We start from the raw sequence: 56,227 nt of genomic DNA on the forward strand, positions 1-56,227 counted from the left end.
TATACAAATAAAGGGCTGCAGAGCTTTTTTTGCCTATTAAACAACCAACATATGAGCAGTTAAACTACGTGCATACATAAAACTACAATATTAGGTGCTGTTAGGCTAAGCCAACTACATTTTTTAGTTGGCGTTTAATAAAGTATTACGTATGCAGTTAATTAAAAACTATAATTAAAGCCTGCGTAATAGCGTCGCCCTGAATAGCTTGAGTTAAGTAATCGTGCATCTGTATCATCACCTAAACGCGTTACCGATTCCGACTTAGTTAAATTAATAACAGCAGCTGTTAAGCTTAGCCCTTCATACAAATTAACCGATGCATTAACATCAACTTGCTCGTACGGGTCTTGATATACATTTAACCCACTATTAAGGCCTAATACTGTCTCCCCTCGTTTGTTATATGAAGCACGTATATTAAAAGCGTCACCTTCATAATAAACAGAGGTGTTGTACTGATACTTTGCACTGCCTATTAATGCCGACTGACCAAACTCTTCACCATTTACTGTTACATCTGCTTTATTGGTTTTGTTATAGGTGTAATTTGCGTAAAAACCAAAGCCATTATCAAAGGCATGCTGGATAAATACTTCCGCGCCTTTAGATATTGCATCGGTACCATTACCTACAGTGCTATACGGAGCTATATTAATGGTTCCTGCATCTACTATATTATTTTTACCGGCAAAGTTTTGCTCTACATCAATTACCAATGGCACAACAAAGTTATCTACTTTTTTATGAAAAAGCGCCAATCCAATAGCAGAACCCTCGCTGTAATAATACTCAATAGATAAATCAGCTTGCACCGATTCAAATGGCTTCAAGTTTTTATTACCACCACTGCCGCTAAAACCTGGCTGTTCATTAAATGCAGCTCTATCATTTGCCCATTCATCCGATACAAACGTAATACGCTGCTGCGCACCTAAATCGCTGTAATCAGGACGAGACATTACTTTTGCTATTGCCGCCCGAATAACTAAATCGTCAGTTGCATCCCACGCTATATTAAAGCTTGGTAGTATTTGAGTGTCTTCGTTTTCTTGAGTGACTAATTGATAGTCTTCTACAAAGCGTGCGTCACCAGTTACTGGCTCGCCTGTTTCGTCATTTGTGTGATCTAATTGGTAGGTATATAAGTCAGTAGATGAAGTAAGTGTTTTTGTTTGCACAACACGCACGCCCAAATTACCTCTTACTTCACTAAACTCAAAATCACCTTGAATATAAAAAGCAGATATTTTCTCTTCAATGTCGTAAACAAAGTTATCTTCAATACGTGTATAAGGTACATAGCTAGCAGTGACCATATCGCGATATTTATCCCAGTCGATACTTGGCATTTGGTTTATACCAAAACCACCAACAATATTACTCTCACTAGTAAATACATTTTGAGCTAATGGCATTCCACCATTCCATTGGTAGCTGTCGAAACGCGTAATACCTTGCTCGCTTGCTTCGCCTGCAGCTATGTTGAAATTGGGATCTAAAAAGAAAGTATTACCAGTTTCACGATGAAGACTTGAGTTACGGTATTTAACACCGGTTCTAATTGTTTTTAAAAAGCCCCAATCAACATAAAAATCCACATCAGCTTGGTAATAATCTTCCTCAAGCTCACTGCGTACAAAACTTGAATTTGAAGAGCCCGCATCACGACCGCCTCCAATTCCACTTTGCAAGTTAGCTAGTGTATTTGGGTCAATATTAAGTGATACATTATTTTGCTCTAGTGACCAACCAGCCGTTTGAGCAGCATTTTGAATAGTAGTGGCGTTTTCACCCGCGTTTGAACTTTTATATGCGGCTTCCCAGCTTTCTTCCGGCCCCCCTTCTGATTTTGTATTACCAATTACAAAGCGCGCTTTAAAATTATCACCTTCATAAGTTAAATTAAAATCAAAGGTATCGGAGGTGGATTCTTCACGTACATAACTGCCGCGCATCCACGGAAACTGCATATCACTTTCAATACCGCTTGCCATCACATCGTATTGCATACCAGTAACAATACTCCCCGACCCATCAAGATTTACACCAGTTAAAAAATCAGAATTTAAAGACCACTCAGGTATATCAATCACAGATTCTGTTCTGTCTTGACCGAGTGTAAAGCCAAAGTAATTAAATCCAAGCTCTAAACGATTTGTTGGTCGCCATTGCGTACTAAATTGAATTCCTTCGCGCTCACGTTTTTCGTTAAGAACTGAACCTCGCACAACTTGCGGAAACCAAACACCATCGTAACTATTACCGCCTGCATCATTAATAACATCCCAACCATTATTGTTATCAACTGCGTTACCGTTTATATCTGTAGGTTGCCCAGTGCCAGTATAGCGCCACACATTGGCATCAGTAGCGCCCGAAAGCGTTCTGTTTGTTCGCTCCTGATATGTATAGCCAACTAATATACCAAAATTTTCGTCGTCATTTTTCCATGAATATAAACCCGTAAACTGCGGTTCGTACTCTTTTGTAACATCAGCGTAAGTACTCTCTACATTAAATACACCTGAGTTTGCATCCATACTCAGAGGTTTTCGGCTATGCATTAATACAGTACCACCAACCCCACCTTCATCTAAGCGTGCTTCTGGCGATTTATAAACCTCTACGCTTTCAATCATTGAAGACGGTAACAAAGCATAATCAAACGAACGCGAAGGCTCCCCCGGGGAAGACGCAATAAAATTACCATTAAGCTGTGTAAAGGTAAGTTCTGATGATAAACCACGAATACTGACAGACGAACCCTCCCCACCATCACGCTCAATTACCACACCGGGTACACGCTGAAGAGAGTCTGCTACATTTTTATCAGGGAATTTTCCAATATCTTCCGCGGTAATTGCATCAACCACAGAGCCAGACATACGTTTTACATCTAAGTTTTCGGCCATACTTGAACGGATACCACGTACTTCTATTACTTCCATGTCTTTTTTTATTTTTGCTTCATCGGTTATTTCTACACCGAATGCATTGGCGCAACCTATCGCCGATAAAATAGAAAGACACAATGTTGATTTTGAAAGTTTAGACAAAGCGTGTACTGAGTTATTATTATAGTTAAGTGCTGTCATAGGAAGTGCTATTCCGTTTAAAGCTGCTTATGTTGATTCAAGCAAGTTAGTTAATCATTCTGCGGCGATCAAATTGACGCAAAGAAAAAAATTTTGCTAATTTTATACAACCAAACTTAATCTTTTATTAACGGGGGCTTAAAATTAGAGGAATCGCTTTGATAAAAATCTACTTAATGTAACTACTTTTAAACTAAACATCTCAGATCAATCTTAAATAGCAGTGTGTATAACAATACGCCTAAGTTTAAGCAAAACTAGATATACCTTATTGCGAACGACTGATAGGTATAGGATATTAATTTTACGACTTTTAGATGACCTTAAATAAAGATTTTCATGTGAAAGCACACCTTTATATCTAAGCTGCTCCTTATTTTAAAGGATGCTAAGTAGATCTTCTAAAAGATATAGACTAAGGTTAATTAAAGAACTTTATGACTGATAAAAATCATTAGTGCAATACTAAAGAACCACTTTTAAAAGTGGGAGAAAAGGAGTTTTTACTTTTAATAATCGTCTTAATTAAGTCACACGCTAAACCACTACTAAATATAACTAGTTATATATCGTTGTTTATTCAATGTTTTGTATTTTAATACTCGCTTGGATGAATATTCCTAATAAATTAACTTTGAATAGGAGCTTATTTATGAAAAGTAATATTAAATTAATCATTACTGTATTTTTTATTATTTGGTTTATTAATGACAGTAATGCCCATAATGCAAAATCTAACTTTGATCTAGATGATAATGGTTTATATGATGACCACGAACGTAATTTATTACTTGATTTTCTTGGGAATAAATATCCAGAACTAAATGCTAATTATGACACCAATAATGACGGTAAAGTAACAGTACTAGAGCAAACTACTGGTCGACTCCCATTATCGCTGCGTATTCCCAAACGGGCAATTGATAGCACAACTAAAGTTCCTTGGGCTTTAAACCTTTTTCCTGAGTGGCTTATGTCTGCTTATTTTCAAGAAGACACTGAAATAGGTAATGTGATAAATCACCCTTCACGCGGGACTATTGTAGCTAATGCAACGCAAACAAATTCTTCCCTTCAGCCTTTAAAAACGACAAAGAAAAACGGTATTGAATTTACGGAGAATTCTGGGCAATATTTAATAATGCCAGGTCAGCGCGATGCTAGATGGAATTACAGATGGATGCTTTTTACATTTAGGATCGATGCTAATACAGGTAATAATGCCGAAACTATTTTATTAGATATTAATCATGGTGAAGGTTCAAATAAATCATCTCCTAAAGTCTGGTATAACAAAACAAACGGTCTAAGTATTCAGTATGTCGGTCTAAATAAGAATGGTCTTGATAAACGAATTATGACCACTAAAAATGGCGTGGTCGCAGATGGTAAAACATGGAATGTTATTGTTGCCGGGATCCGCTATGGTCAAATGTTCGCCTCCGTAAATGGTACATTAATATCTAGTGAAGCAGTCCAACCAGATCGCTTTTCAGGCGAGTGGATTAGTAATACTTCCTCATACATTGGCGATAAAGATATTGGTAATATGGCTTGGGCATATGATTCATTAGTATTTGGTTTAACTGAACCATCAGAAGCTATGGTTCAAAAAATGACTGGCTGGGCTGCTTATCGTCTTAGTACTAATAAAGCGTTATTTAGTAATGGAATATCTTCAATTGATCTCCCTAACAAGCATCCATATAAAAATATTAGACCTGTAATGGATGCTGAAGACTTCCCTTATCGTTATATTCATAATGAAAAAGAATGGACGGCTTGGGGAAGCTCTATTGATACCTCTGAAGTACGCATTAATGGTGGTGGGGAACGTGTAGCTACAGACGACTTTGAAAGGGTATTTTATGATGACTTTCGTAATAACCGAGTAAAAGCGAGTTTTAGTGGTGAATCTGACCTTTGGTCTGCCCCTGGGTTTAATCCGGCAGTTGGCGCGAGTGCTCAGCTGATGCCTCCTAGTGAAACATTTAATGTTTATCCCCATGATGAAGATGAAAAAAAACAATCTCTTTTGCTACGAAAACAAAACGAAAGATGGAAAGCAAGTGCTTTTTATAGCGTGAATGATCTTGGCCATGGCTATACTTGGACTGGCCCAAAAATTTTTCGCATTCGTAGTATGCTTCCTAAAATAGACAAAAATGATTTGCCTGGGGGGTTATTTCCAGCATTTTGGTCTTATAATCCTGATTTTTTGTTTTGGCGAACAGCAAACCGCATCGAAGTAGATTGGTTTGAATTCGATGGAAAAAATGGAGCTTGGTTAAACGGGCTTTCTTCTCATTACCACTATGCTCACGTACCAAACATATTTGCAAAAGATGACTCTAGTTATAAAAGTTACAAAGCATATTGGGGGGAGCTGACGGAGCAAAAAAGCAAAATTGAAGGTGGTCTTGAATTTTGGGATGGCCAATATCACACCTGGGAATTTGTTATTGATAATGACATGACTTATATAAATGTGACTATTACAGATGAAGCTGGGAATGATAAGTGGGTTGAAATTGGTCGTGTACCAACCGCACCAACCTATCTTGAAAGGCTTGATTTGCAACTCGACTATGCGCTTAGATCTTACGATGGAAATCCGACGAGCGGTCAAGAAAGCTTCACCATAGACTCTATTGAAGTACTACAAAAAACATCTGAAATAATGCAAGTTCCAAAACCCTTTACCAGTAGACCAATTATTACAGGGGAAAAAACAATTGGAGACACCATAACTTGCCATGCTAATTTACAAGATATTACAGATATTCGTTATTATTGGTTTGCTGATGGTTATCCATTAACATACACAGCAACTAATACCTACGATATTACGAGTGAAGAGTCTGGGAAAGAAATTCGTTGTATGGTAAAAGCGGTTGGCGCACTTAACATGCCAGAAGCTTGGACTAAGAAAATAGCTATAGCAGAATAATATTGATGATGTATGGGTTATAACGGAGCTTGTATATTTACTTACACAAAATAAACAGCTATTTACTCCGTAATTTAAAATCTAAATAGCTCTTTCAGTAAAATTTAACCATTAAAGAACTGCTATTCTTTAATGGTTAAATTTTTCAAACTGGGGATAATTTGATCTTTATAAAAAGTTTAAGTTGCCTGGAAAAGCTTATACCGCAGCTATTCGATATTTATGTAGTTATCATTTTCTGATCGCTTTTTAAAGTACATATCCACGCTTAGTATCCTTAGTATGGTGCAAAAGAGTACTTTACTGAAAATTAACTTATATGAGCTCAACAACCAACGAACTTTATACTAATTATCTAATTTATTAATAACATCAGAGAGTTCTAAGAGTGTCGGCTTTCCTCCTAGATAATTGGTATCTATATGATAACTATTACCCACCCAAAAAGGTGCTTTAGTTGAGTTATGTCCATGTATTGTAAAGTCGACTCCATGACTTTTAACTACCTTATTTTGTTTAACTACTTCACGATCCCACAATAGAGACTGGACAATCACCGACTTATCATCAGGGTAATTTTCCCAATCCCACGATTGTGAAAATGTATGAGACAACCCAATTTTATAGCCGCGATATTCAAGTACTATTGAAAGCGGTTTAGTTAGTAACTCATCGCACATAACACTGAGCTTTTCTCTCGATACCGACTTGTGCCAATTGCCACCATTGTCAGTCCATAATTTAAAAGCCGCTTTATCATTACTTAATAATGATTCCAACATTAAATGCTCATGATTACCTAATATCATACATGCCCTAATGGCTTGTAAGTATGTAAATAAGTCATATGTTTTATCCCCGCGATCAACAAAATCGCCTAGGCAAAACAAAGTATCTCTTTCAGGGTTAAAATTTACGTTATTAAGTGCGTTTTTTAAGGCAGGTAAATCACCATCAAGATCGCCAATTACAAATACTCGGCACTCATCATTAATAAATATTGTTCGTTTTGGAGATACAGCCTGAATAGCGTTAATACCTATATCCAAAATAGACTCCTATAGAATGCAATCTAAAACTTAGATTTATACTTGAGTTTATAAAGCCTTAAGGTAACACAATATAGTTGATAATTAATGAAGGCAATGAGATTTGATTGAAACTAAAAATGCATGACTGCGGGCTTTAGCTACAAGCTAAATAAGTAATGTAGGTAGTGCTTTTAACCTATAGTAAAAGCGGCTTAGCAAAATACCTGAACAAGTTATAAGTTAGTCAACAGCACAAACTTATCAGCCAGCTCATCTAAACTTTCACGCTTATTAGGATCGGGCTTTATGCAGTCAATTGGACATACACTTACGCAAGTAGGTTTATCGTAATGCCCCACACACTCAGTACATTTGTTTGCATCTATTTGGTATATCTTCGCGCCCATATAAATAGCCTCATTAGGGCATTCTGGGTCACACATATCGCAGTTAATGCATTTGCTATTTATGAGTAGAGCCACTTTTTAGCCTTTTCAATTAATATCATTATAAAACAAAAAGATAGAGTTAAACTAAATGTTTTTTGACTACTTTTTACACAAGTCCAGTTCAATAATAAACCTTTATTTTTCTTTAAATCGTAGCACACATTCGTAACACACCATTTTATTTTTAGGTGTAAATTGCAGCCACGAATTATGCCTATTTTTCTCTGTTGCTTTGTTGATCTCAATCAATAAAAATCGCCGCAAGGCCTTTATTTATATAGGTTATTACAAAGTGAAGCACTCTTTATCAACGCTTACCAAAGTTCAATACACGAAAGCTAAACTAGAATGGAACCAGCTCAAACCTCCATTTTCTATGCAGCACATAAATCGGTGTGCTACGCTGGCTCAAAATATCATATTTTTTGAAGAAAAAAGTGCAGATAAACAAAGCCTTAGACCTAGTCGGACTAAAAGATTATCGAAATACGAAGCACAACACCATATTCGACTAATTTTCACCAAGTCTGGCACCGCTATTTTCTACTCTAACTTCCCAAAATCATCTGGTATAGCGAATACCAAGTTAGGTGAAGCACCTGAATTAACAATAGCAAAAGCGCGTAAGCTCACTGAACAAATGAAATATGGCGTTTTAAATAATCATAATATTAAAACTGTGTTTGATGCTTATGAACAAAGCTTAATAGAGCGTCATAACACCGCACCCACTAAATTTGCAGCTTCATCGCTCAGAACATATCAATGCAGAATAAAAAAGCTCAGGCATCATTTCCCACTTAAGCGTGCGTTCCAATCTCTTACAGCTGGAGAGTTAGAAAAGATTGTAGATTTAATTATCCAGGCAGAGTCCAACAACCAAGCAATTGAGCTTTTTGCACAAATTAGAAGGGTATGGCGATTTGCCAAAAACAAATTTAACTCAGGTAAAAACCCAGCTGCTGATATCGATGACTTTTACGTATCTGACCGTGTAGAAAGCCCCCGTCCTTGCCAAGTTTATACAGACTTAGATTCGATAGCTGAATTATGGATAAACCTCGCATCGGCCCCAAATGTACATCAAAAAAATGCTGCGCGATTTATGATTTTGACAGGCATACGCCCTATTAATATTCCACAAATGAAGTGGGAGTGGCTCAATAGTATCGACTTTCCAACCTTAATTACCTTTCCGGCATCTGTTGTTGGGGTTCGTGGAGAAATGAAAAACCAAAAAGAATATAAGCTGCCATTAACCAAGGCCATGCGCGCCATTATTTTAGAGCAGAGAGCCTGGATGGAAAATGCATTACCCAACTGTAACCCTGATCATATATTTCTTCAGCCTCGCGATCTTAACAAACCATTTGCTAAAAGGTCGCTGGATAAGATCATTAAAGATTATTCACCTGTTGATGCAGTAAAAGGAGATAAAAGAAATATTGTAATGAAAGGATCTGCAGGTGCATTTTGCACAATGTGCCGAAGCTTTTTTAAATCCAACGCAAAAGCGATTATGGTTGCCAACGGCTATCATTTTAAACACGCAGAAGAACTCACCAGACTCGCGCTTCATCACCTCAGAAAAGAGGACGATCCAAACGGCTTGAATTATGATAAATCTGAAGAGCTATTTGGCACTTCAACAAAGCTAAAATTTAATGTATTCAAAATTCATGAAGCCAGTATTTTAAAAAGAGCGAAAGAACTCGAAAGCCAAAAACTCAGACTTACAGGTATGCAAAGTAAACAAGCTAAAAACCTTAAAGAAAACAACCAAAAGAAAGCCCTGAGAGATAGGATTAAAGATCATCTAGTTTATAAACGAGGTTATGTAAACTTCATTAATCAGCCTCTTGGTGATACGGGCAGAGTAGCAAAAGATTTGATCTTAACCGAAGAAGGAAGAGCTGTTGTTGAGAGGTATTTAACTGACCAAGAAGCTAAAGCAAAAAATAATTAAAAAAAGTTTAATTTCGACTTACCAAAGTTTTTGTAAAAAAAATTAATTTCATATCATTGCCTTATTAGAGCGATACCTCATCAGTTATTTGATGATTTTAACTTTTTAAGGCTTATATATTAATGGCAACATCAGTATTAAATTCAATAAAACCATGTGAGGTCACGATTAAAAGTCGTGACCTTTACATGGCTGAATTTAATGCATTTAGGCCACCGTATAATGACGAGTCAATGGAAGAGCTAGCCAGCCTTGCGACTATTATATTAGCGCAGGACAAAGGTAGAAGGCTTTCAAAATATCAGCTTAAAGATCAAATAAGAATTGTATTCCAGCATGATGGCATTATTAAATTTTTTACTCATTTTAAAAAAGAACATGGCATAAAAAACACAAAGATTGGTGATTCTAATAATATGAGTTTTTCAGCAGCAAAATTAAAAGCGGCCGAAATATACAAAAAGAACACCTCTAATTACACATTCGAATTTGTAGTGAGTAAACAAATAGAAAACTTACAGTCAATAAATAAACATAGCCCTAGCAAGTTAGCTGAAACCACAGTAACAACATACACCTCTTACCTTAATGCAATTCAAAATGCCTTTGGTAAAAATACATTATTTCAAACTATTACGCCTGAGATAATAGAAGCAACGCTTGACCAACTACTAACAGAGAAAAGTGGTCCGCATGTGGCTAAGTTATTCGAGCAGATGAAAAAACTGTGGGTGTTCGCAAAAAATAAATATAATAACGGCACTAATCCATTCCTAGAGATAGACAATAATTATATATCTTCTCGAACGGCGAAGCCTATTCCTTGTAAGGCATATACTGATATATCTCTAATTTCTCAGCTATACATAAACCTAAAAACAGCTAAAAATAATACATTAATAAATGCTGTTCTGTTGATGATGTTTACAGGGCTAAGGCCCATAAATATTTGCAACCTACGTCTATCGTATATAGATGATTTAGATAATCCTAAATTTTTAACGTTTCCTGAAACAACCCATACAGCTCGCGGAGCAATGAAAAACCAAAAAGAGTTTAAAATACAACTCACACCCGAGATGAAAAAAGCAATAAAGCAAGAGTTAAAATTAAACCCAGACATAAACCGCACCTACTTATTTTGCAAGGTTAAAGACGACTCAAAACCCATCAGTAAAGAGAGTTTAAACCGAGCACTTAAATATCATGCACCAAAAAACATGGTAGCGGCCTCGCGAGATAACATAAATATAAAAGGCTCTGCCGGAGCATATCCAACACTACTTCGCAGCTTCTTAAAATCGCACATGAAAGAAGTGCTAACTAAAAAAATTGGGTCATCAACAATTGCTGAAATTGAGTCTAAAAAAATGCTCCATCACTCTGTTTTAGAGCACGATCCAATGAGTAAACATTATGACCACTCGAATAAAATATATAACACTGATATTAAAGCACTTTATAAAAACTTTTCCCTATTTGAGAAGGAAATACTTAAAGAAGTAAAAATACAGGCTAAGTTAAAAAACAAAACGACTAAAAAATCATTTTTAAAATTAGATTATTCAAATAATTTCATCGCCAAAGTCAAAAGCACAGTAAGTGCTTATTCCACTATCTGGGGTAATATAGTTCAGCAAACCCAAAAGCTTAAAAAGCGCCGTCCTTTGCAAATATTAGAGTAGCGCTCACATATTGCTATACAGCGTTGTCGTTATTTACAAACCTATAAAGAGCTTTTACTAGGTGGTGCAGATTGATTTCTTATAAAAGCAGGAATATCAAAAATATCAGATGCTTTTGGTTTAGTGGCGACTACTTTAGAACTTGACTCATTTTTAGTGTCATCAAGTATCATTTTTGAACTCGCGCCCGTAGCAATAACTAGCAGCTCATAATTGGTTGCTAAGGTTTCTATTTTTGATACACCGCAAATAACCAAAGCATTTGAGCTTACTTGCTGGCGTACTGTATCGGTAATGAGATTATAACTACCCAGTGAAATTTCATCTTTGCAATTTACTTGTATTATTACACCCGTACTTGATGACATATCAACTTGATTAACAAGCGGATTGTTAAGTGCCCCATCAAGCGCAGTAGTTAGCTCGCTTTCTTCATCGCATTTACCAACACCTAGTACTGCATCACCCTGACAATCCATAATTTTGGCAAAATCATTTAGATCAACATTAATCAGCCCCTGAAAGCAAAGCATATCGATTAATGATTTTATCAGTGAATGAAGTATTTGGTTGCTATGCTTAAAGGCGTCAAATAAACCAATATCATTACCTAGCACTTCAATAAGTTGATCGTTTGGGAGAGTAATAACAGCATTAGCATGCTCTTTAAGCTCATTTAAACCTGCTTGCGCTATATTATTTCTAAACTGCCCTTCACTACTAAATGGTAATGTAGCAACAAATATAATGGGCTTACCTTGCTCACTAGCAAGTTGTGCAATATACGGGCTAGCGCCAGTCCCAGTACCGCCACCCAACCCTGTTGCACACAGAATTATATCGCAGCCATTAATAAGCGTTAAAAGCTGCTCTTTACTCTCTTCTGCCGCTTGTAGTCCAACTTTAGGGTCGGCTCCTGCACCATAACCATGAGTTAGCTCAGCACCTATTAGTACTGCTTCATCACTCTGTGTATGTTCAAGTACCACTTTATCGGTATTAACACTGTACAAGTGCGCTTGTTCAGATTCACGTTGTTCAAAAATACTGTTGAGCGTGTTACAACCGCACCCACCAATACCAAATACACCGATTGATAAACCATCATTTTGCTGAATTAATTGAAACATAACTACTCCTTAACTTTTAAAGGAGCATAACAAATAGGTGCGTCAACTTTTGACGCACCTAAGTTTGAAATTAATCAAAGGTAGTTTGTAGTGGCCGCTTTAAGCTTAGAAATAACTCTTTGCCTCAGTTTTTCCGGCTTAATCACTTCAAGCCAATGAGCGTATTTAAGCAACTCATCGGTTAATTGCTCGGTATCAATAGTTTGGTAGGTAAGTAATACGTTTTTTTCATCAATACTTTGCTTATCGGTCATCTCGCCAAGCTCAATAAATCCTTGATTAACCGCAGAGTGTTTGGGAGCTTTTACGATAAGCTCAATACACTCTTGGTTCATGCCTTTATTAATAGCACTGCGCAACGTTTTTAGTTGTTCAGTACTCGGTACTCTACGATTTTTTTGTAGTACATGTACATTACGAATGCGATAAACCGGCATTTGATAGCATTTATCGTGAAGCGACCCAACCATAAACTGCGCCATTAAAACGCCGCCTTGTTCAACTAAGTTGTAAAAACTCAACTCAGCAAACTTCAACCAATGTGCTTCATCGTAAAGTACCCTATAAAGCTCAGCGCTCACGACACGCTTATGCTTAATCGCATGCTCAATTTGCGCAACTAATTTGCTATCAATATTCACTTTTAAAGAAGGTTTTGGCAGGCTTGATAGCCAATCGGGCAAATGGCCATTAAAACGTTTAAGTGCCTGCTCTGCTTTAATACGTACCGACTGTTTAACATCTCTGGGGACAGATTGCGGTAGTAGTTGCTCTAGTAGCAGATAGTGCTCTGCAACTTCAGTGCTCATTACTTTTGAGTTGCTACCTCGCCACTGCGCATTGATAGACCAACCATACGGTTTACTTCGCATATCTTTTTCGAGACCGAAGCAGCCTTGCTCGTAAAGTGATTGCAGGTCACGTTGGAGCATGCGGGTTGATAATTCAACACCTCGTAGTGATAAGTTTTCTTGTAGCTGTTTGACTGAAATACTTAAAGGGCTTATAGGTATATATTCTAAAAGAGTTAGGTATCGTAAAGGTTTCATTTTTATTAGTCTTATAAGCTAGTAGAAAATTATTTAATTTTCATAATATGTTACTAATATCAATTAATTCAAATATCTAATTAAATTATTATATATCAAACAAACCTCTAATATAAATTGAAATTACTAGTACTTTTGTTACTGTAAGTACATTACAGGGTCGATTTTAAATATTTATAAAGGGAAATAATATGGGAATTATAAAAAGAAGAGGAAGCTCTACAAACGCAATTTTGGTCTTAGAGTCGCCTTGGGGATTAGATGAAAAAGACAATAACAGAAGCTCTGTCGTTCCTTTCATGCAAGGAATTGCAAAATATACCGGTGATACAGAAGTCTTTCATGCAAACTTTTACGATAAAAAAAGCTTTGATTACGCACTAGATTGTATCACCCGTGAAGGCTTCAAAAATACCATTATTTATATTGCTGCTCATGGGTATGAAGATAAAATTGGGAATGTAAAGGTTGATCATATACTTGGGGAAGTATCTTATATATCGAAACAACAAAACATAACAGGACTTTTGTTCGGCTCTTGTTTTATTGGAAAGAAAACCCTTGAAATGGAAGTGTATATTCAAGAATCAGGTCTTAGGTGGTGCATGGGATACGCTTCGTCATGCAATTGGCTTGAAGGCACTATGATAGACGCAGCAATAATTGGTGCAATGATCTCATTAGAAAACGGAGATTTTGAGTCACGAGATATAATCAATTCGGCCTTTGCAAATGCAATTGCTCCATTTGCAGATAATTTCATCATTGGCTCTGACTATTCTGGAGACAAAGTATCAATTCGAGACTCTCTTAAATTTGTTTGTCAACCTGAAGGAAAAGGACACAGAGCAAAAGATGTTACTGATGATGTATTTGAAATGGCAAACACTCTAAGGTTTGATTGATAGTAATGAGGCTTAATATTTATCAAATCAACATCCCAGTAAATCTATTTTTTACAATAAGTTAGCCACATAAAGAAAAACAATCATCAATCTTCACTTGCTTATTTAGCTAATTTATATAAATTAGCTAAATACTCTTCTCAAAGTACACTCTTATGAACGAGCAAGTGATATTCGATAATATCAAAACAGCGTTAAACAACGCGCCACGCAATCAGTTTACTGTCGAAATGCACCTACAAATGATTAAATACGCTGATAATCTAAAAAGCATAACCGCTAAAGAGTTTTGCCAAGGTGTAGGGTTAAAAGACAGTTTTGGCACTGAATTTTCAAAAATGCGCAACCTCACTCAACGACTCAAAGCCGCAGGCTTAAGCACCGACTTGCTCTAATAACGCTTTCAAAAGGATTAAACGAAACTCCAATGGCTATTAAAAAAACAGAACTCTATTCATCTCTTTGGGCAAGTTGTGACGAACTACGTGGTGGTATGGATGCCAGCCAATATAAAGATTACGTACTGACTATGTTATTTATGAAGTACGTAAGCGACAAATTTAAAGGCGACCCTTACGGCATGATAGTCGTACCAAAAGGTGCAAGCTATGACGATATGATTGCCGCTAAAGGCGATAAAGAAATTGGCGATAAAATTAATAAAATCATTTCAGCCCTTGCTGAAGAAAACGACCTTAAGGGCGTGATTGATGTTGCCGACTTTAACGATGAAGACAAGCTCGGTAAAGGCAAAGATATGATTGACCGCCTAACCAAATTGGTAGGTATATTTCAGGGATTAGACTTATCAACCAACCGTGCTGGCGGCGACGACTTATTAGGTGATGCTTATGAGTTTTTAATGCGTCACTTTGCGACTGAATCGGGTAAATCAAAAGGCCAGTTTTATACGCCATCTGAGGTTTCTCAAATATTAGCCAAAGTAGTGGGAATAACAAAAGATACCCCCCAAGATGCTACCGCGTACGATCCTACATCGGGCTCAGGTTCGTTATTATTAAAAGCCAGTGACGAAGCACCCCGAGGGCTGTCTATTTACGGGCAAGAAATGGATAACGCGACTAGCGCACTCGCTCGTATGAACATGATATTACACAACAATACAACGGCTAAAATTTTCAAGGGTAATACGCTTTCTGAACCACACTGGAAAGACGCAGATGGTCAACTTAAAACTTTTGATTTTGCAGTCGCTAATCCGCCTTTTTCAAACAAAAACTGGACTAGTGGCTTAACGCCAGAAAACGATTTATATAACCGTTTTACGTGGGGCATACCACCAGAAAAAAACGGCGACTACACCTTTTTACTACACATTATTAAAAGCTTAAAAAGTACCGGTAAGGGGGCAGTAATATTACCACACGGAGTATTATTCCGTGGTAATGCCGAAGCCACCATTCGTGAAAACCTAATCAAGCAAGGTTACATCAAAGGCATTATTGGCTTACCTGCTAACCTGTTCTACGGTACGGGTATTCCCGCTTGTATTATCGTGATCGATAAAGAACACGCGCAAAAAGCGGTTACTAATTTTACTGAAGACGATAAAAATCTACCGACCATTGAAGGTCGCTCTATTTTTATGATTGATGCTTCCAAAGGCTTTATTAAAGACGGCAATAAAAACCGCCTGCGTAGCCAAGACATACATAAAGTTGTTGATGTATTTAACAAAGGTTCACAGCTTGAACGCTTTAGCCGATTAGTACCGATTGACGAAATCGCCAAGAATGATTTTAACCTTAATATCCCTCGTTATATTGACTCATCTGAGCCAGAAGATTTACACGATTTAAGCGCACACCTTCAAGGCGGCATTCCGAACCGTGATATCGATGCGCTAGAGCATTACTGGCAAATATTTCCAAGCATTCGAGCGACTTTATTCAAGCCAGCGCCTGAACCTAAACGAAACGATTACAGCCTCTGTATGCTTGAAGCCAGCCAAGTTAAAAGCAGCATTCTTGCGCATCAAGAGTTTAAAGACTTTGCCAGCCGTAGCTTATTGCCATTTAAACAGTGGATACCAGAAGCTAAATTAAAAGATATTAAAGTGGGTGATAATCCAAAAGACTTTATCTTTAATATTTCAGAAAACTTACTGAATGCTTATGCCAATAGCGACCTATTAAGCAAATACGATATTTACCAAATTCTGATGGACTACTGGGCCGATACCCAACAAGACGATGTGTATGTAATAGCGCAAGATGATTGGCAAGCAGGTAATACCTTACGGGAGTTAGTGGCTAAGAAAGGCGAGAAGCTTAAAGAAACGCCTGATTTAATTATCAACAAAACAAAGTACAAAGCCGAGCTTATTCCACCACGCTTAATAGTTGCTCGTTACTTTGCAGGTGTTCAAGCGCAGGTTGATGCCCTACAAGCTAAACAAGACGAAGCCACTCAAGCCCTTGAAGGCTATCTTGAAGAAAATAGTGCTGAAGATTGTTTATTAACTGACGCCATGAACGATAAAGACAAAATCACCAAAGCCAGCGTTGCAGCACGAACCAAACTAGCAACAGATGTTGACGAAGTTAAAGCACTGAAACAAGCAACCAAGTTGTTTAACGCTGAAACTGCTGCTAAAAAAGCGGTGAAAGAAGCGCAAGAAGCATTAGATTTAGCTGTATTTAACCAATATCCAAAACTGACTATTGATGAAATTAAAACCCTGATTGTTGATGATAAGTGGCTGGCAACATTACAAGCTAATATTGTGGCAGAAATTGAACGTGTGACCCAACAAATGGCTAATCGTGTTAAAGAGCTGGAAGAGCGTTATAGCACACCGTTACCAAAGCTATCCAACTCGGTTGATGACCTTAGCGATAAAGTCGCAGACCACTTAAAAGCAATGGGCTTGGAGTGGTCATTATGAATGCTTTAGAACAAATCGTCCCTGACGGATATAAACAAACTGATGTAGGTGTTATCCCTAATGATTGGGAAAGTATCAATTTTGGAGAACTATTTGAACAATCAATTAGCAGGAAACCAATAAAAGCAAGTGACCCTGTAACGTTTATTGGGATGCAAGATGTCAGCGAATCAGCTCAATTGACTACCCCACAACAAAGAGTATTCGAACAAATTAAAACTGGCTTTACTTACTTCGAAAAAAATGACGTATTAGTAGCCAAAATTACACCATGCTTTGAAAATGGGAAAGGCTGCTATACAGATAAAATAACTACTCGTTTTGGCTTTGGCAGTACTGAGTTTCATGTACTTCGCGCTAAAGAAAACTCAGACGCTAAATTTATATACTTTTGGACTACTAGAAATAGTTTAAGGCAAGATTTAGAAGGTGAAATGGTTGGAAGCGCAGGTCACAGGCGAGTTCCTTTCTCTGCAATTCAAAACTATCTTATTCCTTGCCCTAGTAGCCGTATAGAACAAACCGCCATTGCCAATGCTTTATCCGATGTTGATGCACTATTAACGGAATTAGAAAATTTAATAGCCAAAAAGCAAGCGATTAAAACCGCCACCATGCAGCAATTGCTAACTGGCAAAACCCGTTTACCGCAATTCGCCACTTACACCGAAGGCGAAAAGCAAGGCGTTCCTCAAGGTAAGTGCAAAGGCACAAAACCTAGCGAACTAGGTGAGATTCCTGAAGATTGGGATGTTTCTACAATTGCTGACATATCTCTTGTTCCTATGCAAAATGGGCTATTTTATGAACCTGCACGAAAAGGAAAAGGTGTCCCGCTTATTAACGTATCAGACATGTATACTTCAGCTCCGATCTCAGTTGAATCGTTAGAGCTATTCAATGCATCGAAAACAGAATTAAAAGCGTTTAAGGTCAATGAAGGCGACTTGTTCTTTACTCGTTCATCTATAGTTCCTAATGGCATAGCATTCTGTAATGTTTTACCTAAAAGCGATAAGGAAGTTGTATTTGATAGCCATCTGATTAGAGTTAGAGTTAATCCTAAAATTGCAGATTATAATTATGTGTACCTTAACTGCTTGGCAAAACACTCAAGGCTACATTTAATAGCAAATTCAAAGACAGCAACAATGACAACTATTGATCAGAAAGCTATCAATTGTTGTCCTGTACTGCTGCCATGCAAAGAAGAACAAACCGCAATTGCCACTATCCTCTCGGATATGGATAACGAAATCCAAACGCTTGAACAGCGCTTGGCGAAAACCCGCCAAATAAAACAAGGCATGATGCAACAGCTACTCACAGGCCGCACAAGATTGCCATTTAAGCAGGCGAAGGAAGCTTAATCATGAGCTACGACTACAGTGCAACCCTTAACCCACAAAAAGCGCTGATATGGCGTATTGTGCATCGCAATAATATACCGTGGATTTTAGATAACGGCTTACATTGCGGCAATAGCTTTTGTGGCAATCGTCAGGTGCAATCACCTAATTGGGAAGCAATAGGTAGTTCAGAGTTGATACAGAAACGAGCAACTCATCCAGTACCTATTCCACCATTTGGTACTTTAAATGACTATGTGCCGTTTTACTTTACCCCTTTCTCGCCAATGTTACTCAATATTAAGTCGGGGCGAGGTGTTGTACAGAGGGCTAACGAAGATATCGTTATTTTGGTATCATCGTTACACAAAGTTGAACAACTGAACTTAGATTTTGTCTATACAGACATGCATGCATACTATCAGTGGGCGAATTTTTACTCTGATTTAAATAACTTGGGGAAAATAGATTGGCCTATTTTACAAACGCGAAATTTTGCTAGGGATCTAAATGATCCTGCTAAGTTTGAACGCTACCAAGCAGAAGCATTGATAAAGCAACATTGTCCGATAAATGCTTTAGTCGGTATAGTTTGTTACAACACGCAAGTTGAACAACAATTAAAACAACATATTCAACAGCGCAATATGAATTTGGACGTTATTGTACGTCCGGGATGGTACTTTTAATGATCACTTATACACAAGGCAATTTACTCGAAGCAGATGCAGATGCACTCGTTAACACAGTTAATACTGTTGGGGTTATGGGTAAAGGCATTGCATTAATGTTCAAAGAGCGCTTTCCTAAAAACATGGCTGAGTATGCTAGCGCTTGCAAAGCTAAACAAGTAAATACAGGCAAAATGTTTGTTACGCAAACTGGCGAATTAATGGGTCCGCAGTGGATTGTTAATTTCCCTACTAAGCAGCATTGGCGTGCAAAATCTAAAATGGAATGGATACAAGACGGCTTAATCGACCTTCGTCATTTTTTAGAAACCAATAATGTTAGCTCTATAGCAATACCGCCACTTGGCGCAGGACAAGGTGGATTGTCTTGGCCTGATGTTAAAGCGGAAATTGAAAAAACATTATCAGACATTGAAACCACTAATATTATTGTGTTTGAACCTACCAGCCAATATCAAAATGTGGCTAAAAAATCAGGCGTTAAAAAACTCACTCCAGCAAGAGCATTGGTTGCAGAATTAGTGAGACGCTATTGGATTTTGGGCATGGAATGTAGCTTGTTGGAAATTCAAAAACTCGCTTGGTTTTTACAAAGAACCATCGAAAATACAGGCTTGAAAAACGAATTAAAACTCAAGTTTGAAGCAAGTTATTATGGTCCATATGCCAATAACTTAGAACATTTATTGAATGCGCTTGATGGTAGTTATTTAAAGTCAGACAAACGTATTCCCGATTGCGAACCGTTAGATGTAATTTGGTTTAATGAATTAGAGAAGCAAAGAGTTTCAACGTACTTAAATACTGAAGCTAAAGAATATTTACCAGCATTAGAAGAAGCAACTGAAGTAATTAATGGCTTTGAATCTCCTTTTGGTCTCGAACTTTTATCTACAGTAGATTGGCTTGTTACTAAGCAAGGGTGTGATAGAACCGTTGAGTCGATTAAAGAAGGCATGGCCAATTGGCCTGCTGGCGCTAAATGGGCACAAAGAAAACTCAATATATTTAATGATAAAGATATTGGGTTTGCTTTAACCAGCTTACAAAGGCTTTCTTGAGTTAACTTGATTATTGTTTAATTAACTAAAACCATAGTACATCAAACTAACATAGAATATTTACTTTAGAAAATTCGATAATACAAATTTTAACGAAAACACTAGTGACAGGGATGATAAGGTTAACTATTAATGAGTGATGAGATACTAACAACTATTGATGAACTATTTGCAAAATATCAGTTTTCTATTCCTAATTATCAACGTTCATATGCATGGGAAGAAACTCAATTAGAACTGTTTGTTGAGGATTTACGTCATCAAATAAAAACTCAGGCCGTTGATGTTAAGAAGCCATACTTTATTGGTACGCTGTTATTACACAATAAATATAGCCAATATTCATACCAAACCGTCGATATAGTAGATGGACAACAACGCTTAACAACAACTTTAATTTTTATTGCGACTGCGCTGAAAGAGTACGCAGAAATTGAAGACTCTGATTTTATTAAGTCTAACTATATTTGTCATCCAGAGTTCGAACAAAAGTTCAAAACAATAACTAAAGATAATAACTGCTTTAGATCTGCTATTTTAGGTATTGATAATTTTGATGAAACACCAGACAGCCAATCTTCACAAAAACTCATTTTTGCTCGCGATTATTTTTGCAAACATGTAAAGCCTCATGAATGGTCAGCAATGATAAATCAACTTCGCGAGGCACAAGTTTTAGCTTATGTAATCGACGATTTATCTACTGCGACCCAAATTTTTGAGTTTCAAAATGACCGAGGGAAAAAACTAACTAACCTAGAGGCAGTTAAGAGTTTTTTGATGCACAACGTACATTTAAATTCAAAAAGCGCCTCTGAAAATAAACTAGAGTCGATTCATAGTAACTTTGAGTCTATTTTCCGTGATATTGAAGAGCTTTCCACATACCCACGAACACCTGAGGAAGACAGTATACTCTCTTATTACTGTGCAGCTTTTATACCTTGGACTGATAACGAATATTTACAACCCAAAAAGTTAATTAAAAAACAAATTAATGCTTTGGAACACAAAGGATCTGAGGCTATTGTTAGTTGGATTAATAGCTTTATCTCGAACCTAAAACAAACCTATAAAAATGTGTTAAGTATATATAAAAGCATGGATGAGCTTGCTGAATTTACTCACTTAGTTATTTTAAATCGCCTTGCACCTTTTTGGCCTCTGCTGATAAAGACCTATCACGAGGATGATTCAAACGGTAAAGTGCAATTTAAAAATGCGTGTCTTTTAATGGAGAAGTTTAGCCTTAAAGCTTATGGACTAGCTAACTTGCGCTCAAATGCTGGCAATTCTCACTTACTTTGGATAGCAAAAAAATTCGACAGCAGTGACCATAATTGGGGCTATGAATGGCTATTTGAAGAACTCTCCAATATGAGTAGTTGGTGGGATATACCAAAGCGTATGAAAACCAATATACAAAGCCCTAATTTCTATAATAATAGTAAACAATCAGCGTTATATATTTTATGGCGTTATGAGAACTATCTTCGCTCTGGCGGTAACAATCAAAACCAATGGTCGAAACTGTCATGGCGAGATATTGTTATACCTAAAAACAACGCAGAAAAACTGAGCCTTGAGCATATCGCGGCACAGAATAATGAATTATCAAAACATTTAGTTAGCTGGGATGTTGATGATGAAGCTGAATTTAAAGATATAGCTTTGCATAGGCTTGGGAATTTAGTTCTTGATAGTATTTCATCTAACTCATCGAAAAAAGATCATGCTTTTAATAAAAAATGGCAGAGGCTTTCAGAGAGCTCAACCTATTTGAGCCAAGGTGAGCTAAAAAAGTTTATTTCGCCAGAAACTAATACATGGGATATAGCAGCCATTAAAGATAGGCAAAGTAGCTTAACCATGTTTATTGAAAAGCACTGGGGCTAAATGCCAAGTTAGATATATTTGCTTGACCGTTGCTTGACTGGTTTGTCGAACAGTTCAATACAATACTAGTGCTATAAATTTAACGCTTTGAAAACAATGTATTTAAAGCCAATAATTTGCTTGATTGAAAGATTTTATAAGGATGTAGTATGAGTAATGTAGGTCAATTAGAACGAAAAACCCAAAACCGAGCAGTAACATTTTTCAAAGAGCAGCTTAATTACGACTATTTAGGTGATTGGGAATACCGCGAAGGCAACAGCAACATTGAAACAGCATTACTTACTAAGTGGCTTAAAGCCCGTGGAACACCTGAAGCGCTTATTAAGCGTGCACTGCGAAAATTAGACACTGCCGCAGCTCTAGGCGAAGGTAAAAAGCTCTTTGATGCTAATAAAGATGTATACCGGCTACTGCGTTATGGCGTAAAAGAAAAAGAAGGCACGGGACAGCAAAATCAAACAGTTTGGCTGATCGATTGGGAGAACCCAGAAGCTAATCATTTTGCGATTGCTGAAGAGGTAACAGTAAAAGGCGACCAGCTCTCACCTAAAAGAAAGCGCCCTGATATAGTAATTTATGTAAACGGCATTGCGCTAGGCGTAATTGAATTAAAGCGCTCCTCGGTATCAGTAAGTGAAGGTATTCGTCAAAACTTAGATAACCAGAAAAAAGATTTTATTCGTAATTTTTTTAGCACCATGCAACTGGTTATGGCAGGTAACGATACGCAAGGCATACGCTACGGTACAATTGAAACCTCTGAAAAATATTACTTAGAATGGAAAGAGCCAAATAGCACACAAGGCTTACCAGCTGCGGGGGTAACAGCAGACACCTTACTAGATACTCATCTTGCTCAATTATGCGATAAGCATCGGTTTTTGCAGCTCATACATGACTTTATTGTGTTTGATGCAGGCGTTAAAAAAACCTGTCGCCATAATCAGTTTTTTGGTATTCAAGCCGCTAAAAAACATGTAACAGCAAAGCAAGATGGTATTATTTGGCACACTCAAGGCTCAGGTAAAAGCCTCACTATGGTGTGGCTCGCTAAATGGATACGCGAAAACATAACGGACTCACGAGTATTAATCGTGACGGATAGAACCGAACTAGATGAACAAATTGAGAAGGTGTTTTCTGGTGTTGATGAAGAGATATATCGTACCCAAAGTGGCCAAGATTTAGTTGCCACCTTAAACCAACCTAACCCTTGGCTATTTTGCTCACTAGTGCACAAATTTGGCCGCAATGGTGAAGCTCCCAGCGATAAAGACGATGAAGAAGCGACAAAAGATTACCTAGAAGCACTGACTAAAAACTTACCCAATGACTTTGCTGCTAAAGGCAACTTATTTGTGTTTGTGGATGAGTGTCATAGAACGCAGTCGGGTAAGTTACACGAAGCAATGAAAGCGCTTTTACCTGAGGCTATGTTTGTTGGATTTACTGGTACACCATTAATGAAAAAGGACAAGAAAAAGTCTTTAGAGGTATTTGGCCCATACATTCACACCTATAAGTTTGATGAAGCTGTAAATGATGGTGTAGTACTTGACTTAAGGTATGAAGCTAGAGATATAGATCAGCATTTAACCTCTGATAAAAAAGTAGACCAGTGGTTTGCTGCAAAAACAAAAGGGCTTTCAAACCTTGCAAAAATGCAGCTCAAACAAAAATGGGGCACGATGCAAAAAGTGCTCTCGAGTAAATCTCGCTTAGAGCAAATTGTTAGTGACATTTTAATGGATATGGAGATCAAACCTGCACTCATGTCTGGCAGAGGTAATGCTATGTTAGTTTGCGCAAGCGTTCATCAGGCCTGTGTTGTTTATGACTTATTTAGTAAATCAGACTTAGCTAACAAATGTGCAATTGTGACTAGCTATAAACCAGCAGCAAGTACAATTAAAGGCGAAGAAACGGGTGAAGGTAAAACAGAAAAGTTATTTAAATATGCAACCTATCGCAAAATGTTGGCTGACTATTTTGAGCAACCGGAAGAAGAAGCAGCAAAACGCGTAGAAGAGTTTGAAAAAACAGTTAAAAAACGCTTTATTGAAGAACCTGGTCAAATGCGGTTACTTATTGTAGTAGATAAGCTATTAACCGGTTTTGATGCTCCTTCTGCTACCTACTTATACATTGATAAAAAAATGGCTGATCATAATCTGTTTCAAGCAATTTGCCGTGTAAATAGGCTTGACGGTGAAGATAAAGACTATGGTTATATTATCGATTATAAAGATTTATTTCGCTCATTAGATAAAGCGATTAAAGATTTTACCGCTGAAGCTTTTGATGGTTACGATGAAGACGATGTTGCTGGTTTATTAAAAGATCGCCTCAAAGAATCTAAATCTGATTTAGACAATGCATTAGAAGCTGTTAGAGCTTTATGTGAACCAGTAAAAGCACCAAGAAATACTAAAGACTTTATTCATTACTTTTGTGGTGAATCAGGAGTTGAACCAACAGATGAAAACGAACACAATGAAAAAGAAGCACTACGTTTAACCCTTTATCAAACCGTTGCCAAACTTATACGTGCGTACACCAATGTTGCAAATGAGATGGATCAAGCTGGTTATTCACTGACTGAAGCTGAAAAAATAAAAAAAGAAGTCGCTTATTTTGAGAAAGTTCGTGACGAAGTAAAACTAGCCAGTGGCGACTTACTCGAAATGAAACGCTTTGAGCCTGCAATGCGACATTTACTCGATATGTATATTCGTGCTGATGACAGCGAAATACTCATGGATTTTGAGGAACTTGGCTTAATAGATTTAGTGGTAAATAATAACGGCGCAGGACTTGATTCATTACCTGAAGGCATTAGAAATAATGAAGAATCGATGGCGGAAGCGATTGAAAATAACGTTAGAAAAACCATTGTTGATGAAAATCCTGTAAACCCTAAGTACTTTGAAAGCATGGCTACATTACTTGACGCTATTATTGCGCAGCGCAGAGAGCAAGCTATAAGCTACCAAGACTACCTAGAACAAATTAAAGCTTTAGCTAAAAAAGTTGTGAACCCTACAGGCAATAATGCCCATAACTATCCTGCTTCAGTAGATAGCCCTGCCAAACAGGCTATTTACGATAATTTTGGCAATGATGAAGTACTTACAAGTAAAATTGATACCGCAGTGCGCTACACAAAAAAAGCTGAGTGGCTTGGCGATAGGTTTAAAGAGCGTGAGATTGTTAATGCAATTAGGCAAGAGACAGCAAGTTATGAAGTCGATATCAATGAAGTTATGGAGCTTGTAAAAGCCCAAAAGGAATATCATTAGTGAATAAGGCTAATACTGAGGTAATACAAGTTGGCGGTATTGATATTGAAATTAACCGACGAGACATTAAGAACATCCATTTAAGCGTTTTACCGCCCAATGGCAAAGTTAGATTATCGGTACCTAATAAAACAAGTGAGCAATCCATTCGGCTTGCTATTGTTAACAAACTTGCTTGGATTAAAAAACAACAAGTTGACTTTGCAAAGCAAGAACGACAGTCAATCCGTGAAATGGTCAATGGTGAGTGTCATTATCTTTGGGGAAAAAAATACCGGCTAGCAATAAAAAAGCCTGAGGGTAAATTTACCGTTACCTCGAAAGGTAGCGGTCAGTTAGAGTTAAAAGTGAATGAGAATACATCACCCGATAATTGCCTCAAGTTATTAAACCGTTTTTATCGTGATGAAATGCAACGATCAATTGAAAAGTTACTGCCTTCATGGCAAAAAAAGCTTGGCGTAAAAGCAGACTCACTTAATATCAAAAAAATGAAAACCAAATGGGGCAGCTGTAATATTCAAGCAAAGCGGGTTTGGCTCAACCTTGAACTTGCTAAAAAGCCACCTGAATGTTTAGAATATATTTTAGTGCATGAGCTAATCCACCTACTTGAACGACACCACAATGAACGTTTTAAAGCATTAATGGATAAGCATATGCATAACTGGCGCGAGCGCCGAGACTTACTAAACAGCTTGCCTTTAGCTTATGAAGATTGGCAATACTAGTTTTTTTTACACGGAAAGATTTTAGCTAATATAATTTTAAATATTTTCAATTAACGAATTAGCTATTATCACCTTATGTTTTTTGAAGCCTGAGTATTTAATTTCCATTGAGTGAGTATGAGCATTGAAATGTTCTGGGCTAGTAGCATGCAAAATTTCATTTTTTTCATAATCTAAAAAGTACACAAAGTGCCCCGATTCGAATGCGGTGCTAATTCTTGAGTTCCAAAAACGCCCATCACGATCTCCTTTATGAAAACCTGTAATTAGCACCTCAGTGCTCGCGAGTATATATTTGAACATTACATGATCAGCAATACCCTTTGGGGTATATACCGAATCAAAGCGCGACATAATACAACTTGTAACTCTTAAGCCTGAATTTTTAGTTATTTTAGTGTTTGTTAGTGCAATTAAGTGAGCATTTTGCGTATCATGTTTTAAAAGTGCGATTTTATTGTCCAATTTTACTCAATCAAAAGTGCCAAGTTTTTCTAAAAAAACTTGCTTTTCATTAGTTGAAATACTCAGGTAGTGAGCCGAATTAACCTCTTTTAAGTTGAGGTTATAATCACTATCAGCTTCGCTATTATTAGGCTCATTTAACGCTAATACCGTTTCAAAAATATCATTATAAAGATTCATAGCAAGAGCCTAATTTAAGCCTATATTCACTGCAACAAACTTAAAGATAACATGATATAGATCGCTGCATTATAAAAATAATTACACAAAAAAAGCGCCCTAATAAAATCAGGACGCTTTGCGTTTAGGACAAATAAACAGGTTTATACAAATTTAAATAACAAATATTTGAGCATGATTTTCATACTACGCTTATTACTTTGGCGATATTGCTCATATTTGATTATGCCAATAGCCATCCTGGTACAGAATATGGTCAGCGTAATAAACCAGCCAAAATTTTGAGTTGATTGGTACAGGAAAGAAAGTACAGCTGAGCCACTAAATGCGATAATCGAATAGACAACTTCTATTCGATACCCACTAATAGCTTTCAATATTTTGGGCATTAAAAGCCATCATCGAACGTGTCAAATGCATCAAAGCAGCCATCATCGTTTAAATCCGCTATCGACTCTTCAATCTCATAAACAGTCATGACCCTATCAGGTTGGCCCACCACATTGCCACCAACATCAACCATATTAGCGCTCGCATTTGTGATAGGAAGACCGCTGGCTGGATTAATAGCAATATCATTAGCGTCGTTTTTCATTTTTTAAACCTTCTTAATTATTAATTTATGCTATCAAATTTAATGATTTCGTGATAAAAAAAACTGTTTGACTGCGCAGCTCAGCAACAAACAGTTTGAATAAGGCATTCACTTTTCTTCTATTTTCACTTAATTTTTTTAGTAAAAACCCTCTCCTCTTTATCTAAAAAGTTTATTAATAAGTTTAATTTGAAGACGTTTTTTGTCTGATAGACGCTCTTAAAACGCATTTTTCGGCACGACAAACTGCAAAAAAAGCGTCTCAGAATGAGACCAATAGCTCGCGTAATACGTTGGAGGCGAAGCCGAAAATGTATGGAGTCGCGCGAATGTACAGCTGGTCTGTACTAACCGCGATAGTGTTTCGCATCAGCGAAATTCGATAAAAATTTTGCAAAAATTGATATCGAACCATCTATTTTCGTAGAAAATTACAGCAGATGAAAAATGCAAATTATGGGGCACCCATTGCATTGTCTGTAGCGGCAGTATGGCGGTTAGTACAGGGCGGAGCACGGTACATTCGCGCGGGGTCTAAAACGCTAGCGCGATAGCGCGTCGAGTCAGCTCGTTGCGGAGAAACACCAGAGCTGGCGTGCGTTTTAGGCTCTATGGTTGAACAACGAAGTTGAGAGACCATCAGCTGAAAGCTGCTCTTTGTTGCGATTATTATCGCAACAATCATTACGTGCATGCTGTTAAAGCTTCTCGGAATGAAAAACGAGGTTTAAGTCATCAAATAACGGTAATTTGTGTACTATGGTGCTAGTTAATTTTACTAATTAACTAGCCAGAAAGATTTTAGAAAATGACACAACAACCATCAATAAATTTGGAAACGAACAACACTCTTCATACTCACTACCCTCGCTATTTTGATATTGATATGCGGTATTATCCAGGCGTAAACAATCATCAAAAAGGGGTTAACCGAACACGATTAACCGTTTTAATTGCAATTCGGTTTTCCATTGTTACACCAGGCATTGTGCGTTGGCTATATGCCATCAATCATCGGTTAGCTTTAGAGCATCTAAACCGGCTAGAAAAAGATGGTTTTTTGCGGATGGTAAAAACACACCGCAGTCCAGATGGTCGCGTCTATGTTCCTACATATACAGCTGCCAAATTTGCCGAGGAGTTAATGGGCATCGACGTGTATTTTAGGAGCAATAAAAACCCTGCTCTGCAGTTCAACCAAAATAATGTAGTACACAACCTTATAAACGCATTTGTAATGTTGCGCGGTATACATAATTATCATAGTGATGAAACGTACGCCCCAATGTGGAAGGGATTTATTACCGAGCCTGAATTTCAACGAATTAACGGCCTATCCGCTACACGAACCGTGGATGGCGCTGTGCTACTTCCTGATGGCTCAATAGTCGCTATTGAGGTGGAACACTCTTTTAAAAACAAAACTGCACGACAGGCCATTTTACTAAAATATTTGTCGTCTTTAAAAAAGGGCGATTACAGTAAGATTTTTTTATTCTCCCAATCAGTCAAAATTTTTGATGACATTAAGCGACTCCACGAACAGTTATTTGAGGAAATGCCGCAACGTTTTGACAAGAAGACACGAGCACCACTTCTCAGTGAAAGCGATGCTGAATTACTTCACTCGTCTATTATTTTCCGCACTAAATTATGTGAGGAAATTAATGAAATGTTTTATCAATAAGCGATAGATAAGCAAAGGGGGAATAGATATTAATCCACTCCCCCTTTGCTTTTGGCCTATTTAAAGCCTTGCCAACATTATTATTAAATACACGCTTTTGTGAAATAATAACAAGGCGCTATATTTGCATCACGCCTTCCCCTAGAGGTGTAATCTCTATTAATGAGATTGAGCTGCTTAAACCAGGTCTCAGCTTAAGCAGTGAGCCTGCAAATAATGACTCATGGCATATTTTAGGGGTAATGATTAGGCTGTTATTTTATTATTAAAATAACTTATATTTGTCCTTTATTATTTATTTAGAAGACTGTTTATTGAATCTTGGATATTACAATCAATACGATCTTGTTCAAACTCGTCAACAAATTCATTTTCAATATCATTTTTATAGTCTTCTTCCAACTCATCCTCAAACTTGCTATCAAAAACTGAATCAAAGCGCTCTTCTGGCGCATCACTAAATGCTTGCTCTGGCTCTTCATAAAACTCGTCATCGTAATCAGGATATGCTGGTACGGGTTGGTGTACATCGTTTATTAAACAAATCATTAATTTATACATCAACAATTTTACGCCACGATAATTAAGATGTTTTTTATTAAAAATTTGAGGCTCTACAATAGCCCAAAACCCTTTAAAGTTAGGGTTATCTGCGCTTAGCATGAGTTTGTTTATTTTATGATCGTTATCCCGAACAACCGTTTTTACATCTTCTAACAGTGTTAGAATGTCTAGAGTAGAGGTATATCTGCAAGTCATATAATTTCCTTATTTTAAATTAACTTAATAATTATTGTCCGTTAATAATTACTTACTCCCCTTATTATGAGGTTATTTATAAATAGGCACTCCCAGGGAGAAATAGTGACTTTTTAGTGTATTTAAATTATTTATTTAAAACACATTTAAATTAGAATCTTCAAAAGTAAAAAAGCGAGCCCAAAGGCTCGCCAGAGTTTATGAGCTTTCAATTAACCGTAACCAACTATGTTCTGCAGCTGCAAAATATACGTTGGGTTTTAGCATAAATAGTTGCTCAAATTCCGCACTAAACAAGCTGCAAAATTTTGTTATGTCTTCAATATGTATGAGTAAAAAGGCATACATTTCAATACCCTCCAAATACCGCTCTGAGAACTCAGGATTAGCAGCTAATAACTGTTGAGAAATACTAATACCCAAAACACTCCCCACGCTATCTCGGTGTAAATAAATGTAATTTGTGAAGCCCAGCTCTAGTGTTTGCTTATCAACAACATCAGCTAGTAGCAAAATTGTAGAGCTGTCATCCCACGGTGATCTGCTAGCGCGTACATATTGGCGAATAAACGGCGATTTTTGATCTTTCATGATTTTTCCTAGTTATTTGTCCTACAACTAACTAGGTACTCAGCAGGGAATTTATGAAAGCTTAATTGTCCTTTGTTAACTAGTTTTAGCACTTATAGTCTGTATGCAGATTCACACTTTAATTTAAACAACTCTATCTAAACGAGTTTATGGCGGTTAAAAATACTCTCTAAACCATATAAAGCAGTAAATTAGAAAAGTAATTTATTTTTTTAAAAAAAATTGTTAACTCTCCCTGTGTCAGTTGGTTTCTATCTGCGAGTAAGTAAATCTTTAAACACTTTATAAGTAACTATTTAATTGAGGATATGTAATGAATTATCAACAAAACACATCAGATACTAAAGGCTGGATTGCTAAACCACTAAATCGAAAAGGTGATTTAGGTAGTTGGGTTGAGAGAATGGCGCAAGCATGCCCAAACCCTGAGCTAGATCAGGTTGTTTGGTTAAACAACAACAGAAACTCTGTAGGGTACAAAGCCATAGCATTTAAAAAAAATGGTGATGTTATCTGGCAACGTGGCCAAGTTGTATGGCACTAAGCTTCTAAAAACTGAAAGAAATAACGCTTTAAAACTAAAATACTTAAGTTTGTTTGGTATTATTATTACTAATTAAAAATATGTAATAAACCTCAGGCTAAAGTATGAAAGTTGATAACAAAGAGTTGGCAAAATATATGTTATTAATTAAAAAGATAACAAATTGGAAAGTTAGAGATTTGGGGCATAAAAACTTAATTGAGGATATTGTTCAAGAAACATTTATCAAACTGTTTAAGCAAGGTTTTTTAGAAAAAAATAGCCTCGACACTGAGGATGAACAAAAAATGGCGACTGCCTATATAAAGCAAACTGTTCATTCATGTTACATGGATCTGCTTGCATCTTTAGGCATTAATAGACGTCTAACGAAAGCCGAAAGATTAAACTCAGAGAATAAGTATGAAAACATCAAAAATGATCATATCGATGATGTTGATGAAAATGAGTTAACACTTGTTGAGACTGATACACCTGAACAGCAACTTTTTGTAAAAGAGGCATATCAGTGGATTAAAAACTGTTACTTATCATTATTAGATAAAGTTAATGATCAAAATAGAAAAACATTTTTTGAAGCCGCTTTTTGGCAGTTTAGCGATTATGACATGTCATTAAAGGCTTTAGCTGAACATCTTGGTTATGGCTCAAGCAACCCTACACAAGAATTAAAGAGATTTGTTGAAAAAGTATCACTGTGTACTCAACCACATGGGGTTATTGTTAATAACCCTAATGAACAAATTCAATTTTTACGTGAACAGATGGAAAACTCAAAGGCTCATTCATGAAACAAGAAGATATCACTAAGCAAATTGTAGCCTTACATGAAGAAGACGAGCTTAATAAAATTATGGATGATGTTAACGCTGAGCTGAGAAACGGGATCCCTATATCCCTCCAACAAGAGATTAATGCTTGCCTTAATAAAATCAATGATGAAGAAGTTACAAACAGCGAAAATGTTGTTTCTTTTAAACCTAAGAGAAAACCATCAACGAATACCTTTGCAGAAACAGAGTTACTTGCAGCTTCTGGGCAATCCTTAGCAGATTGGTTTTCTCAACCATTAAGTTTCGGTGGCGCTGGTTTTGTTTTAGATATCAGAAAAGTAATAGGATCAGAAGATGAGGTCGATTTATACCTAATATCGAATCAAGCAGATAATTCAAAAATGAAACAGTCATTATCTTCTTATCTTGGTAAGACTTTAAATATTTGTATCTCTAACGATGGAACTAACCTATTAACGGCAGCTTTATATGTCGATGAATCAGGACTTGAAGCTGAAGGTAGCGGACACTTAAATAAGGTTGATGGTAACTTTGTTAAAGGGAAGATCAGTATTGAAGTAATTATTGAATAATAGCAATAAAATATAGGGATATATCAATGATTCATATACTAACTAGCACCACTACCATATTAAAAATAGGGGTACGTCCTCAAGAAAGTCGAATTGGAGATTCGAACGTTAAAGCTGTTTTGAGCTTAAAGCTCAAGCAGACATTAACCGATGAATCTTTCATTGAACAGCAGGGCTACCTTCAATCATCTGCAATAGCAGCATATATTTCGTTAAATAAATTAGAGCAACATTCTCGCTTTAGAGCTAACGTAAATTTATTTGCATGTAACAACAAAGCATTCAACTTTACTCAGGGTAGTTCAAGTAGTGGTTTAGGTTTTGCTCTAGCTTGTTTTGATGCATGGTGGCGATTAAAACTCAATAAAAATAGTCACTTTAAACATCCCATATTTGCAACAGGTGAAGTATTAACTTCTGGTCAAATCAATTCAATTGCTCAGATAACTGAAAAAATTGAGTCTGTCTGTAATTATGTTGAAGAAAATAAAGATAATATCCCTAAGTTTTATTTCTGTTATCCAGCAAGTAATGATGAAGAAATTCCAGCATCACTTAAAGAGCGCCTATTAGAATTAAATGGGCAATTAATAGCTTCAAATAGGTTACAGGAAACTTTAGGTGAGCTGTTAGGTAAACATTATGATGGAGATCCTTTAGGCCGCTGGGTTCCTTTTAAAGGGTTAAGCAGTTTTGATTATGAAGACAGTGTACGTTTTTTTGGTCGCGATAAAGACGTAGAGCGTATTTATAATGATATTGAACATAATAGCGGCCTATTGATCGTTTCAGGAGCCAGTGGTACAGGAAAGTCTTCACTAATCAGAGCAGGATTAATTCCAAAGCTAGAAAAAGAATATGGATCTTTATTTTGGGCATCATGTACACCTAGCTCCTTAAATCTTTCTCAAGGGATATTAAGCTTTATATTTGAACAACTTATTCAAGCCTGGGATATCCCTTGCCAAAATGTTAATGAAATAATTGAAATTTTTAATACATCAAAAAATGATGGAATTAGTTTCTTTCAGAAGTTTTTAACTAACCAGTCTATTCATTGCTTACTCTACTTAGATCAATATGAAGAAGTATTTAGTCAAAGTGATCAAGCTATCAGTGTAATTGCTAATGAACTGAGCATTATCGATTTATTAGCGAAATCATTAACTCCTTTAAATATAGTATTGGCTGTAAGAAATGAATATTTAGGACGTTTATTAGATAGCCAAGCTCTTCGTTCTCCTATTATTTCAAATGTTGCCTCACAACTAACTGCAAAAGAGTGGCAATCAATAGTGCACGATCAAGCACTGTTTTCTGGTATTCATTTTGAGCAGAGTGATAATGATAATCAGAGCTTAGATCTACTTATTATAGAAGAAGCCATTCAAGTGCCGTTTGCATTACCAATGGTAAGTTTTTTGTTAGAGCAACTTTATATTAAAGCATTAGAAGAAGAGCCAACATCAAGCCTACTTTTATATAAACATTACGAAGAGTTAGGTGGGCTTTCAGGGGCAATTGCATATAGAGCTTCAAAGGTAATAGAAGATAATAATCCCTCTGATACTTTGATATCAAAATTCTTTGATTTTTTTGTCGGTATTAACCCTGAAGGTTTGCCTTTTGCAAGACAAGTTGTTTTATCTGAAATCGAAAAAATAGATCAAGAGCTTTATAAATTAGTTGATACATTTGTTAATAGTAACTTAGTTACCAACATTAGTAATAAAGAACATAAACCTGTAGTTAAACTGGCACATGACAGCCTATTCAGTCACTGGAAAGAGTTAAAGGAATGGATTGAAAACTCAAAAGAATACCTTTTGTGGCGTTATAGTGTTGATGGTTCGTATGCTCGTTGGCAAAAAGCGCCAAAAAATCATAAAAACTACTTAATTAAAGATAACCAGTTACTCAAAGAAGGTAAAGAATATCAGAAGTTATTAATTATTTTTGATCGTAAGCTAGATGACTATATAACCTTATCTTTAAAAGCTAAAAATCAAAAAAACTATACATTTTTCTTTATTTTTATTGTATTACCCGTTCTTTCAATCGGCTTATATCAATGGGATATAAACCGGATTAAAACTCACTATTATTCTGCTGTCGGTGAAAAGTGGAGTGTACCTTTTGGTATTAATGAATTAACAAGTGAGCAAGTAAAGCATAGAACTTTTAGTTACCGCATGGATTATCAAGGCGGTGTACTAAAGCGCTTAGCTCATGTGAATAGCTTTAACACCTTGACTATTGACGAGTTGAAGAATAATACAGCACTTTGGGAGTATAAGTTTTCAACTGATGGCATGATTCAATCAATTGTTGCTAAAGATCAAACAAAGAAAGTAATTAGAACAACCAACTTTCAATTTGATGGCACAGAAAGGGCTATTGCCGATTTAAATTCTAAATTTGGAAAAAAGAACTTTAAACAGAAAACGAAAAACCTTAAATTTCTCCCGTATTTTAAGCAAAAAAATAATTCATTAAATTTCACCAACTCTGATGTATCTCAGCATTTACTTACATATTCAATAGATGGCTACCTAATAAAGAAGGAATTTCAAAATGCCTATGGCACTAAAAAGCCTGTTATAAATCAATATTATGGGGTGAAATATGAACACGATCAGAATGGTCAAATAAAACTAGAATATTATATCGATAATCATGGCAGTCTTACTTCTGGTGATAGCAACATTGCTAAAGTTAAATATGAATATGACCATTTTGGCAATATCTTACATAAAGAAGTATCAGATAAAAATGAACATGGCGGTATTATTCGCTTCAGTTTTGATGAGTGGGGTAATCAAAAAGAAAAGAGCTATCACGATAAATTAGGAGTACCAGTTAGCGATAATGGTATAGCAAAAATATCTAATGATATCGATCAAAGAGGGAATATTACTAAAACTTATTTGTTTGATATTAAAGGTAACCTGAAAGAGTCACCATTTAATATAGCTATAAGAGAAATGGAATATGACCTTAATGGTAGGTTAAGTGAAATTTCATTTTTAAATTCTATGCTTCGACCCGTTAATAATAAAGAAGGCTATTCAAAGCTAGTCATCAGTTATGATGCCCAAGGTCGTATTTTAGAGGCTTTTCACTATGGGGAGGACTTAAAGCCTACGCCTAACCAATTAGGATGTACTTTAGTTAAGCGAACTTATAATGAAAACTCTGAAATATTAACGGAAGCTTGCCTAGATGATAATGAAAAACCAACGTTAGATATTTATAATGTTGCTAAATCTGTTATAGCGTATAACCAATGGGGCTTTAAGGAACAGCTTACTATGCTTGGAGAAGATAACCGTTTAACGTTAAATAGTGATGGTTTTGCCAAGGTCGTTTTTGAAACTGATATGAGAGGAAATACCCTTTCCGAATCTTATTTTGGTATCGATGGAAAACCCATAAGAATAGAAGGGGATGCTGTAAAAAATACGTATAAGTACGATGATCAAGGTAATGTTATAGAACAATCATTTTGGGATGAGTTAGGGAATCGAACAGAAATAGATGGGCTCGCAATATTTAAAAATGATTATGATGATTTAGGAAGACATACCCAAGAATATTACCTTAATAAAATGGGTCAGCCTATTCTTCGAAAAGGAATGGATTACTATAAAAAAACAACCAAATACTCCACTAAAGGAGACTATATTTCGTCAATAAATTACTCGAATGTAAATGGTAATATTATTGATGTTATCTCGCCTTCTACAAGTCAAGACACGTACACTACTGAATATAAAAATGCCAAAATTACCACATCACCCAAAAGTGCTAAAGTTTTTGTTGATAATAAGTTTGTTGGGTTAACCCCGTTTCATAAGCATATACCTCCAGGTAAACATGAGTTAAGAGTAGTTAAAGAGGGTTACCTAGAAATAACCAGCTCTATTAATATATTTAAAGATGAAGAATATTATTCCAGTTTTAGTTTATCTATGACTCCTAAGCCTGCAGCTTTTAATGTTCAATTCCTACAGGAAAAAGCAAAAGAAGGAGACAGGCGATCTCAATCTCAGCTAGGTAACTATTATAGTTTCACTAAAAAAAATTATGAACTTGCAAAGGTTTGGTATGAAAAAGCCGCCAATAATGGTTCAACCGAAGCAATGCATCAACTTGGGCTTTTATATATATGGAGTGAAAATACTAGGGAAAAGGGAGTCCATTGGTTACAAAAAGCCGCATATGCAGGAGTCTTAGAGTCTCAATATGTTTTAGGTTATGAGTATCTAACGGGTACAAAAATATCGATTAATGATGTTGAGGCACATAAGTGGCTCACTATGGCTGCAAATACAGGTCATACATCAGCCCAATATGAATTGGGTCGTATGAATAATTACGGTTGGGGCACCGATATAGATAGTTACACTGCATTTGAGTGGTATTTAATCGCAGCAAATGCAGGCCATGCTCTTTCGTGTAATGCTTTGGCTAGTTTGTATAGAAAGGGTGAAGGTACAGCCAAGAGCCTTTCAGAAGCTTTTTATTGGAATATGCTGGCAGCAGAGTTAGGTAATGAAGAATCATATTATCGAGTAGGAGAAGCTTACTTGGGTGGAACAGGAGTAGCTAAAGATACCAATAAAGCGGTTTTATGGCTGATGAAAGCATTTCAGTCTGAAGATAAGTTAATAAGGTCTGGTGCTGCTGGTATGTTGGGTCTTATCTATGAAAATGGATTAGGAATTCCATCTGATTTCGAAAAAGCTTTCTTTTTTAATAATAAAGCTCTTGAAGATGACAACTTTCATTCAGCATTTCCATTAGCTTATATGTACCTTCAAGGGCATGGCGTTGAAGTCAATTATACTAAAGCAGTCGAACTATTTAAAATTTCTCATAGCAAGGGTGATAAAAGAGCTACACAGTGGTTAACCCAAAATGGTGAAATTTAACCTTTTGAGTTCGAAATAAGTTTATTGAATAGATTCAGCTAAAAAGTCGCAGAAAAAATTAATATTTGTTAATTTATAAGAAAACGATCCGTTTAACATTTATATAGCCAACACCTGGAATACAAAAATGTTGAACAAAAATCCTATTGAGCCATCACTTAAGCAAGCCAAAGCATCTTTAGATGTATACGTTACAAAATCGAACTCTTTAAAAATTGCAACGTTTTCATCAATTAAAGGGAGTATTGAAGATTTTGAAAACTTATACGATTCTTCTCTTACTTTTTTATTATCAACACCAGAACTAAATCTTTTATATGCTTATAAAGAAACAATCTCTAATCCGGAACATATTTTCCAAGCCTATAAAAAATGGAAGCCTGTCGATACTAAAAAGTATGTTTGGGAAGGCGGGACACCTGCATTTCATTCAACATCTGAATGTGAAAGACTGCACTCACAATATATAAACCTTGAGATTCCGCCAGAAATTCAATCTAGAGACGACGCTGAGGTTGAAAAATTTCGCCGCTTTGTAAAAGCAAATTATGCATTATTAGAAGACAATGAACCCTTATTTTTAAAACGCTTAGATGCACGGTTTGTTCTGAGAAATCCCCCTAAATCGGTAAAAGCAAGTAATAGCGGATTAACTACTTTGAGAAATTTTGATCTACATGAATTAAAAAAAGAAATTGATAATCTCATCAATTCAGCACAAGTATTTATGGAAAAAGATCATGACACTCTGAACATTATTAAGAACAAAGGATATGGCACACATATAGTTAAGGAAGCAAAGATAGCAGATCATCCATTAAATATTTGGCATAAATATAAAACTGACCTGAAAGGTTTGCTGAAGCAATATTTTCTTGTTCGCTTTAATCCTGAAATGCAGTTCGATAAAACTCTTCTTGAACAAATTGGGTTTATGCCTTGCAGCAATTGCTGCGGTTCAAACTAATAAAATTGACTAGAAAAGTTCGCTATCTAAGTGTATATGCAAATCATAAAAGTATTTTTTATTTTGTTAACTATGAAGAAATCGTACCGTTTTACTAATTGTAAGTTCAACAATACGAGCAATTAAAATGAATAATGAATACTTTGAAGTCGAATTAATCAGCCCTCGTTCCCCTTCATATATTTACAATAACAAAAGATACAAAAAGCTTTCTGACAATGTTCGTGAATATAAAGCGGTTGATCCCTTTGCCGCTACTTACAATAAAACATTGCTGAAATGGGAGTCTGTTGTTCAGAGGCTTCTGGCCACACTGACAAATGAAGCCACTGATAGAATATTAAAGTATTCGAATACCAAGGCTAAGGTTAGCTATCGAGAAATAGACTTTATAGCTCAACCTTCGAAAGATGAACTTATTTTTTGTGAATTGAAATTAAAAGAGAATTTTAGAGAAAACCTGGGGAGTAAAGCATCAGGTTGGGCGCAGTTAAATAAAGCTTTAAATATAGCCCATAATAAGTTTCAGCAATTAAGTGGCCTATCTATCTGTGTTGATATGTCACATGTCTACGGGATAAAAACAAAAGCTACAGTGTTTGATTATTGCAGATTTTCAGAACTAACAAATTATTTTTGTAAACCGAGTAAAAGTAACAAAACCCTCTGGCTCAATTCCAAAGAGATTGCATATTTGGCAGTTAAGCATGAATTATTAACTTTAAAAGAAGTTAATAATATAAAAGTACAATTTAATGAATATAAAAATCCATTATCCATAATAGATGACAAGTATATTAAAAAAGTAAACAGCCCCTTCCAAGGTTTAATAAAGCTAAAGGTGAATTCAAGCACTCATTATAAAAAAATAAACTAGTGATTTAGTTTCTATAAAATCAACCTTACATACATCCATTTGCTCAATATGGATTAGTAAAAAAACAACCATCTCAAGCCCATCTTGATAACGTGCTGTAAACTCAGGGTTAGCTTCTAAAAGTGGATTAGAGATACTAATACCCAGTGTTTTCACTACGCTATCACGATGCAAATAAATATAATGGGTGTGTCCAAGCTCTAGTGTTTGCTTATCAACTACATCAGCAAAAAACAAAATGGTTGAAGCATCTTCCAACGGTGATTTACTAGCACGTACATATTGGCGTATGAACGATGATTTTTGATGTTTCATGATTATTTGTCCTAAAACTAACTAGGCCTGAGTGATGGTAATTTACTAGAAGAAGCTGTAAAAATGAACAGATTTGCAAAACACATTAAAAGCATTAAGGTTAGAGTATTGTTTCAATATTGAGGGTTAGAAATGAGTGATTTTATATGGTTATTACCGGCTGCTGTGTTGACAATCATTCTAATTAGGCTTGTTAAACACGCTAAGAAAGTAGATTAAGTAAAAACAATACTTAACTTTTTTGATATAACCGACGGTAGTTAAAGTGACCAATAAGTCACTTTAAGGCCTAGAATGCAGCTTAAAGTTCCCTAAAAGGCAATTTATGGTGAGGAGTAAAAAACACTAAAATGCGTTTTAATTTTTTACGCTTCTAATTTGATTTACACTCTATTGTATAGGGAACCTAAATGAGATTAGCCAGTATCAACTTTGCTTGGCATTAACACCTCTCAAACGCTTTACTCGCAAAAAAATAGACACCATAGTATCCATTAATCTTATTTTAAATCCATTTTAGATACAGCTGTGTCTCTTTTTTCTTGGGGGTTACATTATTAATTACCTACTATTAAGCGAAGGTGATGTGCAGCTAGCTTTTGCAGAACATCTAAAAGAAGGTCGCAAAAAAGCAAAAATGTCACGCGAAGCGTTAGCTAAAAAAGTACGGTACCTGCTTCTACGATAAAAAAGTTTGAAGTTACTGGGCTCATTTCATTCAGGCAGCTATTACTTTTATGGCAAACTCTTGACGATTTGACCCGTTTATATGAATTAACAAAATCGCCAGCTCAAGGTAAGAATGCGCCAACGTCTATCGAACAGGTATTAAAGCGTTATTAAATAATATCGATTCAAAGGTTATGGTAGTTTGTGTTTTTAATTTTTTAGTTAATACAATTTGCCTTTTAAGGCTGTTTTTAAGATACTAGCTAGGTGCTTATGAATTACTAAAAATCGTAGCACAAGCCATAGCACGACAAAGTAACAACCTGTTTTTAAAGACTTTAATTGACAACCTTATAACTATCGCAGTTAATGCACTTACTATTTATGAGTAAAGCCACTAATAAGCCCCTTCAATTAAAATCATTATTAAACATATACATAGATTTAAATGAAATGTTTTTTGACTGCTTTTCATACAATCCAAGTTCAATAAAAAACCTTTGTTTTTCATTAAATCGTAGCACACATTCGTAACACACCATTTTATTTTTAGGTGTAAATTACAGCCGCGAATTATGCCTATTTTTCTCTGTTGCTTTGTTGATCCTAATCAATAAAAATAGCTGCACATTTACTAAGTTTGATACTATTATTTTAACTTTTCTATGTCATTTTTTAAGTTAATATAAAACTAGCTGATCTGCCGAAAAGCGCTTAAGCCCTCTAGTCATACGCTAATCTCGCTAAAAGAACATTCAAATAAGTGATAACAAGGGAATATAGTACCTCCAAAAATTTAGTCTTTCTCAAAACGTTATTTGCTCAAATACTCTATGCCTAAAATTAAACCCTATTTAAAGCGTTAAGATGCTCTAAATGATAATTTATTCTTCGTATCATTACTTCAATTTACTTAATCGCCCAAGCGTACCTGTAATCAATTGGTCATATTATTCACTTAGTATTTATTTAAAATAAAATTCTAGACTGAGTAATGAAGACTTTTAAAAGCCCCCTGCCATCGAATTTAAATATTTCTTCTGAACAAAGCGATGTAAAAAACGTTATCAGCCATATTCGTAAGTTTGTTAGTCGTCGAACAAATAATACCGATGACGTAGACGACCTAGTCCAAGAAGCTTTGCTGAGAACTTTAAATAGAAATGACACATTAGAAATTGAAAACTTTCAGGCGTACATAAATCAAGTCGCAAAGTCTGTTATGTATAGTGATTGGCAAAAAAATAAAAGCCAACCAAATAAAGCAGAAGATATTGAGCTTTTTACAGATGATAATAGCGATCCAGAGGCACAGTCTATTACAGAGCAAAAGCTCGAGCTTGTTAAAAGTGCGTTGGAAGAGTTGCCACCTTTAAGAAGAAAAGTATTTATGCTTCGACGTATTAACGGATTAAGTCGCGAAGAAATTAGTCTGCAGTTAAATATGAGCCAAGAATCTGTAAAAAAACATATTACGCGCGCAATGATACAAATAACGCTTCACATAGAAAAAAATCAATAAAAATGTCCCCTTTATTACACTTTTACGCTCTTTATATTTAATCAACGCAGGTTAGGTTTTTTAATGAACGAACAACGCTTAGAACAGGCAGCAGATTGGGTAGATCGGATTAATGATTTAAATGATCATGACCGTAAAGAACTATCGCTTTGGTTAAAATGCACAGAAAATAAGGCTGCATTTGAGAAAATAGCCAATGTATTTGGCGATCCTGCTGTTAAACAGGCTCTACACATTTACACTAAACAATATAGTTTACCGACTCCAATAATTACGCCTAATGCTAAACGTTCTAGGGCTTTCCCTATGCTCGCCTTAGCAGCTAGTTTTAGCGCTATTGCTTTTGCAGTGTACTGGCTTTCTATATCTCAACAAGCGTTTACACCAACACCTATTGCAAAAACAGCAGTTGAAACTAACCTACCTCAGCTTTTAGAAGCACGTTTAGGCAAACGTGTATCTAAGTTATTAGATGACGGTTCATATTTACACTTAAATGCAGATAGTGAGTTGACTGCGCACTTACTACCACACTCTAGGCAAATCGAATTAAAAAAAGGACAGGTTTTTTTTGATGTAGCCAAAGATAAAACACGGCCATTTATAATAAATTCCGGACAAGTAAGCATTAAAGTACTAGGTACTTCTTTTGATGTAGAGCGCAATAAGGATGAAGTAGTGGTAACAGTGTACGAAGGCAGGGTAGAAGTCTCGGCCTTAGATAAAGTGATATTAACTTCCTCTCAACAAGCTGTTATAAAAAATGGACATATAGCTGTAGATTATAGCCAGCAGTTGGCACAACTCCCTGCTTGGCGAATGGGTTGGATTGATGCAAAAAAAGAACCTCTAACCACTGTTATTAAGCAATTGCAGCGTTATAGCCCTATGGTAATTAAAGTAGATAGCGCACTAAATAATACTTTAATTAGCGGACGATTTAATCTCGAAACGCCGCAACAAAGCCTTATGCTAATAGCATCTACTTACAACTGGAATGTAGAAAAAAAGAGCAACGAACTTCATTTAATGCGACCTTAAATGAAGTATGTTGATTAAACTCTTATGCTAAAACATGTATGTACATTAAATAAACGTATTTTAGTGTACTTTTTTATTGCTGTTAGTTGCTTAACAGCAATGCCAAGTGCCGCAAAAAACATACATACGTTTGTTTATATACCTGCCGGTTCTCTCAGTGACAGCTTAAGAGAAGTAGCAAATGCATATGCAGTCTCTTTTAGTAGTAACCCTTCACTTATCGACGACAAAACTACATCCACCTTAATTGGCGATCATACACTTGCTCAAGCACTAGATTTTTTATTAATAGGCAGCGAGTTAACATATAAAATTCAAGACAAGGGTTTTGTTATTTTTCAACAAAAAATAACGACCAATAACGAAACACTTGAAGAAATAACAGTAAAGGGTATCCGCTATTCGTTGGCTCGCTCACGAAACTTAAAACACAATAATAAAACGATTAGCGAAGCCATTTCTGCACAAGATATTACCGACATTCCCAATACTAACTTGGCTGAAGCCTTACAGTATATTCCGGGTGTAGCCATTACTCGCGAAGCAGGCGAAGGTCGCCAAGTATCAATACGTGGCAGTTATCCTGATTTTAGTTTGGTAACACTCAACGGTATGCCTGTATTGGCAAATAATGATTCACCAATGGATAGTCGAGTGCAAAAACAGCGCGATCGTTCTTTCGACTTCAATATTTTACCTGCCGAACTATTTAAACAAATTCATGTAATTAAAGCCTATTCTGCCGACAAAATTGCAGGTGGAGTATCTGGCACTATGGCACTGCAAACTATAAACCCCTTAGATAATGAGGGGTTTAAATTTATTATTACCCCTGAGCTTGGCTACAACGACTATACAGGTACTGGCGCAACGCGTTATTCAAGCTTAATTTCTAACACCTGGAATAATTGGGGGGTACTTGCAAGCGTTGCGTACACAAACAGAGAATCGTTAGAGCAAGGCGCTAATACATTTCGCTGGCGAAATATTGCCATAGAAGGCGCTGATCTCTCGGCGTTAACTCAATCACAAGCTCAGCATTTAACTCAAGGCGATTATATAATCCCTCGCGGTAATCGCTACTCGGTATGGCAAGCAACCCAGCAGCGATTTGGGGCAAACCTATCTGTAGAGTACAAAAATGAAACCACGCATTTTGATTTTGATATGCTCTCTGGTTTTTTAAAAGGAGAGCGGCATGAATATCATTTATACCCAAGGGGGGATCAGTCTACGCCTATAATTAAAGGGCTAACAACAGTGACAGACATTCAAGCTAATGAAAATAATGAGCTTGTGTATGCACGTTATGAAAATGCACGAGTGGCAACCGAAAGCCGAACTCAAAAAATAAATACGGCATATCAGCAAGGCGTGCTGTCATTTTCCCAGCAACTAGATAAAAATTGGAAAATAAACGCCATATTAGGAAACGAGCGCTCAAAGTATGACATTCCTTACAGCAATAAAATTTATACCCAAGGTATAAGTGACGTTACGATTGATTACCGTAAAACGCCATTTTATGCCGATATTAAGTACAGTGAAAATTTAAAAAATCCGACAATGTGGCAAATGCATCATGGTGATATAGAGCAATATAATTCAAATAGTGAGTACACGTTTGCAAAGTTAGATTTTCAATATGACGTTAATAGTTTAATAACTCTTCAATTTGGGGCTGATTGGACGCTGTTTGAAAATGAAATGAATAACGCACAGCAAAACGATATTTTTTTTAATGAAATAGCCGATACACCACAACAGTTAACTGACCTTCCTGTATCGTATGTTTCATCGCAAATTGCACATAAAAAACAGCAGTGGTTAAAAATAAACACGAATGAGGCACTTAAGCTTTATGGCATTGACCCATTTAATGTACAAACCAATAATTTTTTAATCACGACCAAAGCAGAACATATAAAGGAATATAGCAGAGGCGCTTATACTCTATTAAGTACAGAGCAAGAAAAATGGGAGGCTCATATTGGTGTGCGTTACCAATCAGAATCTATAACATCTTACACTCAAGCGCCCTACTCCCCTATTTTGTATAACTTATGGTTGCCAACGTTTAATGGCTCATATTTTATCAACGATAATTGGCGATTTCGTGCAGGACTTTCTAAAAACTATTCAAAACCATTACTAAATTCACTCAATTTTGATGGCTCAAACGATACCCCCAATAGTACAAAATACATATTTAACTCAAATCTAAAACCTTACTTATCTTATAATAGCGATATTTCCTTAGAGGCTGATTTTAGTGGTCGCAGTTCGTTTAACATATCACTTTTTTATAAAGATCTAGAGGATTACATAGTCACAACACAAGCGCCTTTATTTGAAGATTCGCCGCCTACAACCTCCGATAGTCAATTACTTTGGCTAAGTAATGCAGAAACGGCCTATCAGTGGGGAGTCGAGGTAAGTTTAAACTACTTAATACATAATTCTGATTGGGGCATTAATATACAAGCGGCTTATAATAAAGGTAAAGTCACCTATTATGACTCAAATAGTGGCACTGCTTTATTTAAAAAAAACCTGCCTTTTTTATCTAAAATTACCGCATCAAGTATGATTTTTTACGACCACCCTAAATTCAATTTTAAACTCGGCGCTATTTTTAGAGATAAATATTTAGTGCGTGCTGGCAGCCTTTTACTCGATGAAAACGAAACCGGATTTATGCCGACCACCTATTGGGATGCAAGTGTAAATTATTATTTTTCTAATTATTGGAAACTTAAATTTAGCGCATTTAATCTCAGTAATGAACAAGAGCGACAATACAGTAATTCAACCCTCAGAGCTTACAACTCAACCACAAGTGGACGCACCTTTTACTTAGGGTTGAGTTATCAGTATTAAATGATTTTTCCTGTTTTTAAATCAACGCGGAAATTCTCCCCCTGGGTATGTTGACTAAATTTTGCCATTACTTTTATTAACAGGGCTAAGTATTGCTGTATTTGCGTATCTGTTTTACATGTCGATTGTGCTAAAAAAGTATTTAGTTGTTGATAAGTAAGACGCTTTTGAGGTGTTATATCTGCTGTTACATCACCATTTCGTAATAAATAAAAATCTTGAAGCCATTCTTTTGTCGATACAACTTCAAGCTGAGAGAGCAAATTAGGCGGTGCTTCATTTAAACATTGCATATTTGTAAACCAATCGGCTAAATGATGATTGTCATTTAACCATGCCACTAAATTTTTAGGCCAATCGCGTTTTAAAAAACGCTGTTTAATCAGCCCAAATAAATGTTGCTTGGTAAAATCACCATAACTCTTTGAGCTCAAAATAGTGCGGTCAAAATTATGAAGATTATGCAGGTTACGGTATTGCCATTCCTTTTCATATAAACTAAATAAATCATTAAAACCAGGTACATCGTCTAATGTATGGGTACTAATGAGCGCGGTTTGCTTTGCTAAATTTAGCTCTACAACTTTATATGCCGCTTTGTAAGCCGCTAAACTTGGCACTTGCACATTAACTAACTGGGAGTGCTGATTACTGGTTATCAGCGCCGTATCATTTAAATGCATATGCCCTGCAAAATGGAGCGTTAACCCTGTATCTGCCAATATTTTTGCTGTACGTGGTGTGGGCACTCTTAGTAGAGAAAAATGACCACGGCTAAACACTTTATGTAATTCGTCATTTGCATTGTCGTAAAACTCCCCCATTGGAAAGTGACTAAATGCAACCAGTGTTTTATTTTGTGCTTTGGCTCTTTTTACAACGGTTTTTATCCACTTTAACAATAAAGGCTTTGCATCAATTAAAGCATTATAGCCGGCACCAGACGACCCTTTAAAAGTGAGCGGTGAGTTTTGCCATTGCGGTACATACACATTGGCATCTATTGCCATTAACCAAACACCTTTTATGGGCTCAACTAAGTAGCTCGCATCTGGCATCGTTATACAATGATTAACATCATTAGGGTCACACCATATAAACTCTCGGTTTTTATAAGGTGTTTCATATAGCACGTCACTTTTATGTTTGCTAAATCCAAAGTCACTGAGAGTGCTTAATATTTCAGTGTAACCCCAGTTTTTTAAACCATCATCACATACAGACTGCTTAGTCATACACTTTTCATGTTGATAACTATAAACGCCAAACTCTTTACCTTGAGCCGTTAAGAAGTCAGCTTTACCTGCCGGAGTTGTAAATGGCTTTACGGGATCGTGATTACCCGGTATCGCAAAAAAACGCATTCCATATTTCTTTTCATAATGACCTAAAATACGCGCCAGTGCCCGCACATTAATAGGTTGACCATCATCAGTAAAATCGCCAGGTAAGGCGACTAGTTTTATTTTTTTTTCGGCTAATTCATCTAATACATGTAAAAAAACAAAATAATTTTCATTAAAAAGACGTGTTGAATGAAGCTGGGCAAGCATACTACGCACTAGTAATGGTTGCTTTGAGGTAACGTCCTTTGGTAGTTCTATATTATCTACGTCATGTAAATTAGCAAAAATATCATGTAGATGAATATCAGCTAAAAATGCCACTTTAACCGTCTCCATCTGCGACGCACTTTTAACCTCAAAGTACTCAATAGCACTTACTTTGCATGTAATACATAACCCAATCCATAGTGCTAACCATAGTACTTTGACTCTAATCATGATGGCTTTATCCCGTTTTTATTTCACTCATTATTTAGAGCGAGGTAATGGATAAAAGGGGACATAAAATTTTATAAACATGCTTTTCTATTATGAAACTTTTATTAAATGCATATTTTTGTGTCCCCTAATTTATAAATGCTCGCTCTTAGATAGCAAACTCAACAATTGAGACGTGCTATGCCATTTTTTATTTTTATTATTTTTGCAGGTTATGTAAGCAGTGTTAGCGCTAAGCCATTAAACACCCTGCAAATGATTGGCTCACATAACAGCTATAAAAAAACATTAAACGTAAGCGTTAAACATAAATTAAATGATTTAAGCCCCAAGCTAATGGCCCGTATTGATTACGGTCATTCATCTATTATTAAACAGTTAAATAGCGGTGTTCGCCATTTAGAAATTGACGTTTTAAAAGACCCTAATGGGGGTTTATACATAAAACCTTGGGCTAATACTTTTGCAACAACGCCTTTGTTTAATGAGTTAGAAAAAAAGCAATTAGCTACTCCTGGATTTAAAGTAATGCACATTCCCGACATTGATGTGCAAAGCCATTGTGTGTTGTTTAGTGGCTGTTTGAATACATTGAAAGCATGGTCAGAGGCAAATCCGCAGCACTTTCCAATTGTTGTAATGCTCAATGTAAAAGAAACACGATCTGATTTAGTTCTGGGGAATAATCCATTTAAATTTACACCGAAAGATTATTATTTACTCGATGAAGTAATTCAAAAATCGTTACCTAACTTATTATTCACGCCAGATGATTTACGCAAAACGCCATTATCTTTAAACCAAACAGTCATTAAGTTTGGGTGGCCAAGTACACGTGCCTTAGCAGGTAAGTTCATATTCTTATTTGATGGCAATACACAACAATCCGCACTTTATAAACAAAATAGGCCTTCGTTAAAAGGGGCTAGCATGTTTGCCCATTATGATGAAAACCACCCCGAAGCTGCTTTTATGATTGTGAACAACCCTATACGCGACTTTTATAAAATTCAGCAACTTGTATTAAAAGGCTTCATGGTGCGTACCCGCGCAGATGCAAATTTAAGTGCCACTAATTCGCAACGAACAATGCAGTTTAATGCTGCAAAAAATAGCGGCGCACAAGTAATTTCAACCGATTTTATACCCGGCTCGCCACAGCAGGCGCGCTTTAACTATGTGGTGCAATTTGACGAAGGTCATTTAGTGCGCACAAACCCTTTTATTAATAATCAACTTTAAATTAAAAACCAAGGAAGCATCATGTTGAACAAACCATCTCGTACGCTTTTAGCAACGGCTATAATGAGTTCATTAGGCGCGTCTAATTATGTGTATGCAGAACAATCTGCGCAAACAGAAGTGGAAGAAATTGTTGTACAGGGTTATCGCAACAGTTTGTTAAAAGCAAAAGATTTAAAACGAAATGCTGTGGGCGCACAAGATTCTATTGTGGCTGAAGATATTGCAGATTTTCCCGATCTAAATCTAGCAGACTCACTACAACGTGTACCTGGCATTGCCATAACTCGAGAGGGCGGCGAAGGCCGACAAATTTCGTTACGAGGCTTGGGTCCAAACTTTACACAAGTACAACTCAACGGTATGGAAGCTTTAGGTACATCGTCTTCAGCAATGGATAGCCGAGGTTCCGTAAGTCGCTCTCGCGCTTTTGATTTTAATATATTTGCTTCTGAGTTATTTCAACGCGTTGATGTGAAAAAATCATTTTCAGCCGAAATGGATGAAGGCGGCATAGGCGGCACTGTTGGGCTTCATACAGCTAAACCATTTGATTTTGATGGTTTTAATACTGCTCTATCAGGTCAACTTGGCGACAACTCACAAACCGATGATGTTAGCCCACGAGTTGCAGCGCTTATCTCAAATACATGGGATGATAAATTTGGTGCATTATTTTCAATTGCATACAGCAAACGTGATGTAAATGAGCAAGGTTACAATACCTATCGCTGGCGCAAAAAAAATGCATCAGGCTCAGATATATCTGAACTATCAGATGAATTACAAGATAAAATTAACAACGAAGAAGTGAGCTTTTCTCGTGGTAGCCGCTATTCATTATTTGAAAACGAACAGGAACGTTTAGGGACGACCCTTGCTCTGCAATATCGCCCAAATAATAACCTTGAATTTAGTTTTGATGCTTTATATGGTGAACTGAATAATGATCGCAGTGAATTCCACTTACAAAACCGAGGCTCAAGCTCAACAGCTCTTGGCTGTACAGGCCCTGCTTATAACAACGAGCAAGTATGTTCAAAGCTCACAGCACTTGAAATAAATGAAAATAACGACGCTATTTACTCAGTATACGAAGATGCCGCAATACACTCAGAAAGCCGCAGCCAATATGCAGACACTAAAATAAGCCAATTTGTATTAAAAAGTGACTGGCAAATTACAGAAGATTTAAATATGACCGCTCTCGTGGGGCGCTCAGAAACTAAATTTAATACCGGGAGTGTTAAAGTTTATCTAGAAACATTTGGTGATGAAACAATTGATTACCGCCAAGATGCTTATTATGGTGAAAACACATACGGGTTTGAGCCTACAGACAGTAGTTTATTTCGTTATCACGAAATTGATATATCTGAAGAAGAAATAACTAATACATTCGACTCTATGAAATTAGATTTTAATTACACACTAAACAATGCTTCAAATATAAAGTTTGGTGTATCTAATAAAAAGTTTGAAAGTGAAAACGGTGAAACTAAATCTGACAACATTAATCGCAGTGATTGGGAGGATGGCGTACTGGATGACACGGTAGATTCAAGCCTTACATTTACCAATACCGCACACAATAAACAACAATGGGTAAGTGTTGATGTACTAGGCACTCTAGCGAGTATGAATATCGACCCTAACTTAGATAACCCTGATTTTACCGATAACGTACAAGAAAAAACCTTTGGCGCTTATTTGCAGTACGAAGCTGAATGGGAACTAGGCTCAGGTTACTTAATGGGTAATGCGGGTGTGCGCCATTACGATACTACTACCAATGCTATAGGGTTAATAAATGGAGAAGTAGTTGACGTTGAAAATACCTATTCAGGGTTACTACCCGCTATAAATTTAGTGTGGGATAGTAATAACAGTTTAGTGCTACGTGCAAGTTATGGCGAAAACCTCACCCGCCCTTCACTCGCTGCATTAGTGCCAACAGGTGTAGTACAAAATGATGCCACATCAACCAATGGCCTAAGTATCAGTTCAGGAAACCCAAACCTTAAACCATACGAGTCAGTTAATTTCGACTTTTCAGTTGAATATTACTTTGAAAATATAGGGTATGCAGCCGTAAGTTACTTCCATAAATCTATTGATAATTTCATTATCACCGAAACATATGACATTCCATACAGCCAGACTGGCTACCCAGTTAGTTTATTAGGCGACGTAGACGAAAACGGCAACCCACAAACAGCAAGTACTGTTTTTACCGTTATTCAACCACAAAATTTAGATGAAAGTGATATTAGTGGCTGGGAACTGGCCTTTCAACGAGATCTCGACTTTTTACCTGCTCCTTTTAATAACTTAGGTGTTATTGCGAATTATACCTTTGCTGATGGTGAAGCGCTGTACCGTAATGTGGGTAACTCAGGTGTTGATCAATATAAATCGTTCCCAGGACTTTCAGAACACTCTGGTAACTTTACAGTATATTACGATTCTGACTCATGGGGCGCACGTGTTGCAGCCGCTTATAGAAGTGACTATATTGCAGCAGTACAAGCGGGTAACGGCGATGAAGACGAAAACGGTTTTCATGCCAGCACATACATAGATGCATCCGCCTTTTATCAGGTTAATGAAAAGCTAAAGCTCACTATAGAAGCCAGTAATTTGACTAATGAACGAGAAGAGCAATATTCAGACTCCAATGATCGTTTATACAATACGACGGTTAATGGCCGTACTGTTTATTTAGGTGCCAGTTATCGCTTCTAAATTATAAAAATGAGGCTCTATTTTTGTGTAGAGCCTCTAATTATTTTTTAGGGATTCATCAAAAAAGACGACTTATAAAAATGATCACTTAATTAAGCGAATTTATATAGAGCACTCGATGTAAATCACTATTTGTAAATCTACTTTCAACGGCTCTAACAAGAACGATTTAAAACTACTTTTAATTTATTTAGATGAACAGATTGAGTTACGTTATTTACCAGTCCCCTTATTTAAGAGTTATTAAATTAAAATCACATAAAATTTGATTGCCTAATTTCAGTTCTCCCCCCTTTAATCTCTAATGAAATTTTAAAGCGTCGCTGTTAATATTGCCTACATCCTAAACAATAAAGTAGTTCTGATGGCAGCTAGTTATTCTCTCGATGATTTACGTTACTTTTGCACCATAGTAAAACTAGGTAGCTTTAAAAAAGCATCAGCAAATCTTGATATGTCACTATCAACTTTAAGCCGTAGAATACGTCTATTAGAGCAAGCTCTTCAATTAACGTTACTAAATCGAGATGCCCATCGAGTTACACTTACGCATACTGGCGAGTTATATTACGATCGCTATCGTAAACTGTTTGATGAAGTAGAGTGTATAGAGCAAGCACTTTGTGATGAGAAAGACCAACCTAAAGGGAAAATTAGGATCTGCGCACCCATTTACATGGGTAAACATTTTTTAAGTGCTATTTTTTGTAATTTTTTACTGCAGTATCCCGATATTCAACTAGATTTACGCTTTTCAAATAACCTTATTGATATTGAAAAAGAAGGGATTGATATAGCGTTTAGAGTAAGAAATCCTGCCATTGATAATTGGGTTATTAGGGAGCTTAAGCTTACTCACAATATATTATGTACTCACTTAAATCATGATTATCAATCCATCACTCATCCTAAGCAATTAGAAGATCACCCAAAAGTTACGTGCGTTGGGTTGGTACCGTGGCAATTAAAAAATCAGCACACGAACGAGGAATATAGCTTCAACCCAAACACACATGTTCGATTGGAAGTTGATGAAATTCAAATGATGAAACAAGCCGTTGAGTCTGGCGTAGGTATTAGCTACATTCCTGATTATATAGCATTACCACTTATTGAAGCCGGAAAGCTTAAACACATTCTTCCTGACTGGCAAAGTAAAGGGCAGCCATTTTCTATGCTTTATCGCGACAGAAAACAAATCCCTTATCGAGTGCGATTACTTATAGAGCATACACTGCAACACTTCACTAAAATGTAGCAGTGTAGGCTTTTCACAGCAAAGTAATTAAGCTAATTCATCTTTCAAAAACTAAGCCTTAGTACAATTACACCTAAAAATGCCGTTGTTAATCCTATAACTTCTTGGCGTGTAAAAGACTCTTTTAGAATGATGCGTGAATACAACAAAATAATTAAAATATTCATACCTGAAATCGCTGAAACTAGCCCTGTATTACCAATAGCAAAAGCCGATATTATTGCAACCATGCCAGCTACATTTGTTAAACCAATAAGTAACCCGCACGAAAATGTTTTACCGGCAGACCAATACGCTTGAGAAGAGCCTTGCTCTGCTAGCATTTTTTTACGCTTTACTAACCAACTAACGGCAAAAAGAAAGCTACCAAAACCAAACATAGACGTTAAAGTTGCAAACGTATCAGCCTCAAGAAGCGTTGATTGCTTACCCATTAAATCATTAAATGCAAAAGACAGTGCCGCGAGTAATCCCCATTGCGCGCCTTGTAAATTACTTAATGAGATATCGCTGGAGTAGCGAATAATATAAAGGCCGCCAAAAATAATAAAAAAGCCGATTAATTGAATAACAGTTAAGGTTTCTTGCCATAATAAAAAGGCAAATAAAAGTACAAATAAAGGCGTTAACCCCGACAGGATGCTAATTAAAGACGCTTTCCCAACCGAAAACCCTTTGTGCAAAAACCCATTAGCCGCAAAAGATCCAAAACCTAAAGCGAGCCCAACCGTAATATCAGCCCAGCCGTACCATGTGTGCTCAAACACCACAGTACCTAGCGCACTAATTATAAATCCCACAAAAAAAACACCGAATAATAATAGATTACGATTAATCTTTTTTTGTGAAGTCCATTGGTACATTATTCCTCGCGCACCAAAAAAAACAGTGGCGAGTAATGCAAAAATTATCCACATATAAATGAGACCCTTTATAATTTACTTTGATAAACCCGAATAAAAAGTGGTTATTTAACATTGTTGAATGCAATGACTATTACATAAAGGTTCTGCTGTAAAACACGTAGCCACTACAAAAGCGTTACCCGATACCTAGCTTCTACTCTATAAAATAAGCAGCTTAGACTTCACATAATAAAATACTAGCCACACAATTACACTTTAATAAACAACAACACCAGTATATTTAATCTATAAATATTATAAATAGGCATAAGTGGCACTATAGATCCCATAAATAGCACTTAACTATTTAGTCGCTCAACTTCAATCACATAGTGAGCAACTAACACACAGAGATAACAACAATTTAGTGGAAAAAAACGAATTTATAAAAACATAAAAAACAGTTTTAAACTGTCATTTTATCGCCAATATATTTTTAACCTAAAACTCAATTGACTTTATTTTTAAACTCAATATGATTAATTTAAACAAAGAGGATAATATGTTTACTTTAATCACATACCTGCTAAAAACAAATACCACCTTCGGAATTTAAGCCGAGTGTAACCCTTACACTCGGCAGTTACACTGTACCTTTATATATTTAAATTCGATTTAGTTTTTGTGGGGATTAGTCCGTGCTTTCTTTTCTGTTCGAGCGTAAAAAACCTTTCCTGTCTAAAAATGACTTCACAGACGCAGCGGTACTATTACAACCGCTGAAGCTTGCGTATTTACTACAAGAAGTCGAGTATTCACAGCGGCCTTGGTCAAAATTCAATCCGCATGTACAAATTAATAGCACGGTGGTTATTAAAAATATAACCACCGGTTTTAAGCGCCGTATAACTTTAGTGACTCCAAACCAACGAAGGCACTTTATTAGTGACGTATCATTTCACTCTCCTCTTGGGGTCGCTCTTTTAGGGCATAAAATAAATCATATTATTGAATATAAAGAAGCTGGGGAATCCCACCTTTGGGAAATAATAGCCATTAATATTAAGGAGGAAATATAGAGTAAATTATTTCAATTTTATTTATTAATTTTATATATTTAATTGGAGTTATTTGTAATGAGTAAAGAAAAACCTAAAAAACATGCAAGCAAAACATTAAAAAAAAAACGTAAAGAGCGAAGAGATAAGCTAAAGCAACTTGAAAAATAATTAATATTATTTTAAATAAAGTCGCAAACTCGGGGTTTTTATAACCCCGAGTTTTTTGAAAAAACTATATTCAGCTGTAGCTAAACAGCTTGTTTAAATGGATTACGAGTATCTTGGTGTTCCTCAAGATTACGCATTAAAATAGCATGCGCTAAGTTAATGTCTTCATCTAGCAGTATTTTTACAATGTGACCGGAGCCTTTAGCATCGCTAATACTTTCGCCCTTTTTGTTTTCCATATATGCAAGCTTAAAAGTAAAGTTACCTTGTGGTGTCATAAGCTCTAAAGAGTGGCCTGTACAAAATTTATTTTTAACGTCTATTTCAACTAATCCATTTTCGCAGCGCCCAAGTACTTCACCCACAAATTGCTGTTTAGTTGATACAGAATGACCGTACTCATAGTTTTGATAATCTTGGTGAGCGTGGCGTTTTAAAAAGCCTTCGGTATAACCACGATGCGCTAGATTTTCGAGAGTTTTAAATAAGTTAGTATCAAATGGTTTACCCGAAGCTGCGTCGTCTATTGCTTTGCGATAAACTTGTGCTGTGCGCGCTACATAATAAAATGACTTAGTACGCCCTTCTATTTTTAAACTATGTACACCCATTTTTGTTAACTGCTCTACGTATTGCACTGCGCGTAAATCTTTTGAGTTCATAATATACGTGCCGTGTTCATCCTCAAACGCAGGCATATACTCACCAGGGCGACCTTGTTCCTCTAGCATAAATACATCGTTACTTGGCGCGCCTTCACCCAGAGTAGGAATCACCTGTTTGGGGTCAATTTTATGCACCATTTCGCCAGTTTCGTTCTCAACACCAGGTTTTACATCGTAATCCCATCTACATGCATTAGTACATGTGCCTTGATTTGGATCGCGCTTATTTATGTAACCAGAGAGCAAACAACGCCCCGAATACGCCATACAAAGCGCACCATGTACAAACACTTCAAGTTCGGTGTCTGGGCAGAGTGTGCGTATTTCGGTTATTTCTTCGAGCGACAGCTCCCGTGATAAAATAACACGTTCAATCCCCTGTTTTGCCCAAAATTGCACGCTTGCGTAGTTAACTGCATTTGCCTGCACTGATAGATGAACCGGCATAGTCGGCCATTTTTCACGAACCAGCATAATTAAACCAGGGTCTGACATAATTAGCGCATCGGGTTTCATCGCAATAACCGGTTCTATATCACGTAAATACGATTTAACTTTAGCGTTGTGCGGTGCAATATTAGACACCACATAAAACTTTTTATTTTGCGCATGCGCTTCACTAATTCCTACTTGCAGAGTATCAAGGTCAAACTCATTATTGCGCACACGCAAACTATAGCGAGGCTGCCCTGCATAAACCGCATCTGCGCCATAAGCAAAAGCGTAGCGCATGTTTTTTAAACTGCCTGCGGGGCATAGTAATTCAGGAATAAAAGGCATTGAAGAAATAACGGGTGACATGTGCGCTCCATACATCAAACTGGGTTTAAGCCAGTTGCATAAGTAGTTAACCTGATGTAATGGT

Annotated in this window: 40 protein-coding genes and 1 pseudogene; 27 read left to right on the plus strand and 14 right to left on the minus strand. The window is 36.4% G+C overall.

Going from position 1 to position 56,227, the window contains the following annotated elements; all coding sequences use genetic code 11:
- Positions 1–161 precede the first annotated feature (161 nt).
- Positions 162–3,098: a TonB-dependent receptor gene (locus GQR39_RS18105; protein WP_165736268.1), complete on the minus strand. Its 2,937-nt coding sequence runs from the start codon at positions 3,096–3,098 to the stop codon at positions 162–164.
- A gap of 652 nt (positions 3,099–3,750) precedes the next feature.
- On the opposite strand from GQR39_RS18105, the gene GQR39_RS18110 reads away from it, so the two are divergent.
- Complete coding sequence (locus GQR39_RS18110; protein ID WP_165736269.1) at positions 3,751–6,048, plus strand: hypothetical protein; 2,298 nt, start codon at positions 3,751–3,753, stop codon at positions 6,046–6,048.
- 347 nt (positions 6,049–6,395) lie between these two features.
- On the opposite strand, the gene GQR39_RS18115 is transcribed toward GQR39_RS18110, so the two are convergent.
- Both GQR39_RS18115 and GQR39_RS18120 read right to left on the minus strand, forming a co-directional pair.
- Positions 6,396–7,097 carry a metallophosphoesterase gene (locus GQR39_RS18115; RefSeq protein WP_165736270.1) on the minus strand — a complete coding sequence of 234 codons (702 nt, stop codon included), beginning with the start codon at positions 7,095–7,097 and terminating at the stop codon, positions 6,396–6,398.
- 215 nt (positions 7,098–7,312) lie between these two features.
- On the minus strand, positions 7,313–7,561 hold the full coding sequence (locus GQR39_RS18120) for a YfhL family 4Fe-4S dicluster ferredoxin (RefSeq protein ID WP_010554958.1): 249 nt from the start codon (positions 7,559–7,561) through the stop codon (positions 7,313–7,315).
- A 259-nt stretch (positions 7,562–7,820) separates the two neighbouring features.
- Between GQR39_RS18120 and GQR39_RS18125 the strand changes: the two genes are divergently transcribed.
- Together GQR39_RS18125 and GQR39_RS18130 are read left to right on the plus strand one after the other, a co-directional pair.
- Positions 7,821–9,494, plus strand: coding sequence for a hypothetical protein (locus GQR39_RS18125; protein WP_165736271.1), 1,674 nt, complete (start codon positions 7,821–7,823; stop codon positions 9,492–9,494).
- Between the two features lie 122 nt (positions 9,495–9,616).
- The gene (locus tag GQR39_RS18130; protein WP_165736272.1) at positions 9,617–11,179 is read left to right on the plus strand and encodes a tyrosine-type recombinase/integrase; all 1,563 of its coding nucleotides are present in this window, start codon (positions 9,617–9,619) and stop codon (positions 11,177–11,179) included.
- Between the two features lie 41 nt (positions 11,180–11,220).
- On the opposite strand, the gene GQR39_RS18135 is transcribed toward GQR39_RS18130, so the two are convergent.
- Together GQR39_RS18135 and GQR39_RS18140 are read right to left on the minus strand one after the other, a co-directional pair.
- Positions 11,221–12,309, minus strand: a complete 1,089-nt coding sequence (locus GQR39_RS18135; RefSeq protein ID WP_165736273.1) for a cell division protein FtsZ — start codon at positions 12,307–12,309, stop codon at positions 11,221–11,223.
- A gap of 74 nt (positions 12,310–12,383) precedes the next feature.
- The gene (locus tag GQR39_RS18140) at positions 12,384–13,358 is read right to left on the minus strand and encodes a WYL domain-containing protein (protein WP_240918222.1); all 975 of its coding nucleotides are present in this window, start codon (positions 13,356–13,358) and stop codon (positions 12,384–12,386) included.
- A gap of 191 nt (positions 13,359–13,549) precedes the next feature.
- Here GQR39_RS18140 and GQR39_RS18145 point away from each other — a divergent pair, with 191 nt between their 5' ends.
- From GQR39_RS18145 to GQR39_RS18185, 9 genes are all read left to right on the plus strand, one after another.
- Complete coding sequence (locus tag GQR39_RS18145; protein WP_165736274.1) at positions 13,550–14,263, plus strand: hypothetical protein; 714 nt, start codon at positions 13,550–13,552, stop codon at positions 14,261–14,263.
- A gap of 155 nt (positions 14,264–14,418) precedes the next feature.
- Positions 14,419–14,658: a hypothetical protein gene (locus GQR39_RS18150; RefSeq protein ID WP_024611833.1), complete on the plus strand. Its 240-nt coding sequence runs from the start codon at positions 14,419–14,421 to the stop codon at positions 14,656–14,658.
- 32 nt (positions 14,659–14,690) lie between these two features.
- On the plus strand, positions 14,691–17,171 hold the full coding sequence (locus GQR39_RS18155) for a class I SAM-dependent DNA methyltransferase (RefSeq protein WP_165736275.1): 2,481 nt from the start codon (positions 14,691–14,693) through the stop codon (positions 17,169–17,171).
- The gene (locus tag GQR39_RS18160) at positions 17,168–18,541 is read left to right on the plus strand and encodes a restriction endonuclease subunit S (RefSeq protein WP_165736276.1); all 1,374 of its coding nucleotides are present in this window, start codon (positions 17,168–17,170) and stop codon (positions 18,539–18,541) included. The genes GQR39_RS18155 and GQR39_RS18160 overlap by 4 nt, the downstream gene beginning before the upstream one ends.
- A gap of 2 nt (positions 18,542–18,543) precedes the next feature.
- Positions 18,544–19,209, plus strand: coding sequence for a DUF4433 domain-containing protein (locus tag GQR39_RS18165; protein WP_165736277.1), 666 nt, complete (start codon positions 18,544–18,546; stop codon positions 19,207–19,209).
- The gene (locus GQR39_RS18170) at positions 19,209–20,273 is read left to right on the plus strand and encodes a macro domain-containing protein (RefSeq protein WP_165736278.1); all 1,065 of its coding nucleotides are present in this window, start codon (positions 19,209–19,211) and stop codon (positions 20,271–20,273) included. The genes GQR39_RS18165 and GQR39_RS18170 overlap by 1 nt, the downstream gene beginning before the upstream one ends.
- A 132-nt stretch (positions 20,274–20,405) precedes the next feature.
- Positions 20,406–22,169: a DUF262 domain-containing protein gene (locus GQR39_RS18175; protein ID WP_165736279.1), complete on the plus strand. Its 1,764-nt coding sequence runs from the start codon at positions 20,406–20,408 to the stop codon at positions 22,167–22,169.
- Positions 22,170–22,318: 149 nt separating this feature from the next.
- Positions 22,319–25,471, plus strand: coding sequence for an HsdR family type I site-specific deoxyribonuclease (locus GQR39_RS18180; protein ID WP_165736280.1), 3,153 nt, complete (start codon positions 22,319–22,321; stop codon positions 25,469–25,471).
- Positions 25,471–26,202 (plus strand): SprT family zinc-dependent metalloprotease, encoded by a 732-nt coding sequence (locus GQR39_RS18185; RefSeq protein WP_165736281.1) that lies wholly within the window; start codon positions 25,471–25,473, stop codon positions 26,200–26,202. Before GQR39_RS18180 ends, GQR39_RS18185 begins: the two co-directional genes overlap by 1 nt.
- 36 nt (positions 26,203–26,238) lie before the next feature.
- Here GQR39_RS18185 and GQR39_RS18190 read toward each other — a convergent pair whose 3' ends face one another.
- The 3 genes from GQR39_RS18190 to GQR39_RS18200 all read right to left on the minus strand — a co-directional run bounded on the left by GQR39_RS18190 (position 26,239) and on the right by GQR39_RS18200 (position 27,442).
- Positions 26,239–26,667: a hypothetical protein gene (locus tag GQR39_RS18190; RefSeq protein WP_165736282.1), complete on the minus strand. Its 429-nt coding sequence runs from the start codon at positions 26,665–26,667 to the stop codon at positions 26,239–26,241.
- 6 nt (positions 26,668–26,673) lie between these two features.
- Complete coding sequence (locus GQR39_RS18195) at positions 26,674–26,847, minus strand: hypothetical protein (RefSeq protein WP_165736283.1); 174 nt, start codon at positions 26,845–26,847, stop codon at positions 26,674–26,676.
- Positions 26,848–27,235: 388 nt separating this feature from the next.
- Positions 27,236–27,442, minus strand: coding sequence for a hypothetical protein (locus tag GQR39_RS18200; protein ID WP_165736284.1), 207 nt, complete (start codon positions 27,440–27,442; stop codon positions 27,236–27,238).
- 808 nt (positions 27,443–28,250) lie between these two features.
- On the opposite strand from GQR39_RS18200, the gene GQR39_RS18205 reads away from it, so the two are divergent.
- Positions 28,251–29,129 (plus strand): hypothetical protein, encoded by an 879-nt coding sequence (locus tag GQR39_RS18205; RefSeq protein WP_165736285.1) that lies wholly within the window; start codon positions 28,251–28,253, stop codon positions 29,127–29,129.
- 291 nt (positions 29,130–29,420) lie between these two features.
- Here GQR39_RS18205 and GQR39_RS18210 read toward each other — a convergent pair whose 3' ends face one another.
- The gene (locus tag GQR39_RS18210; RefSeq protein ID WP_240918223.1) at positions 29,421–29,888 is read right to left on the minus strand and encodes a hypothetical protein; all 468 of its coding nucleotides are present in this window, start codon (positions 29,886–29,888) and stop codon (positions 29,421–29,423) included.
- Between the two features lie 198 nt (positions 29,889–30,086).
- A complete protein-coding gene (locus GQR39_RS18215) occupies positions 30,087–30,479 on the minus strand; it encodes a hypothetical protein (protein ID WP_165736286.1) in 393 nt (130 codons plus the stop codon).
- Between the two features lie 313 nt (positions 30,480–30,792).
- Here GQR39_RS18215 and GQR39_RS18220 point away from each other — a divergent pair, with 313 nt between their 5' ends.
- The 6 genes from GQR39_RS18220 (at position 30,793) to GQR39_RS18245 (ending at position 39,167) form a co-directional block, all read left to right on the plus strand.
- Positions 30,793–31,023, plus strand: coding sequence for a hypothetical protein (locus GQR39_RS18220; protein ID WP_165736287.1), 231 nt, complete (start codon positions 30,793–30,795; stop codon positions 31,021–31,023).
- Positions 31,024–31,127: 104 nt separating this feature from the next.
- Positions 31,128–31,814, plus strand: a complete 687-nt coding sequence (locus tag GQR39_RS18225) for a sigma-70 family RNA polymerase sigma factor (RefSeq protein ID WP_165736288.1) — start codon at positions 31,128–31,130, stop codon at positions 31,812–31,814.
- Positions 31,811–32,389 (plus strand): hypothetical protein, encoded by a 579-nt coding sequence (locus GQR39_RS18230; protein WP_165736289.1) that lies wholly within the window; start codon positions 31,811–31,813, stop codon positions 32,387–32,389. Before GQR39_RS18225 ends, GQR39_RS18230 begins: the two co-directional genes overlap by 4 nt.
- A gap of 26 nt (positions 32,390–32,415) precedes the next feature.
- Positions 32,416–37,323 (plus strand): PEGA domain-containing protein, encoded by a 4,908-nt coding sequence (locus tag GQR39_RS18235; protein WP_165736290.1) that lies wholly within the window; start codon positions 32,416–32,418, stop codon positions 37,321–37,323.
- Positions 37,324–37,450: 127 nt separating this feature from the next.
- Positions 37,451–38,290 carry a hypothetical protein gene (locus tag GQR39_RS18240; RefSeq protein WP_165736291.1) on the plus strand — a complete coding sequence of 280 codons (840 nt, stop codon included), beginning with the start codon at positions 37,451–37,453 and terminating at the stop codon, positions 38,288–38,290.
- Between the two features lie 127 nt (positions 38,291–38,417).
- Entirely contained in the window at positions 38,418–39,167 is a 750-nt protein-coding gene (locus tag GQR39_RS18245; protein ID WP_165736292.1) for a hypothetical protein, read from the plus strand.
- Here the strand turns inward: GQR39_RS18245 and GQR39_RS18250 are convergent.
- Entirely contained in the window at positions 39,138–39,482 is a 345-nt protein-coding gene (locus GQR39_RS18250; RefSeq protein ID WP_240918224.1) for a hypothetical protein, read from the minus strand. The genes GQR39_RS18245 and GQR39_RS18250 overlap by 30 nt on opposite strands.
- 556 nt (positions 39,483–40,038) lie before the next feature.
- On the opposite strand from GQR39_RS18250, the pseudogene GQR39_RS20345 reads away from it, so the two are divergent.
- From GQR39_RS20345 to GQR39_RS18265, 4 genes and pseudogenes are all read left to right on the plus strand, one after another.
- Positions 40,039–40,325 (plus strand): annotated as a pseudogene (locus tag GQR39_RS20345) (helix-turn-helix transcriptional regulator).
- Positions 40,326–41,145: 820 nt separating this feature from the next.
- Positions 41,146–41,673 carry an RNA polymerase sigma factor gene (locus tag GQR39_RS18255; protein ID WP_240918225.1) on the plus strand — a complete coding sequence of 176 codons (528 nt, stop codon included), beginning with the start codon at positions 41,146–41,148 and terminating at the stop codon, positions 41,671–41,673.
- A 63-nt stretch (positions 41,674–41,736) separates the two neighbouring features.
- Positions 41,737–42,714 carry a FecR domain-containing protein gene (locus GQR39_RS18260; RefSeq protein WP_165736293.1) on the plus strand — a complete coding sequence of 326 codons (978 nt, stop codon included), beginning with the start codon at positions 41,737–41,739 and terminating at the stop codon, positions 42,712–42,714.
- 24 nt (positions 42,715–42,738) lie between these two features.
- Positions 42,739–45,594, plus strand: coding sequence for a TonB-dependent receptor (locus GQR39_RS18265; protein WP_165736294.1), 2,856 nt, complete (start codon positions 42,739–42,741; stop codon positions 45,592–45,594).
- Here the strand turns inward: GQR39_RS18265 and GQR39_RS18270 are convergent.
- The gene (locus GQR39_RS18270) at positions 45,591–47,378 is read right to left on the minus strand and encodes a metallophosphoesterase (protein WP_240918226.1); all 1,788 of its coding nucleotides are present in this window, start codon (positions 47,376–47,378) and stop codon (positions 45,591–45,593) included. The genes GQR39_RS18265 and GQR39_RS18270 overlap by 4 nt on opposite strands.
- Before the next feature lie 180 nt (positions 47,379–47,558).
- On the opposite strand from GQR39_RS18270, the gene GQR39_RS18275 reads away from it, so the two are divergent.
- From GQR39_RS18275 to GQR39_RS18285, 3 genes are all read left to right on the plus strand, one after another.
- The gene (locus GQR39_RS18275) at positions 47,559–48,620 is read left to right on the plus strand and encodes a Ca2+-dependent phosphoinositide-specific phospholipase C (protein WP_165736295.1); all 1,062 of its coding nucleotides are present in this window, start codon (positions 47,559–47,561) and stop codon (positions 48,618–48,620) included.
- Between the two features lie 21 nt (positions 48,621–48,641).
- Complete coding sequence (locus GQR39_RS18280) at positions 48,642–51,365, plus strand: TonB-dependent receptor (RefSeq protein WP_165736296.1); 2,724 nt, start codon at positions 48,642–48,644, stop codon at positions 51,363–51,365.
- Positions 51,366–51,729: 364 nt separating this feature from the next.
- Positions 51,730–52,623 (plus strand): LysR family transcriptional regulator, encoded by an 894-nt coding sequence (locus GQR39_RS18285; RefSeq protein WP_165736297.1) that lies wholly within the window; start codon positions 51,730–51,732, stop codon positions 52,621–52,623.
- 44 nt (positions 52,624–52,667) lie between these two features.
- Here GQR39_RS18285 and GQR39_RS18290 read toward each other — a convergent pair whose 3' ends face one another.
- Positions 52,668–53,540, minus strand: a complete 873-nt coding sequence (locus tag GQR39_RS18290) for a DMT family transporter (protein ID WP_024591184.1) — start codon at positions 53,538–53,540, stop codon at positions 52,668–52,670.
- A gap of 626 nt (positions 53,541–54,166) precedes the next feature.
- Here GQR39_RS18290 and GQR39_RS18295 point away from each other — a divergent pair.
- Positions 54,167–54,547, plus strand: a complete 381-nt coding sequence (locus GQR39_RS18295) for a GreA/GreB family elongation factor (RefSeq protein WP_024592992.1) — start codon at positions 54,167–54,169, stop codon at positions 54,545–54,547.
- A 230-nt stretch (positions 54,548–54,777) separates the two neighbouring features.
- Here the strand turns inward: GQR39_RS18295 and yegQ are convergent, their stop codons facing one another.
- The gene (gene yegQ, locus GQR39_RS18300; protein ID WP_165736298.1) at positions 54,778–56,163 is read right to left on the minus strand and encodes a tRNA 5-hydroxyuridine modification protein YegQ; all 1,386 of its coding nucleotides are present in this window, start codon (positions 56,161–56,163) and stop codon (positions 54,778–54,780) included.
- Between the last annotated feature and the right edge of the window lie 64 nt (positions 56,164–56,227).

The sequence above is a fragment of the Pseudoalteromonas sp. C8 genome (assembly GCF_011378685.1).
In the GTDB taxonomy this organism is placed as follows: Bacteria; Pseudomonadota; Gammaproteobacteria; order Enterobacterales; family Alteromonadaceae; genus Pseudoalteromonas; species Pseudoalteromonas arctica.

Bases quoted from the DNA above. Each gene is read 5' to 3' on its own strand.
- GQR39_RS18105 (WP_165736268.1), bottom strand. From the start codon at position 3,098: ATGACAGCACTTAACTATAATAATAACTCAGTACACGCTTTGTCTAAA.
- GQR39_RS18110 (WP_165736269.1), top strand. From the start codon at position 3,751: ATGAAAAGTAATATTAAATTAATCATTACTGTATTTTTTATTATTTGG.
- GQR39_RS18130 (WP_165736272.1), top strand. From the start codon at position 9,617: ATGGCAACATCAGTATTAAATTCAATAAAACCATGTGAGGTCACGATT.
- GQR39_RS18135 (WP_165736273.1), bottom strand. From the start codon at position 12,309: ATGTTTCAATTAATTCAGCAAAATGATGGTTTATCAATCGGTGTATTT.
- GQR39_RS18140 (WP_240918222.1), bottom strand. From the start codon at position 13,358: ATGAAACCTTTACGATACCTAACTCTTTTAGAATATATACCTATAAGC.
- GQR39_RS18145 (WP_165736274.1), top strand. From the start codon at position 13,550: ATGGGAATTATAAAAAGAAGAGGAAGCTCTACAAACGCAATTTTGGTC.
- GQR39_RS18150 (WP_024611833.1), top strand. From the start codon at position 14,419: ATGAACGAGCAAGTGATATTCGATAATATCAAAACAGCGTTAAACAAC.
- GQR39_RS18155 (WP_165736275.1), top strand. From the start codon at position 14,691: ATGGCTATTAAAAAAACAGAACTCTATTCATCTCTTTGGGCAAGTTGT.
- GQR39_RS18160 (WP_165736276.1), top strand. From the start codon at position 17,168: ATGAATGCTTTAGAACAAATCGTCCCTGACGGATATAAACAAACTGAT.
- GQR39_RS18165 (WP_165736277.1), top strand. From the start codon at position 18,544: ATGAGCTACGACTACAGTGCAACCCTTAACCCACAAAAAGCGCTGATA.
- GQR39_RS18170 (WP_165736278.1), top strand. From the start codon at position 19,209: ATGATCACTTATACACAAGGCAATTTACTCGAAGCAGATGCAGATGCA.
- GQR39_RS18175 (WP_165736279.1), top strand. From the start codon at position 20,406: ATGAGTGATGAGATACTAACAACTATTGATGAACTATTTGCAAAATAT.
- GQR39_RS18180 (WP_165736280.1), top strand. From the start codon at position 22,319: ATGAGTAATGTAGGTCAATTAGAACGAAAAACCCAAAACCGAGCAGTA.
- GQR39_RS18195 (WP_165736283.1), bottom strand. From the start codon at position 26,847: ATGAATCTTTATAATGATATTTTTGAAACGGTATTAGCGTTAAATGAG.
- GQR39_RS18200 (WP_165736284.1), bottom strand. From the start codon at position 27,442: ATGAAAAACGACGCTAATGATATTGCTATTAATCCAGCCAGCGGTCTT.
- GQR39_RS18205 (WP_165736285.1), top strand. From the start codon at position 28,251: ATGACACAACAACCATCAATAAATTTGGAAACGAACAACACTCTTCAT.
- GQR39_RS18210 (WP_240918223.1), bottom strand. From the start codon at position 29,888: ATGACTTGCAGATATACCTCTACTCTAGACATTCTAACACTGTTAGAA.
- GQR39_RS18215 (WP_165736286.1), bottom strand. From the start codon at position 30,479: ATGAAAGATCAAAAATCGCCGTTTATTCGCCAATATGTACGCGCTAGC.
- GQR39_RS18220 (WP_165736287.1), top strand. From the start codon at position 30,793: ATGAATTATCAACAAAACACATCAGATACTAAAGGCTGGATTGCTAAA.
- GQR39_RS18225 (WP_165736288.1), top strand. From the start codon at position 31,128: ATGAAAGTTGATAACAAAGAGTTGGCAAAATATATGTTATTAATTAAA.
- GQR39_RS18230 (WP_165736289.1), top strand. From the start codon at position 31,811: ATGAAACAAGAAGATATCACTAAGCAAATTGTAGCCTTACATGAAGAA.
- GQR39_RS18235 (WP_165736290.1), top strand. From the start codon at position 32,416: ATGATTCATATACTAACTAGCACCACTACCATATTAAAAATAGGGGTA.
- GQR39_RS18240 (WP_165736291.1), top strand. From the start codon at position 37,451: ATGTTGAACAAAAATCCTATTGAGCCATCACTTAAGCAAGCCAAAGCA.
- GQR39_RS18245 (WP_165736292.1), top strand. From the start codon at position 38,418: ATGAATAATGAATACTTTGAAGTCGAATTAATCAGCCCTCGTTCCCCT.
- GQR39_RS18250 (WP_240918224.1), bottom strand. From the start codon at position 39,482: ATGAAACATCAAAAATCATCGTTCATACGCCAATATGTACGTGCTAGT.
- GQR39_RS18255 (WP_240918225.1), top strand. From the start codon at position 41,146: ATGAAGACTTTTAAAAGCCCCCTGCCATCGAATTTAAATATTTCTTCT.
- GQR39_RS18260 (WP_165736293.1), top strand. From the start codon at position 41,737: ATGAACGAACAACGCTTAGAACAGGCAGCAGATTGGGTAGATCGGATT.
- GQR39_RS18265 (WP_165736294.1), top strand. From the start codon at position 42,739: ATGCTAAAACATGTATGTACATTAAATAAACGTATTTTAGTGTACTTT.
- GQR39_RS18270 (WP_240918226.1), bottom strand. From the start codon at position 47,378: ATGATTAGAGTCAAAGTACTATGGTTAGCACTATGGATTGGGTTATGT.
- GQR39_RS18275 (WP_165736295.1), top strand. From the start codon at position 47,559: ATGCCATTTTTTATTTTTATTATTTTTGCAGGTTATGTAAGCAGTGTT.
- GQR39_RS18280 (WP_165736296.1), top strand. From the start codon at position 48,642: ATGTTGAACAAACCATCTCGTACGCTTTTAGCAACGGCTATAATGAGT.
- GQR39_RS18285 (WP_165736297.1), top strand. From the start codon at position 51,730: ATGGCAGCTAGTTATTCTCTCGATGATTTACGTTACTTTTGCACCATA.
- GQR39_RS18290 (WP_024591184.1), bottom strand. From the start codon at position 53,540: ATGTGGATAATTTTTGCATTACTCGCCACTGTTTTTTTTGGTGCGCGA.
- yegQ (WP_165736298.1), bottom strand. From the start codon at position 56,163: ATGTCACCCGTTATTTCTTCAATGCCTTTTATTCCTGAATTACTATGC.